This window comes from Zavarzinia marina (assembly GCF_021568905.1).
Taxonomy (GTDB): domain Bacteria; phylum Pseudomonadota; class Alphaproteobacteria; order Zavarziniales; family Zavarziniaceae; genus Zavarzinia; species Zavarzinia marina.
The window spans coordinates 276,180-332,538 of sequence record NZ_JAKGSB010000005.1; the positions used below are offsets into that span (position 1 = coordinate 276,180).

At 65.9% G+C, this 56,359-nt stretch carries 53 protein-coding genes and 1 tRNA gene (2 of these 54 only partly in view); 14 read left to right on the top strand and 40 right to left on the bottom strand.

Translation table 11 applies throughout. The annotated features are described in order from the left end of the window. Positions 1-550 carry the 5' portion of an MlaA family lipoprotein gene (locus tag L2U69_RS14985; protein WP_236107929.1) on the bottom strand. Its footprint begins 275 nt before the window's first position, so the window shows 550 of its 825 coding nt (coding positions 1-550); the start codon lies at positions 548-550; its stop codon lies off the left edge, out of view. A 289-nt stretch (positions 551-839) separates the two neighbouring features. Here L2U69_RS14985 and L2U69_RS14990 point away from each other — a divergent pair, with 289 nt between their 5' ends. From L2U69_RS14990 to metH, 3 genes are read left to right on the top strand one after another with little or no spacing between them, the layout of a single operon-like run. Then, positions 840-1,796 (top strand): ArsR/SmtB family transcription factor, encoded by a 957-nt coding sequence (locus L2U69_RS14990; protein WP_236107930.1) that lies wholly within the window; start codon positions 840-842, stop codon positions 1,794-1,796. Then, positions 1,793-2,665, top strand: coding sequence for a methylenetetrahydrofolate reductase (gene metF / locus L2U69_RS14995; RefSeq protein ID WP_236107931.1), 873 nt, complete (start codon positions 1,793-1,795; stop codon positions 2,663-2,665). Before L2U69_RS14990 ends, metF begins: the two co-directional genes overlap by 4 nt. A 15-nt stretch (positions 2,666-2,680) precedes the next feature. Further along, entirely contained in the window at positions 2,681-6,172 is a 3,492-nt protein-coding gene (gene metH / locus L2U69_RS15000) for a methionine synthase (protein ID WP_236107932.1), read from the top strand. 4 nt (positions 6,173-6,176) lie between these two features. On the opposite strand, the gene L2U69_RS15005 is transcribed toward metH, so the two are convergent. Both L2U69_RS15005 and L2U69_RS15010 read right to left on the bottom strand, forming a co-directional pair. Continuing rightward, positions 6,177-6,983: a hypothetical protein gene (locus tag L2U69_RS15005; RefSeq protein ID WP_236107933.1), complete on the bottom strand. Its 807-nt coding sequence runs from the start codon at positions 6,981-6,983 to the stop codon at positions 6,177-6,179. Beyond that, the gene (locus L2U69_RS15010) at positions 6,980-8,131 is read right to left on the bottom strand and encodes an alpha/beta fold hydrolase (protein ID WP_236107934.1); all 1,152 of its coding nucleotides are present in this window, start codon (positions 8,129-8,131) and stop codon (positions 6,980-6,982) included. The genes L2U69_RS15005 and L2U69_RS15010 overlap by 4 nt, the downstream gene beginning before the upstream one ends. A 223-nt stretch (positions 8,132-8,354) precedes the next feature. Between L2U69_RS15010 and L2U69_RS15015 the strand changes: the two genes are divergently transcribed. Both L2U69_RS15015 and L2U69_RS15020 read left to right on the top strand, forming a co-directional pair. Continuing rightward, a complete protein-coding gene (locus L2U69_RS15015) occupies positions 8,355-9,599 on the top strand; it encodes an NAD(P)/FAD-dependent oxidoreductase (RefSeq protein WP_236107935.1) in 1,245 nt (414 codons plus the stop codon). Positions 9,600-9,833: 234 nt separating this feature from the next. Continuing rightward, complete coding sequence (locus L2U69_RS15020; protein WP_236107936.1) at positions 9,834-10,580, top strand: ABC transporter ATP-binding protein; 747 nt, start codon at positions 9,834-9,836, stop codon at positions 10,578-10,580. A gap of 108 nt (positions 10,581-10,688) precedes the next feature. Here L2U69_RS15020 and L2U69_RS15025 read toward each other — a convergent pair whose 3' ends face one another. From L2U69_RS15025 to L2U69_RS15035, 3 genes are all read right to left on the bottom strand, one after another. Continuing rightward, positions 10,689-10,847: a hypothetical protein gene (locus L2U69_RS15025; protein WP_236107937.1), complete on the bottom strand. Its 159-nt coding sequence runs from the start codon at positions 10,845-10,847 to the stop codon at positions 10,689-10,691. A 67-nt stretch (positions 10,848-10,914) separates the two neighbouring features. Continuing rightward, positions 10,915-12,825, bottom strand: a complete 1,911-nt coding sequence (locus tag L2U69_RS15030) for an acyl-CoA synthetase (RefSeq protein WP_236107938.1) — start codon at positions 12,823-12,825, stop codon at positions 10,915-10,917. 108 nt (positions 12,826-12,933) lie between these two features. Beyond that, positions 12,934-13,605, bottom strand: a complete 672-nt coding sequence (locus L2U69_RS15035) for a DUF502 domain-containing protein (protein ID WP_236107939.1) — start codon at positions 13,603-13,605, stop codon at positions 12,934-12,936. A gap of 144 nt (positions 13,606-13,749) precedes the next feature. On the opposite strand from L2U69_RS15035, the gene L2U69_RS15040 reads away from it, so the two are divergent. Further along, positions 13,750-14,397, top strand: coding sequence for an MBL fold metallo-hydrolase (locus L2U69_RS15040; RefSeq protein WP_329605408.1), 648 nt, complete (start codon positions 13,750-13,752; stop codon positions 14,395-14,397). A gap of 303 nt (positions 14,398-14,700) precedes the next feature. Here the strand turns inward: L2U69_RS15040 and rhuM (L2U69_RS15045) are convergent, their stop codons facing one another. The 4 genes from rhuM (L2U69_RS15045) to L2U69_RS15060 form a co-directional block, all read right to left on the bottom strand. Continuing rightward, positions 14,701-15,132: a RhuM family protein gene (gene rhuM, locus L2U69_RS15045; RefSeq protein ID WP_329605413.1), complete on the bottom strand. Its 432-nt coding sequence runs from the start codon at positions 15,130-15,132 to the stop codon at positions 14,701-14,703. A 20-nt stretch (positions 15,133-15,152) separates the two neighbouring features. Next, entirely contained in the window at positions 15,153-15,764 is a 612-nt protein-coding gene (gene rhuM / locus L2U69_RS15050; RefSeq protein ID WP_236107940.1) for a RhuM family protein, read from the bottom strand. Positions 15,765-15,813: 49 nt separating this feature from the next. After that, positions 15,814-16,188, bottom strand: coding sequence for a YbaN family protein (locus L2U69_RS15055; RefSeq protein ID WP_236107941.1), 375 nt, complete (start codon positions 16,186-16,188; stop codon positions 15,814-15,816). Between the two features lie 120 nt (positions 16,189-16,308). Next, positions 16,309-17,271, bottom strand: coding sequence for a helix-turn-helix domain-containing protein (locus tag L2U69_RS15060; RefSeq protein ID WP_236107942.1), 963 nt, complete (start codon positions 17,269-17,271; stop codon positions 16,309-16,311). Positions 17,272-17,488: 217 nt separating this feature from the next. Between L2U69_RS15060 and L2U69_RS15065 the strand changes: the two genes are divergently transcribed. Continuing rightward, positions 17,489-18,802 (top strand): NtaA/DmoA family FMN-dependent monooxygenase, encoded by a 1,314-nt coding sequence (locus L2U69_RS15065; RefSeq protein WP_236107943.1) that lies wholly within the window; start codon positions 17,489-17,491, stop codon positions 18,800-18,802. A gap of 31 nt (positions 18,803-18,833) precedes the next feature. Here L2U69_RS15065 and L2U69_RS15070 read toward each other — a convergent pair whose 3' ends face one another. The 15 genes from L2U69_RS15070 to L2U69_RS15140 form a co-directional block, all read right to left on the bottom strand. Beyond that, positions 18,834-19,604, bottom strand: coding sequence for an alpha/beta hydrolase (locus tag L2U69_RS15070; protein WP_236107944.1), 771 nt, complete (start codon positions 19,602-19,604; stop codon positions 18,834-18,836). Between the two features lie 47 nt (positions 19,605-19,651). Continuing rightward, positions 19,652-20,125 (bottom strand): RNA pyrophosphohydrolase, encoded by a 474-nt coding sequence (locus L2U69_RS15075; RefSeq protein WP_236107945.1) that lies wholly within the window; start codon positions 20,123-20,125, stop codon positions 19,652-19,654. A 26-nt stretch (positions 20,126-20,151) separates the two neighbouring features. Continuing rightward, the gene (locus L2U69_RS15080) at positions 20,152-21,531 is read right to left on the bottom strand and encodes a divergent polysaccharide deacetylase family protein (protein WP_236107946.1); all 1,380 of its coding nucleotides are present in this window, start codon (positions 21,529-21,531) and stop codon (positions 20,152-20,154) included. Between the two features lie 17 nt (positions 21,532-21,548). Continuing rightward, the gene (locus tag L2U69_RS15085) at positions 21,549-22,832 is read right to left on the bottom strand and encodes a S41 family peptidase (RefSeq protein WP_408065819.1); all 1,284 of its coding nucleotides are present in this window, start codon (positions 22,830-22,832) and stop codon (positions 21,549-21,551) included. 5 nt (positions 22,833-22,837) lie between these two features. After that, positions 22,838-24,139 carry a murein hydrolase activator EnvC family protein gene (locus L2U69_RS15090; protein WP_236107948.1) on the bottom strand — a complete coding sequence of 434 codons (1,302 nt, stop codon included), beginning with the start codon at positions 24,137-24,139 and terminating at the stop codon, positions 22,838-22,840. Further along, positions 24,111-25,712: a 2,3-bisphosphoglycerate-independent phosphoglycerate mutase gene (gpmI, locus tag L2U69_RS15095; RefSeq protein WP_236107949.1), complete on the bottom strand. Its 1,602-nt coding sequence runs from the start codon at positions 25,710-25,712 to the stop codon at positions 24,111-24,113. The genes L2U69_RS15090 and gpmI overlap by 29 nt, the downstream gene beginning before the upstream one ends. Before the next feature lie 66 nt (positions 25,713-25,778). Further along, positions 25,779-26,246: a 23S rRNA (pseudouridine(1915)-N(3))-methyltransferase RlmH gene (locus L2U69_RS15100; protein ID WP_329605409.1), complete on the bottom strand. Its 468-nt coding sequence runs from the start codon at positions 26,244-26,246 to the stop codon at positions 25,779-25,781. Between the two features lie 19 nt (positions 26,247-26,265). Next, positions 26,266-26,745, bottom strand: coding sequence for a ribosome silencing factor (rsfS, locus tag L2U69_RS15105; protein WP_236107950.1), 480 nt, complete (start codon positions 26,743-26,745; stop codon positions 26,266-26,268). A gap of 69 nt (positions 26,746-26,814) precedes the next feature. After that, entirely contained in the window at positions 26,815-27,450 is a 636-nt protein-coding gene (locus L2U69_RS15110) for a nicotinate-nucleotide adenylyltransferase (RefSeq protein ID WP_329605410.1), read from the bottom strand. Beyond that, on the bottom strand, positions 27,447-28,736 hold the full coding sequence (locus L2U69_RS15115; RefSeq protein ID WP_236107951.1) for a glutamate-5-semialdehyde dehydrogenase: 1,290 nt from the start codon (positions 28,734-28,736) through the stop codon (positions 27,447-27,449). The genes L2U69_RS15110 and L2U69_RS15115 overlap by 4 nt, the downstream gene beginning before the upstream one ends. Before the next feature lie 21 nt (positions 28,737-28,757). Then, positions 28,758-29,915, bottom strand: coding sequence for a glutamate 5-kinase (gene proB, locus L2U69_RS15120; protein WP_236107952.1), 1,158 nt, complete (start codon positions 29,913-29,915; stop codon positions 28,758-28,760). A gap of 51 nt (positions 29,916-29,966) precedes the next feature. Beyond that, a complete protein-coding gene (gene obgE, locus L2U69_RS15125) occupies positions 29,967-31,031 on the bottom strand; it encodes a GTPase ObgE (protein ID WP_236107953.1) in 1,065 nt (354 codons plus the stop codon). A gap of 106 nt (positions 31,032-31,137) precedes the next feature. Then, positions 31,138-31,407: a 50S ribosomal protein L27 gene (gene rpmA, locus L2U69_RS15130; RefSeq protein ID WP_236107954.1), complete on the bottom strand. Its 270-nt coding sequence runs from the start codon at positions 31,405-31,407 to the stop codon at positions 31,138-31,140. A gap of 30 nt (positions 31,408-31,437) precedes the next feature. Beyond that, complete coding sequence (gene rplU, locus L2U69_RS15135) at positions 31,438-31,752, bottom strand: 50S ribosomal protein L21 (RefSeq protein ID WP_236107955.1); 315 nt, start codon at positions 31,750-31,752, stop codon at positions 31,438-31,440. A 141-nt stretch (positions 31,753-31,893) separates the two neighbouring features. Beyond that, positions 31,894-32,235 (bottom strand): DUF2293 domain-containing protein, encoded by a 342-nt coding sequence (locus tag L2U69_RS15140; RefSeq protein WP_236107956.1) that lies wholly within the window; start codon positions 32,233-32,235, stop codon positions 31,894-31,896. A 75-nt stretch (positions 32,236-32,310) separates the two neighbouring features. On the opposite strand from L2U69_RS15140, the gene L2U69_RS15145 reads away from it, so the two are divergent. Beyond that, a tRNA-Ser gene (locus L2U69_RS15145) sits at positions 32,311-32,400 on the top strand. A gap of 183 nt (positions 32,401-32,583) precedes the next feature. Here L2U69_RS15145 and L2U69_RS15150 read toward each other — a convergent pair. The 13 genes from L2U69_RS15150 to L2U69_RS19290 all read right to left on the bottom strand — a co-directional run bounded on the left by L2U69_RS15150 (position 32,584) and on the right by L2U69_RS19290 (position 45,097). Continuing rightward, positions 32,584-33,372: a hypothetical protein gene (locus tag L2U69_RS15150; RefSeq protein ID WP_236107957.1), complete on the bottom strand. Its 789-nt coding sequence runs from the start codon at positions 33,370-33,372 to the stop codon at positions 32,584-32,586. A gap of 8 nt (positions 33,373-33,380) precedes the next feature. Next, a complete protein-coding gene (locus tag L2U69_RS15155) occupies positions 33,381-33,932 on the bottom strand; it encodes a hypothetical protein (protein ID WP_236107958.1) in 552 nt (183 codons plus the stop codon). Beyond that, on the bottom strand, positions 33,889-34,176 hold the full coding sequence (locus L2U69_RS15160; RefSeq protein ID WP_236107959.1) for a hypothetical protein: 288 nt from the start codon (positions 34,174-34,176) through the stop codon (positions 33,889-33,891). Before L2U69_RS15160 ends, L2U69_RS15155 begins: the two co-directional genes overlap by 44 nt. Positions 34,177-34,186: 10 nt before the next feature. Beyond that, positions 34,187-34,678 carry a hypothetical protein gene (locus L2U69_RS15165; protein WP_236107960.1) on the bottom strand — a complete coding sequence of 164 codons (492 nt, stop codon included), beginning with the start codon at positions 34,676-34,678 and terminating at the stop codon, positions 34,187-34,189. After that, positions 34,675-34,920, bottom strand: coding sequence for a hypothetical protein (locus L2U69_RS15170; RefSeq protein ID WP_236107961.1), 246 nt, complete (start codon positions 34,918-34,920; stop codon positions 34,675-34,677). The genes L2U69_RS15165 and L2U69_RS15170 overlap by 4 nt, the downstream gene beginning before the upstream one ends. A gap of 228 nt (positions 34,921-35,148) precedes the next feature. Further along, positions 35,149-36,525, bottom strand: a complete 1,377-nt coding sequence (locus tag L2U69_RS15175) for a hypothetical protein (RefSeq protein ID WP_236107962.1) — start codon at positions 36,523-36,525, stop codon at positions 35,149-35,151. 101 nt (positions 36,526-36,626) lie between these two features. Beyond that, positions 36,627-36,947, bottom strand: coding sequence for a hypothetical protein (locus L2U69_RS15180; protein WP_236107963.1), 321 nt, complete (start codon positions 36,945-36,947; stop codon positions 36,627-36,629). A gap of 12 nt (positions 36,948-36,959) precedes the next feature. Next, on the bottom strand, positions 36,960-37,214 hold the full coding sequence (locus L2U69_RS15185; RefSeq protein WP_236107964.1) for a helix-turn-helix transcriptional regulator: 255 nt from the start codon (positions 37,212-37,214) through the stop codon (positions 36,960-36,962). 118 nt (positions 37,215-37,332) lie between these two features. Then, positions 37,333-37,812 (bottom strand): hypothetical protein, encoded by a 480-nt coding sequence (locus tag L2U69_RS15190; RefSeq protein ID WP_236107965.1) that lies wholly within the window; start codon positions 37,810-37,812, stop codon positions 37,333-37,335. After that, positions 37,812-39,191: a tyrosine-type recombinase/integrase gene (locus tag L2U69_RS15195; protein WP_236107966.1), complete on the bottom strand. Its 1,380-nt coding sequence runs from the start codon at positions 39,189-39,191 to the stop codon at positions 37,812-37,814. The genes L2U69_RS15190 and L2U69_RS15195 overlap by 1 nt, the downstream gene beginning before the upstream one ends. 608 nt (positions 39,192-39,799) lie before the next feature. Next, positions 39,800-41,332: an AMP-binding protein gene (locus L2U69_RS15200; RefSeq protein WP_236107967.1), complete on the bottom strand. Its 1,533-nt coding sequence runs from the start codon at positions 41,330-41,332 to the stop codon at positions 39,800-39,802. A gap of 11 nt (positions 41,333-41,343) precedes the next feature. Further along, a complete protein-coding gene (locus tag L2U69_RS15205; RefSeq protein WP_236107968.1) occupies positions 41,344-42,243 on the bottom strand; it encodes a metal-dependent hydrolase in 900 nt (299 codons plus the stop codon). Positions 42,244-42,328: 85 nt separating this feature from the next. Next, positions 42,329-45,097: a LuxR C-terminal-related transcriptional regulator gene (locus L2U69_RS19290; RefSeq protein WP_236107969.1), complete on the bottom strand. Its 2,769-nt coding sequence runs from the start codon at positions 45,095-45,097 to the stop codon at positions 42,329-42,331. Positions 45,098-45,293: 196 nt separating this feature from the next. Between L2U69_RS19290 and L2U69_RS15215 the strand changes: the two genes are divergently transcribed. The 5 genes from L2U69_RS15215 to L2U69_RS15235 all read left to right on the top strand — a co-directional run bounded on the left by L2U69_RS15215 (position 45,294) and on the right by L2U69_RS15235 (position 52,607). After that, positions 45,294-46,370, top strand: a complete 1,077-nt coding sequence (locus L2U69_RS15215; protein ID WP_236107970.1) for a WD40/YVTN/BNR-like repeat-containing protein — start codon at positions 45,294-45,296, stop codon at positions 46,368-46,370. Next, a complete protein-coding gene (locus L2U69_RS15220; RefSeq protein ID WP_236107971.1) occupies positions 46,367-48,718 on the top strand; it encodes an efflux RND transporter permease subunit in 2,352 nt (783 codons plus the stop codon). The genes L2U69_RS15215 and L2U69_RS15220 overlap by 4 nt, the downstream gene beginning before the upstream one ends. 68 nt (positions 48,719-48,786) lie before the next feature. Next, the gene (locus tag L2U69_RS15225) at positions 48,787-50,688 is read left to right on the top strand and encodes a hypothetical protein (RefSeq protein WP_236107972.1); all 1,902 of its coding nucleotides are present in this window, start codon (positions 48,787-48,789) and stop codon (positions 50,686-50,688) included. Positions 50,689-50,704: 16 nt separating this feature from the next. Beyond that, complete coding sequence (locus tag L2U69_RS15230; protein WP_236107973.1) at positions 50,705-52,117, top strand: outer membrane lipoprotein-sorting protein; 1,413 nt, start codon at positions 50,705-50,707, stop codon at positions 52,115-52,117. Positions 52,118-52,130: 13 nt separating this feature from the next. Next, entirely contained in the window at positions 52,131-52,607 is a 477-nt protein-coding gene (locus L2U69_RS15235; RefSeq protein WP_236107974.1) for a hypothetical protein, read from the top strand. Between the two features lie 98 nt (positions 52,608-52,705). Here L2U69_RS15235 and L2U69_RS15240 read toward each other — a convergent pair whose 3' ends face one another. Continuing rightward, the gene (locus L2U69_RS15240; protein ID WP_236107975.1) at positions 52,706-53,059 is read right to left on the bottom strand and encodes a 2Fe-2S iron-sulfur cluster-binding protein; all 354 of its coding nucleotides are present in this window, start codon (positions 53,057-53,059) and stop codon (positions 52,706-52,708) included. A gap of 141 nt (positions 53,060-53,200) precedes the next feature. Here L2U69_RS15240 and L2U69_RS15245 point away from each other — a divergent pair, with 141 nt between their 5' ends. Continuing rightward, on the top strand, positions 53,201-54,670 hold the full coding sequence (locus tag L2U69_RS15245) for an aldehyde dehydrogenase family protein (RefSeq protein WP_236107976.1): 1,470 nt from the start codon (positions 53,201-53,203) through the stop codon (positions 54,668-54,670). 65 nt (positions 54,671-54,735) lie between these two features. On the opposite strand, the gene L2U69_RS15250 is transcribed toward L2U69_RS15245, so the two are convergent. Further along, positions 54,736-56,359, bottom strand: the 3' portion of a protein-coding gene (locus L2U69_RS15250) for a sigma-54-dependent Fis family transcriptional regulator (protein ID WP_236107977.1). Its footprint extends 62 nt past the window's final position; only the last 1,624 of its 1,686 coding nucleotides appear in the window; its start codon lies beyond the right edge, outside the window; the stop codon is at positions 54,736-54,738.

Consider the following 56,359-nt stretch of genomic DNA (forward strand, 5'->3'; position numbering starts at 1 on the left):
GCCGCGGGCCGATCAGCGGCAACACCAGATAGGGACCTTCGCCGACCCCCCAGACCGCCAGGGTCTGGCCGAAATCCTCGTCGTGACGGGGATAGCCGATGCGGCTGGCGAAATCGTAGAAACCGCCGACGCCGGCGATCGTATTGGTGATGAAGCGCGCCGTGGTGATCCGCGCCCGCGCCAGATCGCCCTGCAGCAGGTCGTTGGCCAGGATGATCGGGGTGCGCAGATTGTTCAGGAAGTTGCGGACGCCGTTCTGTACCCGGTCGGGCACGATGCTGCGATAGACCACGGCCACCGGCTTCAGGGCCATGTAGTCGAAGAAGCGGTTCAGCTCGAAGAAATAGCGGTTCAGCGGCTCGACGGGGTCGTTGCGGCGCTCGAACTCCGCCACGGCCTCGACGTCGCTGGCGGGCGGGCGCTTGGCGCAGCCGGTGGAGACGCCCGCGATCAGCAGGATCGCCATGCCGGCGGCGAGGAGGCGGCCGAATCGCCGGCGCGCGGGGCGAACGGCTACGACGGCCCTGGCGTTCTCGCGATCCTGTGTCACCACATTTCCTCCGCTCTGCCGGAATCACCGGCCCCCTTACCCAAGACGATAGGAATTGGTTGGGTAACATATGGTTCTCATAGGGTTAAAGCCGAATTTGACCCATGGGGCGCGGGCGGGTGCAAATGCGGGCCCGTTCGTCTCATTGTGGCAACAGCGATAGCGGTTTGTCGCCGTTGTTGCCAAAACACATAAAGATATGTTTATGTGTGCTCATGACCGCGCGCCCTGATCGACCGCGGCCCCTTCGGCCTTCCTTCGGATCGCCGACCGATTCGGGGGGCCGGCGATGACCGAACTCCTCGCCGCCCTGAAGGGCGCGGCCGAGCCGACGCGCCTGCGCATCCTCCTGCTGCTCGCCCGGGCCGAACTGACGGTGACCGAACTGACCCAGGTCCTGGGCCAGAGCCAGCCGCGCCTGTCGCGCCATCTGAAGCTGATGGCGGAGGCGGGCCTGATCGACCGATTCCGCGAAGGCGCCTGGGTGTTCCACCGTCCCGCCGCCGACGGTGTCGGCGCGCGGCTGGCGGCCGAGATCGTAACCCTGGCGGACGAGGGCGATCCGGCTCATCAGCGCGATCTCGCCCGGCTCGATGCGATCCTGAAGGCGCGGACCCAGGCGGCGGCCGATTATTTCGCCGCCAATGCCGCCGAATGGGACCGCATCCGTTCGCTCCACGTGCCCGAACAGCAGGTGGAGGCGGCGCTGGACCGGATCGTCGGGCCGGGCCGCATCGACTTCATGCTGGACGTCGGCACCGGCACCGGGCGGATGCTGGAATTGTTCGGGCCGCGCGCCGCGCGCGGTCTCGGCCTCGACATCAGCCACGAGATGCTGTCGCTCGCCCGAGCCCGGCTGGACGCGGCGGGTCTCGCGCAGTGCCAGGTGCGCCAGGGCGATCTCCATGCCATGGCGCTGGCCGATGGTGTCGCCGATCTGGTGATCTTCCACCAGGTGCTGCATTTCACCGCCGATCCCCAGGCCGCGATCGCCGAGGCGGGACGCGTGCTGGCGCCGGGCGGGCGCCTGCTGCTGATCGACTTCCTGCCCCATGAGCGCGAGGAATTGCGCGACCTGCATGCCCATCGCCGGCTCGGCTTCAGCCGGCGCGAGGTGAGTGCCTGGGGCCGGGCCGCCAATCTCGATCTCGATCTCGTACAAACCTTCGTCGGCGATCCCCTGACCGTCGGCATCTGGCTGGGCCGGCGCCCGGCCGCCAACATCACGGACGGGCCCGCATCATGACCCTCGGCAACCTTGCCCATATCAATGTCTCCTTCGAATTCTTCCCGCCCAAGACGCCGGAGATGGAAGACGCCCTGTGGCGCACCGTGCGCCGGTTGGAGCCGCTGAACCCCGCCTTCGTCTCGGTGACCTATGGCGCCGGCGGCTCGACCCGCGAGCGCACCCATCAGACGGTGAAGCGCCTCGTCGACGAGACCGGGTTGAAGCCCGCCGCCCATCTGACCTGCGTCGCCGCGACGAAGGACGAGGTGGACGCGGTGGCGCGCGACTATTGGGACGCCGGGGTTCGCCACATCGTGGCGCTTCGCGGCGACAGTCAGGAACCGGGCGCTCCCTATCAGCCGCATCCCGGCGGCTATCCCTTCGCCGTCGATCTGGTGGCGGGCCTGAAGAAGATCGCGGATTTCGAAATCTCGGTCGCGGCCTATCCGGAAGTGCATCCCGATGCCGCCAGCGCCGAAGCCGATCTCGACAATCTGAAGCGCAAGATCGATGCCGGCGCGACGCGGGCGATCACCCAGTTCTTCTTCGACAACGACGCCTATTTCCGCTTCATGGACCGGGTGCTGGCGGCGGGCATCACCGTGCCCGTGGTGCCGGGCATCATTCCGGTGTCGAACTTCAGGCAGATCGTCAAATTCGCCGGCGCCACGGGGGCGTCCATCCCCGACAGCATGGCGCGCCATTTCGAAGGACTGGACGACGACCCTGAAACGCGGAAACTGGTCGCGGTCACCATCGCCGCCGAACAGGTGCGCGGCCTTGCCGCCGCCGGGGTCAAGGATTTCCACTTCTACACCCTGAACCGGGCGGACCTCTCCTTCGCCCTGTGCCATCTCCTCGGCCTGCGCGCCGCCCGAGAATCGTGATCTGGGGATCGTGAAATGAGCAAGTTCCTCGACGCCTTGAACGACCGCATCCTGCTGTGCGACGGCGGCACCGGCAGTCTCGTGCAGGCGATGAACCTCGACGTCGTCCGCGATTTCGACGGCCAGGAGAATTGCACCGAGGTACTGAACCGCACCCGGCCCGACGTGGTGCGCGAGATCCATCGCAACTATCTCGCCGCCGGCTCCGACATGGTGCAGACCAATTCCTTCGGCGGCTCGCCCATCACGCTCTCCGAGTTCGATCTTCAGGACGAAGCCTTCGCCCTGAACAAGAGTGCCGCCGAACTGGCGCGCGAAGCGATCGAGGAATTCGCCCACGACGGGCGGGAGCGTTTCGTGCTCGGCTCCATCGGCCCCGGCACGCGCCTGCCCTCCCTCGGCCATATCGCCTATGACCCGCTGGAAGCCGCGCTGGCCGTCCAGGCCGAGGGCCTGATCGCCGGCGGCGTCGACGCCATCCTGATCGAAACCTGTCAGGATACGTTGCAGATCAAGGCCGCGGTCAACGGCGTGAAGATCGCGCGCGAAAAGCTGGGGGCGACGACGCCGATCATGGTGCAGGTGACGGTGGAGACCACGGGCACCCTGCTGGTCGGGCCGGACATCGCGGCGGCGGCGACGGTGATCAACGCCCTCGACGTGCCGGTGATCGGCCTCAACTGCGCCACCGGGCCGCAGGAAATGGCGGAACACGTGAAGTTCCTGTCGGAAAACTGGCCGGGGCGGATCTCGATCCAGCCGAACGCCGGCCTGCCGGAACTGCGCGACGGCAAGACCTTCTATCCGCTCTCGCCGGAGGAAATGGCCCATTGGGTGCGCCGCTTCGTGCTCGAGGACGGGGTCAATGTCGTCGGCGGCTGCTGCGGCACCAATCCGGGCCATATCCGTGCCCTCGACGCCATGTTGCGCGAATTGGGCGGCGACCGGGTGCGCCCGGCGCCCAAGGCCCGCAGCTTCCATTGGGTGCCCTCGGTAGCCTCGCTCTATTCCCAGGTGCCCTACCGCCAGGAGAACGCCTATCTCTCGATCGGCGAGCGTTGCAATGCCAATGGTTCCAAGGCGTTCCGCGAGGCCCAGGCGGCGGGCGACTGGGACAAATGCGTCGCCATGGGCCGCGACCAGGTGAAGGAGGGCAGCCATACCCTCGATCTCTGCACCGCCTATGTCGGGCGCGACGAAATCGCCGACATGACCGAGGTGGTCAGCCGCATGCGCGGTTCGGTGAATGCGCCGCTGGTGATCGATTCGACCGAATATCCGGTCCTCGAATCCGCCCTGAAGCTCTATGGCGGCAAGCCCATCATCAATTCGATCAACTTCGAGGATGGCGAGGAACCGGCGGCACTGCGCCTGAAGCTGGCGAAGAAATTCGGTGCCGCCATGGTCGCCCTGACCATCGAGGAAGCGGGCATGGCCAAGACCGCGGCCGACAAGCTGCGCATCGCCCGTCGGCTCTATGATTTCGCGGTGAACCAGCACGGCCTGCCGCCGGCCGACCTGATGTTCGATCCGCTCACCTTCACCATCTGCACCGGCAACGAGGACGACCGCAAGCTCGGCCTCGAAACCCTGGACGCGATCGAGATGATCGCGAAGGACATGCCCGAGGTGCAGATCATCCTCGGCCTGTCCAATATCTCCTTCGGTCTCAACCCGGCGGCGCGCCATGTGCTGAATTCGGTCTATCTCGACCATGCGCTCCGCCGCGGACTGACCGGCGCCATCGTCCATCTCTCGAAGATCATGCCGCTGCACAAGATCCCCGAGGCGGAGGTGAAGGCGGCGGAAGACCTGATCTTCGATCGCCGCGCCGAGGGTTACGATCCTCTCCAGGCCTTCATCGCCCTCTTCGCCGACCGCAAGGGCGCCAAGGCCGAGAAGAAGGCGCGCGCCGAGACGGCGGAGGAACGCCTGGTGCAGCGCATCGTCGACGGCGACCGCCAGGGTCTCGAGGACGACCTGGAGGAGGCGATGACCAAGCACCCGCCCCTCGACATCATCAACAACTTCCTGCTCGACGGCATGAAGGTGGTGGGCGAGCTGTTCGGCGCCGGCAAGATGCAATTGCCCTTCGTCTTGCAGTCAGCCGAAACCATGAAGACCGCCGTCGCCTATCTCGAACCCCATATGGAAAAGATCGAGGGCCAGGAGAAGGGCACCATCGTTCTCGCCACGGTGAAGGGCGACGTCCACGACATCGGCAAGAATCTGGTCGACATCATCCTGACCAACAATGGCTATCGCGTCGTCAACCTGGGCATCAAGCAGCCGGTCGCCGCCATCATCGAGGCGGCGCAGAAGGAGCGGGCGGATGCCGTCGGCATGTCCGGCCTTCTGGTGAAGTCGACCGTGATCATGCGCGAGAACCTGGAGGAGATGACCCGCCTCGGCCTCGACGTGCCGGTGTTCCTGGGCGGTGCCGCGCTGACCCGGAAATATGTCGAGGAGGATTGCGTGCGCGCCTATGGCGCCGGCCGCGTCGCCTATGCCCGCGATGCCTTCGACGGGCTGGACCTGATGGCGCGCGTCGTGAACGACAATTTCGACGATCACCTGAAGGTGATCCAGGAAAAGCGCGCCGGCCGTCCCTCGAACAAGAAGAAGATCGGCACGCCCAGCGAGGCCAGCGTGGCGCGCCCGATCGATTACGCGGAAACCCGCGTCCGGCGCGAAGAACTGGCCAAGGGCGTAACCGTGCCGGTGCCGCCGTTCTGGGGCCCGCAGGTGATCGAGGACCTGCCCCTGAAGGCCCTGGTGCCCTTCCTGAACGAAACCATGCTCTATCAGTTCCAATGGGGCTTCGAGAAGGCGGGGCGCAGCCTCGACGAATACCGCCAGTATGCGGCGCGGGAAATCCGGCCGATCATGAACCGACTGGTCGACCAGTGCCAGCGCGACGGTATCCTGAAGCCGAAGGCGGCCTATGGCTATTGGAAGGCGGCGGCGGAAGGCAATGACGTCGTCCTGTTCGACGAGAGCGGCGAGCGCGAGGTGGCGCGCTTCGGCTTCCCGCGCCAGGCGCGCGGCGGCGGCCTCTGCATCGCCGACTTCTTCCGCGACGTCTCGGCCGGCGAGCGGGACGTGATCGGTCTCCAGGTCGTGACCATGGGCCAGCAGGCGTCGGAGATCGCGCGCCAATGGTTCGCCGAGAACCGCTATCAGGACTACCTTTACCTCCACGGCCTCTCGGTCGAGATGGCGGAGGCGCTGGCGGAATATGTCCACAAGAAGATCCGGGGCGAACTCGGCTTCTCCCACGAGGACGACCGCGACATCGACAAGATGCTGAAACAGGGCTATCGCGGCAGCCGCTATTCCTTCGGCTATCCCGCCTGCCCCAACATGACCGACCAGCACAAGCTCCTCGCCCTCCTCGGTGCCGATCGCATCGGCATCGAAATGGCGGACGAGGATCAGCTCCACCCCGAGCAGTCGACCAGCGCCATCGTCGTCCACCACCCCCAGGCCAAATATTTCTCGGTCTGAGGGGTTAGAACCGCAGCCAGACGGCGCCGATGAGGCCGGTTTCGGCGGGCGTGGCGGCGCCGGCGAAGACCCAGCTGACACCCGCCTGGAGGAACAGGCCGTCATCGAGGGGGCGGACGATGGAAGGCTGGAGCTGGTGCTTGCGGAAGGGCCCGGTCGGAGCGTCGACGGTCCATTCGTTGAAGATCTGGAAGAGGATCATGCCGCCCTTCCCGTCCTTCAGCCCCAGGGTGGCGTCCGCGAGCAGCGTGACGCCGCCGTCCTCCGACAGGCGGGGAGCGAATTCGGTGGCGACGAAGGCGGGAACGGCGCCTTCGCCGAAGGGATGCGGGATCTCGAAGCCGTCGCCCCAGAGCAGGCGCAACTCGGCCTTGTCCGGCGCCGAACCGAGGCGCGCCGCCCGCCCCTCCGGGCCGAGGGCCAGGGTCAGGCCCGGCTGGAGGGACAGAACCTCGTCCTCCTTCGACCACAGCCGGCAGCGCAGGCCGAGAAACAGTTTGGCGAGGCCCTGGTCGTAGCGGGTGTCGGTGTCGAGCCGGCTCCAGGTCGGCTGCAGGACCGCGAGATAGCCGGCCGCCACGCCATATTCGATCCAGGGCGCGATCTCGATCTTGTGTGTCTTCGCCATCGGTCGTCGCCGGCCGTCGTCGTCGAAGCCATCCTCCGCCCTGGTCAGGGTCGAGGTGACGATGATCTGGCCGCGGCCCGGTTCGCCGGTCCAGGCGGCCTGGGCCGGGCGGCCGGGCGCCGCCGCCAGGCCCGCGATCAGGGCGACGGCGGCGGCTCTTGCTCTGCCGCCGCGCCGGCTCACGCCGCCGAACGAAGCGCCAGCCAGTCGGCGGCGATGGTCCAGGTGGTCACGGGCGCCCGGCTGCCGGCGAAGACCCCGGCATGGCCGCCCGGCGCCTCGGCGAACTGCTTGTCGCCGGACGGTACGACGTCCATCACCTTCCGCGCCGCGTCCAGGGTCACGATCTGGTCGCTCTTGCCGGCGATCGCCAGATAGGGGCAGGCGATGGCGGCGAAATCGCTGACCGCGCCCTCGCCCAATTCGATCTTGCCCTTGGCCAGCGCATTGTCGAGCCCGACGCGGACGACGAAATCCTTCACGATGCCGCCCGGATAGGCGTGCATGTCGTTGAACCAGCGCGAAACCGTGCGGTTCTCCATCAGATATTCGCGGTCCCACAGGTTCATCAGCAGGTCGGCGTAACCCTGCACGACCCCGATCGGATTGGTCAGCTTGAAGATGTTGGAGGCCATCCAGCCGGGCATCATCAGGCGCCGCGCGTCGATCTTGTCGATGCGGAACGGCGTCAGCCGGCGGATCAGCCGAGTCGGCACCTGCATCGCCTGCACCAGCCAGCCGGCCATGCCGACGGCGCGGCTGTCGATCGGCGTCGCGATGGTGACGATGTTGCGCACGTCCGGGTCGTGGGCCCAGCCCTGATAGACCAGGGCGAAGAGCCCGCCCATGCAATAGCCGACGAGGGAGAGCGCCCTCTCGCCGTGATGGGCGCGGGTGGCGGCGATGGCGTCGGGCAGCAGCCGGGCGGCATAGTCGATCAGGCCGTAGTCGGCATGGCGGCTCTTCGGGCTGCCGAAATCGACCAGATAGACCTTGAAGCCCTTGGCCAGCAGGAAGCGCACCAGGCTGCGGTTGGGCAGCAGGTCGAAGTTCAGCGGATCGGCGGCCAGCGGCGGCACCAGCAGGATGGGTACCGGATGGTGCTGGGTGGCGACCGGCATGGTCTCTTCCCCGACCTCGATGCCGTCTTCCGCCAGGGGGGGATAATAGCGCACGGTCATCAGGCCGCTGCGGTAGACGACTTCGTAGTGGGTCTGTTCCGAGACGTCGAAATTCTCGGAAAACAGCGTGGTTTCGACCGCGTTGCTCACCCATTGCAGGCCGCGCTCGCCGACGAAACTGGACATTTTGACCAGCCGGTTCAGCACCATGTTTTCTTCCACCCCCGCATGTCGTGTTCGTCGCAAACGCCCGCAACCCAACAACTTCGGATTAGCCGGGCGCGCCCGGCTTGGCAAGCCTCATCGCCCGCCGGAACATGCCCGGATCCCGCCCATGCGGCAAATGGTGATCCCGCATGTGCGAAGGCCGGCTTCGCGCGCCCGTCGATCCCGTCTATGATCCGGGCGGGCAAGTTTTTCGGGATGGACGGGTATGACCAGGTCGGATGTCGTGGTGCTCGGGGCGGGGATCGTCGGCGTCTCGGTGGCGCTGCATCTGCAGCAGCGGGGACGTTCCGTCACCCTGCTGGACCGCCGCGCCCCGGGCGAGGAGACCAGCCTCGGCAATGCCGGACTGATCGAACGCGCCAGCGTGGTGCCCTATTCCTTCCCGCGCGAGCTGGCGGTCCTGGCGCGCTATGCCATGAACCACAATATCGACGCCCATTACGATCCGCTGTTCGCGCCCAAGGTGGCGCCCTGGCTGTTCCGCTTCTGGTATCACTCGGCGCCGGAACGCCTGGCGCGCATCTCGGCCGAGATGCTGCCCCTGATCGAGAATTCCCTGGAGGAGCACAGGGCGCTGATCCAGGCTTCCGGTCTCGGCCATCTGATGCGCGAGGTCGGCTGGATCGAGGTCTATCGCAAGGAGGCCAGCCTCGAGGACGGCGTCAAGGAGGCGAAGGACCTCTATGCGCCCCATGGGCTGCGCTACGACGTCCTGGACGCGGCGGCCCTGAAGGCGCGGGAGCCGGCCCTGTCCGACGTCGTGGTCGGCGGCATCCATTGGCTGGACCCGGCTTCGATCCTCGATCCCTCGGCCCTGGTGAAGGGTTATGCGGCCCTGTTCGAGACGCGCGGCGGCCGCATCGTCACCGGCGATGCCCGCAGCCTCGAGGCGGCGCCCGGCGGCTGGCGCTTCGCGACGAGCGACGGCCCGGGCGAGGCGGATCAGGCCGTGGTCGCCCTAGGCCCTTGGTCCGACGACGTTTTTTCGGATCTGGGCTATCAGTTTCCCTTGGCCGTGAAACGCGGTTATCATATGCATTATGGAACGACCGGCGGGGCTGTGCTGAACCACACCCTGCTCGACGTCGACAAGGGTTTCCTGCTTGCCACGATGGCGCGGGGCGTTCGCCTCACCACCGGCGTCGAATTCGCCGACCGGGATGCGCCCCCGAGCCCCATCCAGCTCGATCGCGCCGAACCGGCGGCCAGGGAACTCCTTCCCCTGGGCGACAGGCTGGATTCCGAACCCTGGTTGGGGCGGCGGCCCTGCCTGCCCGACATGAAGCCGGTGATCGGCCGCGCGCCCCGCCACGATAACCTCTGGTTCGCGTTCGGCCACAATCACCATGGTCTGACACTCGGTCCCGTGACCGGCCGGCTGCTCGCGGAGGTAATGGCGGGCGAAACCCCGTTCACGGATCCGGCACCCTATGGCGCCGGGCGGTTCTAGCGGTTCAAGCGTGACAGATGGGAACCATCCGTTTCGGTCGGTCCATCAGGCCGAAATTCCGCCCGATCTCAGGCATCGCCGATCGGGTGCGGTGCCGCCGACCTGCATCTTCCGCACGCATGGCCGGCGCGCCCCGGTTGGAGCCGTTTTTAAATCTAGACAAAAATGGTCGTCTTTAATACGATCATGGCCAGGACGATGATCCTGGATGACCCCCGGAAGGAGGGTGGTGACATGCTGATCCTCGAAAATCTCGGCATGCGGAATGCGGATGGCGCCGAAGTGCTGCGCAATATCGAACTGGCGATCGAGCCCGGCGAGGTCGTCGCCGTGGTCGGCGGTCCCGAGCTCGGCCGGCGGGCGCTGCTGCGCCTGATCGCGGGCCTCGAACAGCCGAGCACGGGCCGCGTGCTGCTCGACGGCAAGCCGCTGGCCGGGCCCGGGGCGGACGTCGGCATGGTGTTCTCCCAGCCGCGCCTGCTGTCCTGGCTGCGGGTGGCGGACAATGTCGGCCTCTGCCTCGAACCCATGCATTTCGCCGACCGCGCGGCCCGCGTCGAGGCGGAACTGCGCCGGGTCGGTCTCGCCGGCCATGGCGGGCGCTGGCCCGCCGAACTGCCGGACGGCAAGGCCCACCGTGTGGCGCTCGCCCGGGCGCTGGCGGTCCGTCCCCGCGTCCTTCTGCTCGAGGATCCTTTCGCCGAACTCGACGCGGACGAGCGGATGGAGCTTCAGGACGGCATTACCCAGCTTTGGGAGGGCGATCGTCCGGCGATGATTCTCGCCACGCGCGATGTCGAGGAAGCGGCGCTGCTGGCGGACCGGGTCGTGGTGCTGCGCTCGCGCCCCGGACGGATCGACCGGGTGATCGAGATGTCGCGCCCCCGCGCCCGCGACAGCCACCGCCTCGCGGTCGCCAAGCGTCGCCTGGCGCGGGTGGTCGACCGCCTGCCCGTGGTGCCGGTCCGCGCCGTGGCGTAATCGCCCGGGTGCCGTCACCACGTGGAAATGCGAAGGGCACCGGCGACGGCCGGTGCCCCTGATGGTCCCGGCACGTCGGTGCCGGGACTGGGCTGATGATGATGTCGTTCAGTCCGCGTCGGACGCGGTCTTGTTCGCTTCCTCGGCCTTGATCTGGCCGGTGCTTGCAGGGCACGCCGGAAAAGCGATGATCTGGGCCGCGCCACCGGCGGCGACCACCTGATACTGAACGGCGGGGGCGTTGGTTTCGGTGTCTTTGTCGGACATGGTCCACCCTCCTTGCTTTTCAGGAACGGGGGACCATAGGCCTCGATTGCGGCAAAAGCGAGTCGTTTTACGCTACGGCATCGGGCGTTTCCGCAATTTCCACCGCGACGGCAAAGCCACCGGTCACTTCTCGCACCGCCTCTGCCGAAATACCGGGCATCGGCGTGATCCGCGCCAGCATGCCGTGCTTCGGATCGTCCGCCACCTCGACCGTCGCCCGCAGGCCGGCGGCGGACAGCGCCTCGCGCAGGATCCGCTCGGTGGCGAGCCGGCGCAGCGGCGGCTTGTGGATCTTGCCGACCGCCGTCACCGGCATTTCCGGCAGGATTTCCAGGTGAACGGGGGCCGCGGCGCGTTCCGGCACACGGGCGCGGACATAGGCCTTCAGATCGTCCGCGCTGACCTCCGCGCCGGGGCGCAGCGCCACATAGGCGGCGGGCAATTCGCCGGCATAGCTATCGGGCTGGCCGATGGCGGCGGCAAGCGCCACCGCTGGATGGGCGGTCAGCGCATCCTCGATCATCTGGGGATCGATGTTGTGGCCGCCGCGGATGATCAGATCCTTCGAACGGCCGACCAGCCAGATGTAGTGATCCTCGTCGATCCGGGCCAGATCGCCGGTATCGAACCAGCCCTCGGGTGCCTCCCGGCCGACGTAACCCTGGAAAACATGGGGTCCCTTCATGCACAGCGCGCCGACCTCGTCCGGCGCGCAGGGCTCCGCCGGCTTGCCGTCGTCGCCGAGACGCATGGGCTGAAGCTCCGTATAGGGCAGGCGAAAGCCGACGGAGCCGGCGCGCCGCTCGCCGAAGCGGGGATTGGTGGCGGAGGCGCAGGTGCCTTCGGTCATGCCGTAACCTTCGAGGATCTTCACCCCCGTCGCCGCCTCGAAGCGGCGGATCAGGTCGGCGGGCATGGGCGCCGCGCCGCAGATCGCCGTCCGCAGCGAGGAAATGTCGCGCCCTTCGATGGGGACGTCCATGAGGGCGGCATAGAGCGTCGGCACGCCGGAGAAGGAATTGCCCCGGAAGCGTTCGACCAGGGCCCAGAAATTCGCCACCACACCCTGGCCGCGATAGCCCTGGGGCGTCAGCAGGACGACGGTGCGGCCGCTGGCGAAGGCGGCGAGTCCGGTCACCATGGTGCCGTTGACATGGAACAGCGGCAGGCCGCACAGCAGCACCCGGTCCTCCGGCTCGGCCATCAGGGAGCCGAGGACGAAGGCCTCGAACACCTGATTGGCATGGCTCTGGCGCGCCAGCTTGGGCGTGCCCGTGGTACCGCCGGTGTGGAAATAGGCCGCCGTCTCGGTTTCGGCGATCGCCCGGCCCGAAACCAGCCGATCCCCCGGCTGGGCGGCGAGGGCGGCGTCGAAATCCGCGATCGTCACGTCGTCCCGTGTGGGCCTGGTGTCGGCCGGGGTCATGGCCGCCAGCATGGGGCGCATGGCCTCCGGCACGAAGGGCCCCATGTCGATGCGCAGCACATGGCGGAGATCCGGTACCAGGTCGATCACCTGCACCGCCTTGTCCCAGAGATCGCTCTGCGGGAAGGGCGCCAGGGTGACGAGGACGCGGCTGCCGGCATTGCGCATGATGTCGGCGATCTTTTCCGGCTCCAGCAGGGGATTGATCGGATTGGCGATGCCCGCCGCCTCGGCCCCCCAGAGGGCGTAATGGGTCTGGGGCAGGTTCGGCAGCAGCAGGGTGACGGCCTCGCCCGGCCCGACGCCGAGATCGTGGAACAGATTGGCCGCCCGGGTCACCTGGGCCAGCAGGTCGCCATAGGTCACGTCGTGGGACGGCAGATCCGGATCCGCCAGCAGGAGAAAGCGGAGCGCCAGATCGTCGCGGTGCAGGCGGGCCGCGCGCTCGATCACGCCATAGGACGAAGTGATGCCATGCAGGCGCTCCGCCAGCGGCACGCGCTCGATGGCCAGTACGTCCTCATAGGTCGCGATGCGGATGCGGTCTTCCATGCTCCCGGTCTCCCCATTGTTTTCTTGATTGTTTTCTTGTCTGTGGTCGCCTTCTTGGCGGCGCAGGCAGGATCGGGGGCCGGCGGCGCGCGGTCAAGAGTGTCCTGATCAGGCGCCATCCCGATCCGCGATCGATGGGGGCCGAGGCTTATGGAAGGTCAGGTGTTCGGGTGCGGCGGTTCCGCCCGAGAGGATGAACTGCATCGCTTCGTTGGCGTTCCAGTCCAGCCACACCAGGCGCTCGGACGGCACCAGTTCCATATAGCCCGACGTCGGGTTGGGCGCGGTCGGGACATAGACGGCGGCAATCTCGCTGCCGGTGGTGCTGTCGGTGAAGAGCTTGGTGACGAAGCCGACGGTCTTCATGTCGGCATGGGGAAATTCGATCAGCACCACGCGCTGCTGGCCGGCGGGCGCCGTCTGGAACGAGGTGATCAGCTTGCGCACGGCGCCATAGACCGATTCGACGAAGGGAATGCGCGCCATCAGGCGATCGAACAGATGCCACAGGCGACGTCCCACCACCGCCGTCGTCAGCGCGCCCAGGAGATAGAGCGCGAACAGCGTGACCACGGCCGCGAGCAGGCTCTGGAACCAGTCCTGGAGGAGCAGGCGGGAAATGTCGGGCTGTCGGGTGGCGAGGCCGTTGGCAATGCCGACCACCACTGGGCGCCCGGCGGCGACCAGGAAATCGAAGACCAGCCGGACCACCCAGGCGGTGAGCAGCAGCGGCAGGCTGGCGAGCAGGCCGGCGACGATATTGCGGCGGATTCTTTCCATCGGGCGCGGATTCCAAGGGCTACGCGAAACGGGGGAGGCTACGCGGAACGGGGTTAAGCGGAACGGGCGGCGCGGTTGGCCTGGGCCCGGTCATTATGCTAGACCCGTGGCGAGATTGCGTCAGATTTCGCCACGGGGTCGCTCATGTTGAAAGCCGGCATCATTCCGGTCACGCCCTTCGCCCAGAACTGCAGCCTGATCTGGTGCGACAAGACGATGAAGGGTGCGGCCGTCGATCCCGGGGGCGACCTGGACCGCGTGCGCGCGGCCCTCGAACAGACCGGCGTCACGCTCGAAAAGGTGCTGCTGACCCACGGCCATCTCGATCATGCCTCGGCCGCCGGCGAACTGGCGACGGAAGCGGGCGTGCCGATCGAGGGCCCGCACGAAGAGGATGCCTTCCTCATCGAAACCCTGCGCGCCCAGGGCGAAGCCTATGGCTTCCCCCTCTACCCCGCCTTCGAGCCGACCCGCTGGCTGAGCGACGGCGACACGGTCACCGTGGGCGAGGAAGTGCTGGAGGTCCGCCATTGCCCCGGCCATACGCCGGGCCATGTGGTGTTCTTCCACGCCCCCTCGAAACTGGCGATCGTGGGCGACGTGCTGTTCAAGGGCTCCATCGGGCGGACCGACTTTCCGCGCGGCGACCACGAAACCCTGGTCCGCTCCATCACCGGCCGGCTCTGGCCGCTCGGCGCCGACGTCACCTTCGTCCCCGGCCACGGCCCCCTCTCCACCTTCGGCGACGAACGCCGCAGCAACCCCTTCGTCGGCGACGCGGCGCTGGCCTGAGGCTGCCGTGGGGGCCCAGGGCCCCGACGTGTCGAGACCTAAAGCGATATGGAGGTCTTTGCGAGGCTTTGGTAAAAACAACCCATGAAGCCATCAAGCCGAGACCGCGCGAAAAACTTGCAAACGACCTTGCGACCTTTTTGCGCCAGGTTGGCCGAAGGGCTCAGAAGGACAAAGAGCCCAACGTTCGCCGGCATGACAGGGACTTCGAGCGCAGGCTTAGGGGCATGTCACCTTTCGAGATCGAAGCCCTGACGCGACTCTGGGACGAAGACGAACAATGTTCCGCGGCAAGATCGCTATCTAGTTTTTCGGACGGGGGCGCCGGCTCTTGGGCAGAGCTTTGTCCGCTGCCCGCAGTTCTTCGATCGCGCGGTCGGCATCGGCCCGGCGCAGGGCCTTTCGCTGCTCGTCGAAGGCCTCGTATTGCGTTTCGGCGTGGCGCCTGGCGGTTTCGATGCCGATGCTGCCACCCCCGCTCAGCACGGAACGGCCCAAATCCCGCAATTGCCGGTCCAAGAGGCGGGTGGCGTCTGCCATGACGACGAGGCGCCCGAGGTCGAGCTGATCCTCGAAAATATCCAGCATGATGCTGGTCAGCCGGTTCAATTCCCGGACCTCGGCATCGGCGAGATAATTCTTCGAGATGCCGACATCGGCCTTGCGGATATTGTCCTTCGGCCAATTGGTCAGCCCCATGTCGGGGGCCGCGGCATCGGCACGGCCGGCGATGATCTCGGCCGGCGTATGCGATGTTACCGCGAAGACGAGCTTGGCCTGGGTGTGCTGGTAGCCTGGGTGTGCTGGTAGAAGGTCCGCGCCGCCTCGCTCTTGCCGTCATAGTCTTGGCACATGGCGCAGATGGTCCGCAGTTCGCGGTAGAGATTGGCTTCATCCGATCGGATGTCGCGGATGATCTCGCGCAGTTCGGCGATGCGGTCCGCATCGTCGGGCCGCTTCAGGCGCGCGGAATCGATCACGAAACCCTTGCGGGCGTATTGGACGAGAATGCCGGTGGCCCAGCGGCGGAACACGGTGGCCTGGGCGGACGAGACCCGGTAGCCGACCGAGATCACCATATCCAGGCTGTAGAGCGTCACAGGGCGTGTGGCGCGAGCAATATGCACTTTTTGCATATTGCCTAGCTCCAGCAATTCGCCCTCTTCCACGATGTTGTTGATATGTCTGGAAATTACGGATTGGTCCCGCCCGAACAACTGCCCGATCTGGGCCTGGGTCATCCACAGGGTTTCACCCTCGAAGCGGATGTCCATGCGAAGGCCCTTGGCGGTCTCATAGACCAGGAAGCGGTCGCCGGATTCGGCGCCCGCGACCAGATGGATGGGCTCGTTCCGATCTTCGCTCATGGCGCATCATAGCGTGAAATCAAGAACATTATAGCAACATTCGCGAGATTCACGCCGGTGGGGCCGGGCGGCTGACGACATAGAGGGCGGAGAGGCCGATCACGGCGAAGACCACAAGGGCGAGCCACCATTGGGGGCGGCTGCCGACCAGGAAGATGCCATAGCCGAGGGTCATGCCGCCGAGGGCGAAGGTCTTGCCCCGGCGCGAGATGGCGCCGTATTGCCGCCAGTCCCGCAGCGTGGGGCCGAATTGCGGTTGGTTCATCAGCCAGGCGTCGAGCCGGGGCGAGGAGCGGGCGAAGCAGGCGGCGGCGAGGATCAGGAAGATCGTCGTCGGCATCACCGGCAGAAAGGCGCCCAGCACGCCGAGGCCCGCGAACATCAGGCCCAGCACCAGGAAGAACGCCCGCCGTGCTCCGTCCATGTTTTCCTCTCGCAACGCCGCCCGCGGGGACGGGCTGGGGCGAAGGAAGCACATTTGAGCCCGGGCGTCGACGGGACCCGTCGTCGCCGGTGTCGCGATCGGAAAATCGGATGAAGCGGTTCAGCCGGCCGAGACCCGGCGTCCGCCGCGCAATTCGCGCGGGCTGTGGCCGAAGCGGCGGCGGAAATGGCGGCTGAACTGGGCGGGATCGTGGAAGCCCCAGCGAAAGGCGGTTTCGGCGATGGTCTCCGTCCGGGCCGGATCGGCCAATTGCGCCGCCGCCGCCTCGAGCCTGAGGTCGCGGATCCATTGGCCGATCGAATGGCCGTGGGCCTGGCTGAACAGGGCGTTCAGATAGCGGACGGAAATGCCACAGGCGGCGGCGATGCCGTCAGGGCACAGCGCCGGATCGGTCAGGTGGCGGCGCACGTGGCGCTCGATCCGGGCGAGATGGGCGCGGCGCACGGTGGACAGACCGCTGTGGACGGCACGGGCATCATTCTCGATCGCCAGGGCCAGCAGGTCGACCAATGTGTCGCCGACACCGGCACGCTCCGCCCGGCCGGCGGCGGCGAGGCGCGACGGGATCAGGCGCAGCATGTCGTGCAGCAGGGCGGCGGTGCCGAGGCCGGCATCGGCGACCAGGCTCGGCATGCGGTCGACGGCGCCGAGCCGGCGTTTCATGACCGCCAGCGGCACGCGCAGGCTCCAGACCTCGTTTTCCGCCAGGGCCTGGACGAAGAGCGAGGGCAGGCAGCTCTGTTCCACCAGCATCTGGTTGCGCCGGCAGGTCAGCTCCAGCCCGCCCTGGGTGTAGACGATCTCGGAGCGCGTGGCGAAGGAGACGAGGAGCACATCCTCCTTGTCGGCGGCGAGGTGCCGCGCCTCGCGCAGATAGGAGACCGGGCCCGAGGCCATATAGGCGACCGACGCCTCCCCCAGATCCCAGGACAGGAGCCGGCCCGAGAAGGCCTCTGCCTCGGTCATCGTGTCGACGGGAAAGAGGACGTCGCTGACCGCGTCGCGCCAGGGCGTCAGGGGGCCGGACGGCAGCGGTTCGGCCGTCGCGAATTCACGAAACATCGCAAGCCCTCCACCTGAACGCGACCATCGGTCAAGGGTAAGGCGCGCTTCGGGCGGCGCCAAGGATCTTTGCGGCGGTGCGAAAGAGACTTGTCGATTTCGGCACAAAGATTTGCGCGCCGGGGCACGGCGGCGGCTGGCGGATTGGCGCCGCAGGGTCGCTTTGCCAGTCTCGATCTGGATTTATTCGCAACTGCGAGAGGAAGGATCGGCGCCCATGGCCAAGCGTTTTCACCTCGGCTGGTTCACCAATTTCACCACGGACGAATGGAACGGCACTTTCGCGAATGGCGGCGATCCGTGGAACGGCCAGTTCTATGTCGAGATGGCCCAGGCCCTGGAACGCGCCTGCTTCGACTACATCATGTTCGAGGACAAGCTGGCGATTTCGGAAATCTACGGCGGCACCTCGGAGGCGGTCCTGAAACACGCGCTCGGCATGGTGCCCAAGGGCGATCCGGCGCCGCTGGCGGCCATGATCGCGGGCAAGACCTCGAGGATCGGCATCGTCGCCACCCTCTCCACCCTCGGCTATCCACCGTTCCTGCTGGCCCGCCTGTGCTCCACCATCGACAGTCTGGCGGAGGGGCGCTTCGGCTGGAACATCGTGACCAGCGCCGAGAATGCGGCGGCCCAGAATTTCGGCCTCGACGCCCTGCCGCCGCGCGAACTGCGCTACGACATGGCGCACGAATACATGGACCTCGTCTATCAGCTCTTCGACTCCTGGGACGCCGATGCCGTGGTGCGCGACCGCGAGACCGGCACCTACGCCGATTTCACCAAGGTCCGGCGGATCGATTTCGAAGGCCGCTTCTTCAAGTGCCGGGGCCCCTTGAACACGGTGCGCTCGCCCCAGGGCATTCCCGCCCGCATCCAGGCCGGCGCCTCGCCCAAGGGGCGCGACTTCGCGGCGAAGCACGCCGACGCCGTGGTCGCGGTCAATCAGGGCGTCGAAGCCATGAAGGCGTTCCGCGACGACATCCGCGCCCGCGCCGCCGCCCTCGGCCGCGATCCGGATTCGATCAAGGTGCTCTATCTCGTCGCCCCGACCCTGGCCGAGACCGAGGCGGAGGCCCGGGCGAAATACGCCCGCATGGTCGAGGATCCGACCTTCATCGAATTGAACCTGTGCCTGATCTCCTCGATCACCGACATCGACTTCAAGCAGTTCGATCTCGACCAGCCCCTGCCGGAAAGGCTCACCACCAATGGCGAGCAGGGTTCGCTCGACGCCTTCCAGCAATGGGGGTCCGGCAAGAGCCTGCGCCGGCTGGTGACCGAGGCCTCGGGCGGGCTCGTCTCGTCGGTGCCCCTGATCGGCACGCCCGACAGTATCGCCGACCGCATGGGCGAGGTGATGGAAGAGGTCGGCGGCGACGGCTTCCTGATCACCACGCCCCATCTCGGCGTCAACCGCCGCATGATCGTCGAGGTGACGGACGGCCTCGTCCCCGCGCTTCAGCGCCGGGGCCTGATGCGCACCGAATATTCCGGCAAGACGCTGCGCGACAATCTGCTGGCGTTCTGAGGTCCGCTTTCTCTTGGCGAAAACGCGCCCCTCAGGGCACCACCTTGTCCAGCCAGTCGGCGGCGTCCGCGGCCATGTCGTGCCAGCCGGGCTCGGACAGCATCCAATGGCTGAAGCCGTCGTAGAGACGGAACACGGCGTGGTCGTCACCATCGCGGTAGCGCGCGGCGATGCGCTGTACCGTGCGCGCGGAATTCACCCGGTCGGCGCTGCCGGCGGCGGCGAAGACGGGGCATTTCACGGTCCACGGCTCGACCCGGCTGGCCCGGCGAAGATCCCACGGCCAATGCATGATCTCGAACACGGCGCGACCCGATTCCGGCACGAAACGCTCGAAGGTGGCGCGCCGTTCGCTGCGCGGCAGGCGATTCAGGGTGTGATCGGCGGCAACGCGATAGACCGGGTGGATCGGCCCGTCCCAGAACACGCCGAGCGTCGCGACCATGCCGACCGCCGACAGAACCTCGAAGTCGGTCGACGGGATCAGGCCCCAGGGCGGGCTCGGCGCCAGCAGCACGATCGCCCGTGCCAGGCCCCGCGACGCCAGCATCTGGGCCAGCAGGCCGCCCATGGAATGGCCGACCAGGACGGGCTTTTCCGGCAGGCTCTTGATCAGGCGCGCGAGGTCGTCGGCATAGTCGACCAGGCTGGTGCGGCCCAGATTGTGGTGGGGCCGGCCATGGGCGGGCGTGTCGTGATGCAGGAGATCCGGGGTGTGGCAGTTCCAGCCCCGCGCCGTCATCGCGCCCGCCCAGTTCTCCATCGCCCAGCCGGCGCAGAAGGCGCCGTGGATCAGGACCATCTCGCCTCTTGCGGCTTTCGCTTTCCGTGGTGCCATCATGCCCTCCGTCAGGCCGAGAAGAGGGGGGCGAACTCGGCGACCACGGCTTCGTAGAGGGCGCGTTTGAACGGCACGATCAGGCCCGGCAGATCGCCGTGAGGAACCCAGCGCCAGGCGGCGAATTCGGGATGTCTGGTTCCGATGTCGATGTCGGCGTCGGTGCCGAGGAAACGCATGGCGTACCATTTCTGGCGCTGCCCGCGATAGCGCCCCTTCCAGACCTTGGGCACCAGTTCGGCCGGCAGGTCATAGGTCAGCCAGTCCCGGCTTTCGGCGACGATCTCGGCCTTTTCGGTGCCGATCTCCTCGCCCAATTCCCGGATCGCGGCGGTCTCCGGCGCCTCGCCCTCGTCGATGCCGCCCTGGGGCATCTGCCATGCCTCCACCAGATTGTCGATCCGCTGCCCGACGAAGACGAGGCCGTCGGGGTTGATCAGCATGATGCCGACACAGGGGCGGTAGGGCAGGGCGGATATATCCATGGGCGTGACTCGTGTTACGGAACGGATTACTCGGGATGGGGCGCGTCGGCGGCATGCGGAGCCGCGCCATGCGCCGCGGGTTCTGGGGCATCGCCGCCGGGAAGGGTGTCGGGAAGTGTAACCGTGTCGGCAAGCGCGCTGACCGGCGCCAGCACCAGGCCCTTGTCGGCGAGGCCGGCGCTCCAGGCCGCGATCCGCTCGATCGAGCCCGGATAATCGGCGGCGATGCCGATGGCGGCGCCACCCTGGCGGGCGAAACGCTCCAATTCAGCGAGGCGGGCATCGACGGCGGCACGCGTGGGCGTCGCATCGATGAAGCGGGTGGCGACGGCGCGCGGCAGGCCGATCTCGCCCGCGATTTCCGGCAGGACGGAGGTATCGGCGGTGCGGCTGTCCAGCACCATCAGGCCGCGCGCGCGCAGCGCCTCGGCGGCGGGGCGGACGGCGGCGGCATCGGCGGTGAAGCGCGAGCCCATATAGGTCATCACGCCGACATAGCCGGTGGTGCGCGACAGGCTCCATTCCAGGCGCGAGCGGTTGTCGGCGGCGGAAAGATCGGTCATCAGCGCCTTGGGGCCGGGATCGCTGGTCGGGAAATCGACCGGTTCCATCGGCACCTGGATCAGGAATTCATGGCCTGCCCGGCGGGCCTTGGCGGCCCAGTCGTCCAGGTTGCGGGCATAGGGCGAGAAGGCCAGGGTGACGTCGGGCGGCAGGGTCTCGATCGCCCCGGTCGAGGTCGACTCGCGAAGGCCCAGGCCGGCGACGACGATCGCCACGCGCGGTCGCGCCGTATGGTCGCCGAAGGGCCGGGCGTAGACGCGCCAGGGCTGGCGTCCGTCGGGCCCGATCACCGGCAGGCTGCCGTCGCGGCCCCGTTCCACCAGACGGGGATCGGGGGCCGGCGCCAGGGCGACGTCAGCGGCCGGGACGGGGGCCGCATCATGACCGGGGTCGGCGTCATGATTGGGCTCCGCGCCAGGGGCGGTCGCGGGGGCATGGGTCTCGGCGGGTTCCGCCGGTGAAGGGGTATCGTGGCCGGCTGCCGGTGGTTCGGGGGCGTCCACCACCGCGCCGTGTTCCGCGTCTCCGCCGGCCGGCTCGTCTTGGGTTGCTTCCGAGCCGTGGCCTTCCGGCACCGCCGGGGTCTCATGGCCGGCGACCAGGTCCTCGGCCGGGGCTTTTTCGGTGGGGGCATCCGCGATGCGGACGACGATCCGGCCTTCGCGGCCGGCGCCGCCCGGGCCGCTCAGGGCCGCCCAGGCGACCAGGGCGCCGACGGCGGCGACCGTGCCGAGGACGGCGAAGGCGAGAACCGGGGGGCGGCGGGGTTCCGCCGTCTCCGCCTCCGGCGCGACGGTCTCGGCATCGTCCGTCGCGTCCTGCTCCTTCTCGCCGTCCGCCATCGCGGGGCTCCGCGCCGTCAATTGGCGATCTTGCCGTCGACCACCTTCAGCGTCTTCAGCAGGGCCAGAGCCTGATCGAGCTGCGCGTCCTGGCTGCGGTCATCGGGAATGCTCTGGGCGCTGCGCGGGCCCGTATCCTCCTCGCCTTCGCCGGCGAGATGGTTGGGCAGATCGGCTTCCGAGCGCAGTTCGGGCGCATCCTCGGGATCGACGCCATCGGGCAGGGGCTGGGTGACGACGCGGTCGGGCTCGATTCCCTTGGCCTGGATCGAGCGGCCGGACGGGGTGTAGTAGCGCGCCGTGGTCAGGCGCAGCGCGCCCTGGTTCGGCAGCGGGATGATGGTCTGCACCGACCCCTTGCCGAAGGAGCGCGTGCCCATGATCACCGCGCGCTGATGGTCCTGCAGGGCGCCGGCGACGATTTCCGAGGCCGAGGCGGAACCGCCGTTGATCAGCACGATCACCGGCTTGCCCTCGGCCATGTCGCCGCGCGTCGCGCTGTAACGCGAGACGTCGTCCGGGTGACGGCCGCGGGTCGAGACGATTTCGCCCCGGTCGAGGAATTCGTCGGAAATCGCCACCGCCTGATCGAGCAGGCCGCCCGGGTTGTTGCGCAGGTCGAGGACGACGCCCTGCACCTTGTCGGGGCCGATCTCGCGCGCGAGGTCGGTGATCGCCTGCTTCACACCCGAATCCACCTGCTTGTTGAACTGGGTGACGCGGACGTAGATCGCATCGCCTTCCCGGCGCGAGCGCACGGCGCGGATGCGGATGACGGCGCGGGTGATGGTGACGTCGAAGGGCTTGGTCACCCCTTCGCGCTTGATCGAGACGACGATCTTGGAATCGATCGGGCCGCGCATCTGCTCGACCGCTTCCTGCAGGGTCAGGCCCATCACGTCCTTGCCGTCGAGGGCGATGATGTAGTCCCCGGTCTTCAGCCCGGCGCGCGACGCCGGCGTGTCGTCGATGGGGGTGACCACCTTGACGTAGCCGTTCTCCATCGTGACCTCGATGCCGAGGCCGCCGAATTCGCCGTCGGTCTGCACCTGCATGTCGCCGTAGGCCTTGGCGTTCATGTAGGAGGAATGAGGATCGAGAGAGGCGAGCATGCCGTTGATGGCAGCCTCCACCAGCTTCTCGTCCGTCACCTCGTCGACATAGTCGCTCTTCACGCGGTCGTAGACGTCGCCGAAGAGATTGAGCTGGCGGTAGGTTTCGGCCGAGGACGCGGCCTCCACCACCAGGGGCACGGCGGCGCCCGCCGCGAACGCGAGGAAGGCCACGACTGCTCGATTCATTCGCTTCATCCGCTTACCTTGGTGGCGCGTGGCGACAGCCAGGGACCGAGATCCACAGGCGCCCCATCGTGCCTCAGTTCGATATATAGAACAGGACGGCTACCCTCGGCGGCACCTTCCATCTGACCGACCGGCTCACCAGCCAGAACCTTCTGCCCGACGGTCACGTCGATACGCTCCATCCCCGCGAGGAGGAGATGATACCCGTCGCCTTGCGACAGGATCAAGAGTTGGCCATAGCCTGAAAACGCGCCGGCGAAGGCGACGGAGCCCGCGGCGGGCGCGGTGACCCCCGCGCCGGCCCTGGTGGCGATGCGAAAGCCCCTGGCGGTCAGGCCGTTCGCCTGGCGATCGCCGAAGCGCGCGACGATCTCGCCCGCCGCCGGCAACGGCAATTTGCCCTTCAGGGTGGCGAAACGGGCCAGAATGGCGGGTCTCGGGGCTTCGGCCGGGACCGGCACCGCCTGCTCGCCCGGGGGCGTCGCGGCGGCGACTGCCGCCGCCCGTTCTGCGGCGCGGCGCGCGGCCTCCGCCGCCTCGGCCGCCTCGCGCGCCCGGCGCTGCTTCTCGACCGCCGCGATCAGTTCCTCGATCGACTTCGCTTCGGCGGCCAGACGGTCGACCCGGCGCGATTCGGCGGCGGCGAGGCCGGCCAGGCGCTTGTCGTCCGTCGCCTTTCGCCCCAGCAGCCTGTCCAGCTCGGCCCGTTCGACGGCCAGCGCCGCCAGCGTGTCCTCGAGGCTGCCGCGTTCGACCGCGAGACGGGCGCGCAGGGCCGCCAGCGCGGTCAGGTCGCGGCCGAGGGCATTGGCCCGATCACGCAATTCGGGCAGAAGGTCGCGCAGCACGGTGCCGGTATGGGCGATGTCGAGGGCATTCTGGCGCCGGACCATGAGCAGGACCGGCGGGCGCCGCGACAGCCGCGTCAGGGCGCCGAGAAGGCGCGACAGGGCGGCGCGGCGGTCGGCCAGGGCGGCGGTCTTTTCGGCTTCGGAGGCGGCGAGTTCGGCCATGCGCCGTTCGATCGTATCGGCCGCCGCCTCGCGCTCGCGCAATTGGGCGGCGCGTTCGACCAATTGGGTCTTCAGGCTGTCGATTTCCCGGGCCAGGCGGGCCTTTTCCGCCTCGACCTCGGCCTGGCGGCGGCGCGCGTCTTCCAGTTCGGCCTGGACCGCGCGAAGTTTCGAAGGATCGGCCTCCTGCCCGAGGCCGTTTTCCACGCCGCCGAGGAAGACCCCGGCGGCCAGGAGAAGGAGAAATGCGTGCCGGCGCCGGGCGTCAGGCGCTGGCACGCGTCGCGGGCGCATGGGCGGCTTTCGCACCGGCATCCGCCGGTACCAGCAGGGAATGGCCCGTCATCACCGCCGGCTGGTCGAGGCCGAGGAACGGCAGCAGCGTGGGCGCGATATCCGCCAGCCGCCCGTCCGAAAGGGCGACGGCGCTTTCGGCGTTGAACAGCAGGGCGGGCACCAGATTGGTGGTATGGGCGGTATGGGCGCCATGGGTATCGGCGTCGAACATCTGCTCGATATTGCCGTGATCGGCGGTCACCAGCATGACGCCGCCGGCCGCCGCCACCGCCTCCGACAGGCGGCCCAGGCAGGTGTCGATGGTCTCCACCGCCTCGATCGCCGCCGCCATGATGCCGGTGTGGCCGACCATGTCGGGATTGGCGTAATTGACCACGATCAGGTCGTAACCCTTGCCCGCGATCGCTTCCACCAGGCGGTCGGTCACCTCGGGCGCCGACATGGCGGGGGCGAGGTCATAGGTCGCGACCTTGGGGCTGGGCACCAGGATGCGGTCCTCGCCCTCGAACACCGTCTCCTCGCCGCCGTTGAAGAAGAAGGTGACGTGGGCGTATTTCTCGGTCTCGGCGATGCGCAACTGGGTCTTGCCGGCCTTGGCGACCACGGCGCCCAGCGGGTCCTCCACCCGTTCGGCCGGGAAGATCGCGGGGATCAGGGCGTTCAACTGGCTCGAATATTCGACCATGCCGGCGATGCCGGAAAAATCGGGCACGCGGGCGCGCGGGAAACCGTCGAAATCCGGGTCCAGCAGGGCGATCAGGATCTCGCGCGCGCGGTCGGCGCGGAAATTGGCCATCAGCAGGCCGTCGCCCGCGTTCATGCCGCGATAATTGCCGATCGCGGTCGGCAGGACGAATTCATCGGTCTTGCCGGCGGCGTAGGAGGCTTCGACGGCGGCGCGGGCGTCCGGCGCGCTTTCGCCGGCGGCATCGACGAGCGCGCCATAGGCGAGACCGACCCGGTCCCAGCGCTTGTCGCGGTCCATGGCGAAATAGCGCCCGGAAATCGTGCCGAAGCGCCAGCCCGGCACGCCGTCCAGCGCCGTCCCGAAATCGGCCAGATAGTCGAGCGCGCTCTTCGGCGGGGTGTCGCGGCCGTCGAGGAAACCGTGGACGACGGTGTCGACGCCGTGGCTGGACGCGATCTTGATCAGGGCGACCAGATGGTCCTGATGGGAATGCACGCCGCCCGGCGACAGCAGGCCCAGGAGATGCAGCACGCCGCCCTTCGCCTTCACCGCCTCGATCACCTTCAGCAGGACGGCATTGTCGGCCAGGGTGCCGTCGGTGATCGCCTGGTCGATGCGCGGCAGATCCTGCATGACGACGCGGCCGCCGCCCAGGTTCATGTGGCCGACCTCGGAATTGCCCATCTGGCCGTCCGGCAGGCCGACGGACAGACCGGACGTCTGGATCAGGGCGCGCGGGCAGTCGGCGACCAGGCGCCGCCAGTTCGGGGTCCGGGCCTTGGCGATGGCGTTGTCCTCGCCACCCTCGCGCCAGCCCCATCCGTCCAGGATGCACAGAACGACGGGTTTCTGCGGGGTCACGGGAAGGGTTGCGTCAGTCATGGCCAAACCTTGAACGAAGAATGCGAACGCCGGGTAAACGAAGCGGGAGCGAAATCGCTCCCTCTCTCATGCCCTGTGATATGGGTGCCCATCCAGGATGGTGCCAGCACGATAGAGCTGCTCCGCGAGCATGGCGCGCACCATCAGATGCGGCCAGGTCGCGGGACCGAATGAATAGCAGAATGCGGCGGCGCTGCGAACCGTGTCGTCGTGACCGTCGGCCCCGCCGACGAGAAACGCGACCTTGCCGACGCCCTGGGCGCGGAAGCGGTCCAGGCGCCCCGCCAGCCCTTCGGACGAGAGCACGTCGCCGCGTCCGTCCATGGCGACGATCGCCGCCCCGGCCGGCACGGCGGCCAGCAGCAGTTCGCCCTCGCGCTTCCGGCGGGCGGTGCCCGAAAGGCGCTTCTCCTCGACCTCGATCATCTCGATCGGCGGTTTCAGACGCCTGGCATAGGTCTCGAACAGGCTGCGCTCGGGATCCTTGGCGCCGAAACGCCCGACCGCGACGAGGGAGAGCCTCAGGCCCAGCATGGCCGGCCGCCGCCCGGCCTCACTCCGTCTCCGGCCGGAAATCGGCCTGCCACATCTTCTCGAGCTTGTAGAATTCGCGCACTTCGGGGCGGAACAGATGGACGATGACGTCGATGGCGTCGATCAGCACCCAGTCGCCGGCCGCTTTGCCCTCGGTCCGGCAGGGGCCCAGCTTGGCCTCGTCCACCGCCTTGACGACATAGTCGGCCAATGCCGTCACCTGACGGCCGGAACGGCCGTTGGCGATGACCATGAAATCGGCGATCGACGACTTGCCGGCCAGATCGATGGTCAGGATCTCTTCCGCCTTGTTGTCGTCCAGCGTCTTCACGATCAGGTCGAGAAGGGTGCGCGCGTCGTCCGACGGCGCGGGCCTGGCCTTCGCCTTCCGCGGCTTCTTGCGCTCCGCCGCCATGTCGACGGCGATCAGGGTGGCGTCGGTCCCGGCCTCGTCCGCCGGCTTCTTGCGCAGACGGATGCGCTTCGGCTTGGCGGGCACGGCGGCGTCGACTTCGGACTCGGTGACGTCTTCCGAGGATTGCTTGCGCGGGGGCAGGATCTTGTCCTCCTAGCGGGCCGGCGCGCGGCCGGCGCGAATGGCGGTGGCGGATGCCGGGTTCAGTTTCATGGTCACGAAGGCCCAGGCGGGCGTCCGTGCGGATCTCAGGGTACGGCGGGCGGGGCCCGTCAGCCGCGCGGCGGCGAAACGATGCGCGGCCGGCGCGCCCAATGCCGCCAGAGAATAGGAAGGCCGGTCGAAGACGGCAACCGGCACATCGTGAAAGATATGCTGCCAATGGCGCCAGCGGTGGATGCCGGCCAGATTGTCGGCCCCCATCAGCCAGACGAAGCGAAGGCGCGGAAAGCGCCGGTGCAGCACGCGGATCGTCTCGGCGGTATAGACGGTGCCGAGGCGGCTTTCGAGATCGGTCGCCAGCAGGCGGGGATGGCCCGCGATCATCGCCTCGGCCGAAGCCAGGCGCGCGGCCTGGGACGCCATTTCCGCCGCCGACTTCAGGGGGTTCTGGGGCGAAACCAGCCACCACACCTGATCCAGTCCCAAGTGGCGCAATGCCGACAGGGCGACGTCGCGATGGCCGGGATGGGCCGGGTTGAACGAGCCGCCGAACAGGCCGATCGACAGCCCGCCGACGGAACCCGCCGTCCTGATCCGCGACAGGGCTGAAACGGCGGGCAGAATCAAGGCCGGATCTGGCCCGTGCCGCGCACCAGATATTTCATGGTGGTGAGCTGTTCCGCCCCGACCGGCCCGCGGGCATGCAGGCGGCCGGTGGAAATACCGATCTCGGCCCCGAAGCCGAATTCGCCGCCATCGGCGAATTGGGTGGAGGCGTTCAGGGTGACGATGGCGGAATCGACCGCGCTCAGGAAGCGTTCGGCCGTCGCCGCGTCCCCGGTCACGATGGCATCCGTATGGCCGCTGCCGTGGCGCGCGATATGGGCGATCGCCCCCTCGACCCCCGCCACCTGTTTCACGGCGACGATGGCTTCCAGATATTCCGTGTCCCAATCGGCGTCGACCGCCGGCACGACGCGGGGATCGGCGGCCTGGGCCGCCCTGTCGCCGCGCACCTCGCAGCCGGCGTCCAGCAGCATCTCGACGACGGCGGACAGCAGGGGGCCGGCGGCTTCGTCGACCAGCACCGTCTCGGCCGCGCCGCAGACGCCGGTGCGCCGCAGCTTGGCGTTGCGCACGATCGCCAGGGCCATCTCGGGGTTGGCCTTGCCGTCGACATAGACATGGTTGTTGCCGTCCAGATGGGCGAGCACGGGCACCCGCGCCTCCGCCTGGACGCGGCCGACCAGGGATTTGCCGCCGCGCGGCACGATCACGTCGATCAGGTCCTGCGCCGCCAGCATGGCGCCGACCATGGCCCGGTCCGCGACCGGCACCAGTTGGACCGCGTCCGCCGGCACGCCATGGGCGGCCATGCCCGAAACGAAGGCGGCATGGATCGCGCGGGACGAATTCAAGGCTTCCGAACCGCCGCGCAGGATGACGGCATTGCCGGAGCGCAGGCAGAGCGCGGCGGCATCCGCCGTCACGTTGGGCCGGCTTTCATAGATGATGCCGATCACGCCGATCGGCACCCGGACGCGCTGGATGCGCAGCCCGTTGGGCCGGTCCCATTCGGCGGCGACCTGATCGACCGGGTCGGCTAGCGCCGCGACGGTCTCGATGCCTTCGGCGATGCCCTCGACCCGCGCCTCGTTCAGCAGCAGGCGGTCGAGGAGGGCATTGGACAGGCCCATGGCCCGGCCGCGCTCCAGATCGACCGCATTGGCGGCGAGGATCGCCGGCGTCGCGGCGCGGATGGCGGTGGCGGCGGCGTTCAGGGCCTCGGTCTTGGTCGCGGCCGGCAGGGTGGCCAGGGTGCGGGCGGCGGCACGCGCACGCGCGCCCATATCCGCCATCAGGGCGGTCGCATCCAGGATCTCGGCGTCCTTGGCCAGGGTCACGTCACGCATGGCTCTTCTTCGGCTTCTTCTTCAGTCGTCTGTCGCGAGGTCGTCGCGATGGATCATCTCGTCCCGGCCACGGTAGCCGAGGATATTCTCGATTTCACCGGATTTATGCCCGGCGATGGCCCGCGCATCCTCGGACGCATAGGCGATCAGCCCGCGCCCCAGCGCCTTGCCGTCCGGCCCGACGACGACGACGGCATCGCCCCGGCTGAATTCGCCCTCGACCGCGCGGACACCGGCGGGCAGCAGGCTCTTGCCCTTGGCCAGCGCCTTGGCGGCACCCTCGTCGACGATCAGGCGGCCCTTCGGCCCCAGGCTGCCGCCGATCCAGAGCTTGCGCGCCTGGCGCGGGCTGCGGTCGGCCAGGAACCAGGTGCAGTTGGCGCCGGCTTCGAGCGCCGAGATCGGGCGTTCGACATGGCCGGAGCCGATCACCATGGAACAGCCGGCGGCCAAGGCCACGCGCGCCGCCGCGACCTTGGTGCGCATGCCGCCGGAGCCGACGCCCGAGACGGGATCGCCGGCCATGGCCTCGATCTGGGCCGTGATGCCGGTCACCGTGTCGAGGCGCCGCGCCGTGGGGTCCGTGCTCGGATTCGCCGTATAGAGCCCGTCGATGTCGGAAAGCAGCACCAGGCAATCGGCGGAGGCGAGTTCGGCCACCCGCGCCGCCAGGCGATCATTGTCGCCATAGCGGATCTCGGAGGTGGCGACCGTGTCGTTCTCGTTGATCACGGGAACGGCGCCCAGCTTCAGCAGGGTGCCCATGGTGCTGCGGCCATTGAGGTAACGCCGGCGGTTCTCGGTGTCGTCCAGGGTCAGCAGGACCTGGGCGGTCGAAATGCCGTGAGCGCCCAGCACTTCCTGCCAGGCATGGGACAGGCGGATCTGGCCGACGGCGGCGGCGGCCTGCTTTTCCTCGAGCTTGAGGACGCCCTTCGGCAGGTTCAGATGACGGCACCCGAGCGCGATCGCGCCGGATGAGACGATGATCACGTCCTGGCCGCGCGCCCTCGCCATGGCGACGTCGGCGGCGACCCCCTCCAGCCAGTGGCGGCGCAGCTTGCCGCTTTCCGGATCGACCAGCAGGGCGGAGCCGATCTTGATGACGATGCGCCCTGCGGCGCGCAGCCGCGCGGCACTGGTGACAAGCTTCGAATGGGGTGTTTCGGCGATGGTCATGGGGATTCCCCCTCGTGTAACGCTACGGATCGGTTCAGCGGGTCCGAAGCGTCACGGTCGCCAGCCCTCCGCCGGGGTCGGGGCGTGGGATTCGCGGTTTTCGAAGGCTTCCTCGGCGCGGCGCGCGCGGATGGGACCGATCGCGTCGCGCAGCATCTCGGTGATGCCCTGGCCGGTCTGGCCCGAGATGACGTGGATCGCCTTCCGCGACTTGCGGGCGGAGCGGGCGATGGCCTTGGCCTTCTCCTCGATCTCCTCGGCACTCATGGCATCGCACTTGTTCAGCGCGATGACTTCCGGCTTGTCGATCAGGCCCTCGCCGTAGTGGCGCAGCTCGCGCCGGATCATGCGATAGGCGGCCTGGGGATCCTCCTGGGTGCCGTCGACCAGATGGATCAGCACGTTGCAGCGCTCGACGTGGGCGAGGAACTGGGAGCCGAGGCCGATGCCGTCGGCCGCACCCTCGATCAGGCCGGGCAGATCGGCCAGCACGAATTCCTCGCCGTCGACCGCGACCACGCCCAACTGGGGCTTCAGGGTGGTGAAGGGATAATCGGCGATCTTCGGCTTGGCGCGCGAGGTCGCGGCCAGGAAGGTCGACTTGCCGGCATTGGGCAGGCCGACGAGACCGGCGTCCGCGATCAGCTTCAGGCGCAGGATGACGGTCATCTCGATGCCGGGCTGGCCGGGGTTGGCGTGGCGCGGCGCCTGATTGGCCGGACCCTTGAAATAGGCGTTGCCGAAGCCGCCGTTGCCGCCCTTGGCCAGCACGATGCGCTCGCCCGCCTTGGTGAAGTCGAACAGGATCTCCTGCTCGTCCTCGTCCATGATCTGGGTGCCCATGGGCACCTTGAGGACGATATCCTTGCCGTTGGCGCCGTGGCGGTTCTTGCCCATGCCGTGAACGCCGGTGCCGGCCTTGAAATGCTGCTGATAGCGATAGTCGAGCAGCGTGTTCAGGTTCTGCACGCATTCGATGACGACATCGCCGCCGCGCCCGCCGTCACCGCCGTCGGGGCCGCCGAATTCGATGAACTTCTCGCGCCGGAACGAGACGCAGCCGGCGCCGCCGTTGCCGCTCTTCACGTAGATCTTGGCGTAGTCGAGGAATTTCATCGTGGTTCAGCCTGAAAAGAAAACGGGCCCGGCGCCTGGCACCGGACCCGCTGAATTCCCGCCTGTCAGCCGCGGGTCCCTGCGGGCCGCGGTGAGGCGCGGCAGATCATTCCGCCGCGACCGGAAGCCCTTCGACCGAGACATAGGTCCGGCCCAGCTTGCCGACGGCGAATTTCACCTTGCCCTCGATCAGGGCGAAGATGGTGTGGTCCTTGCCGATGCCGACATTGGCGCCCGGGTGGAACTTGGTGCCGCGCTGACGGATGATGATGTTGCCGGGGATCACGGCCTCGCCACCGAACTTCTTGACGCCGAGACGGCGACCAGCGGAATCGCGACCGTTACGGGACGAGCCGCCTGCCTTTTTATGAGCCATGGTTTGCTCCTAACTCTCGTAACCGCGCGATCAGGCGACGGCGATGCTGGTGATCTTCAGGACGGTGAGGTCCTGGCGATGGCCGTTCTTGCGGCGCGAATTCTGACGGCGGCGCTTCTTGAAGACGATCAGCTTCGGGCCGCGCGCCTGGCCGACGATCTCGGCCGTGACGGTGGCACCGGCGACCGTGGGCGCGCCGATGGTGACGCTCTCGCCCTCGCCGACCATCAGAACCTGGTCCAGCGACAGGGTGGAGCCCGCCTCGCCTTCGAGGCGTTCGACGGAGATGACATCGTTCTCGGCGACCTTGTACTGCTTGCCGCCGGTCTTGATAACCGCAAACATTCGACCCAGTCCTTCTTGAACAGGTGTTTACCACCTGCTGCCGTCTTCCGCGGCAGGGGCCCGACTGGAGCCCATATATGAACACCGCGATGGACGACGCCCACCGCGAGAGCGCGCACTATAGCGATGCGAAAACCGGTGTCAACGCTTCCCTTCGCCCTGCCGTCCGGCGCCGGGTGGTCCCGCATCCAGCGGATGCCGGCAGCCCCAGCCGCGAAGGACTTCCTCGGTGGCGTCGCGGGTGAAATGGCGCGCGGCGTCGCGGTCATAGCCCTCGGCCAGCAATGCATCGTATTCGGTGAAGCCGTGCCGGGCATAGGCCGCCAGCGCCGCCCAGGCCGCCGCCGGCGGCGAAGCCTGCCGCAGCCCGCGCGAGCCGAGCGCGCGATCGACCACCGCCGCCCGGTCCCGCGCCGGCAGGCCCGGCGCCAATGCCCGAAGCGCCGCCTCGATCGCCGTCCCGCGCCCGCCCGTCCCGCTCATCCGCTCACCCCAAAAAACCTTTGCAACCGCCGCCATCCTCCGCTATCTCTCCCCGCCTCGACGACCCCGTCTCGCGGAGAGGTGCCAGAGTGGTCGATTGGGACGGTCTCGAAAACCGTTGTACCTTCACGGGTACCGTGGGTTCGAATCCCACCCTCTCCGCCAATTACAAAGATAAGCCCTTGATTTTTAAGGGCTTTTTATTTTTGTGGCTCGGCTATTGACGTTTTATTGCCGTTTTGCCGAAGCCCTGCCGATGCCCACAAGGGGCGACAACCCGCCGAAGTCGGACGAAAAAAAAACCCGGCACTAGGCCGGGCAAAAGTCCCCAATGGCACTTGGGTTCGGTTAAAGCTGAACGCGGGTCGAAGCCTTCGCGGCAAGTGTGGGGTTGTAGAAGCTGTTTCGAACTGCCGAAATGGTCTTGGCGAACTTCGCCGGAACATCCATCAAGGTAACGCCCGCTTGCATCTTGGCCCATGCGTCGGGCGCGTGCCGTTCAATCGCCTTGAACTGCAAGTTGCGGTGATTCTCGCTGTTCATGTTTAGAAGGTACGGCTTCGTATTGGCGAACACTGCGGCGGCTTCGCCGTCTTCTTCGACAATCTGCCGAAGCTTGATAGTGCCGTCCGGCTTGCTGGCAAGGTTTGCCATGTGGGCAAGGATATGTTCATGCACGAAACGGCGGGTCGGGTCAAGTCGGAACGTTGCTTGCGCGTCTTCCTGTCCGGCCATAAGTAGATAGTTCGCCCGTTCTTCAATCTTCGCCTTGGTCTTTTCCAAAACTTCCACGGTACGCGCGGCAACTACGCCCGCCGCTTCGTGCTTTTGTACGGTGTTTCGTGTTTCGTCTTTCAACAGCTTGCCGATAGTTTCGACGCCATCGCGCAACGCGATTTGCGCGTTAATTACGTCGGTTGCGGCGTGACTATCGACCTTTTCCGGGTCAGACAATAGGGCTTTTCGGCCCGTTTCGGTGCCAGCCAGCGACAAGAACGACGCGGCTTGTTCGGTTTGTACCAACGAATTTGGGTACGACGGCGCTACGGTGTTGGGTGTTTGGTTCATGATGTTGTCCTTTGCAAAGGTTTGATGCACGAAGCGGAATGCTTCGACGCCTGAACGTTTCGCCGTCATTCGCCCCCTTACTGTTTCCATTCGACGGACAAGCCGCCAGCCTTCGCAATGGGTTTGCCGTCTTCATCGACGTACTGCCGCGTTTCGGTGTCGAAAGTTCTTCCATCTGCGAGTTCGACAAACCTTCGGCCTTTTTCGCCTGCGGGCCGGGGTGCTTCCATGTCGTCGAAGGTGCCCACAATATCGGGCTTCACTTCGGCTGCTGGTTCGTTGGTACGCGACCTTGCGACGGCCTTTAGTTCGGCCTGTTGGCGCGCGGCGGCTGTTTCCCAGTCGGATTCACTGCCGAATGACGGGTACAGCACTACGCGGGGCGCAAGCATCGCCGCCAAGGGGCCTATTTCGCGCTGTAGGGCGTTTCTGTCGATCAGGCTAGGCCCATCTACCAGCCCGGCCCAAAAATCGCCCTGCGGGCTTCCTGTCGCGTCTGCCGGATATTCAAGCTGGCGAAGCTGCAAGCGCGGCGGCTGCAACTTCGCTTCAAGTTTCTTCAATCGACTTTTGAAAATTCGCATTTCAATGCCAACCTTTTTGTTCGAGTGCTTCGATTCGTTTTTCAATCTCCGAATCACCAAGCATTCGCGAAACAATCGACAGCAGATTGCCCAAGCGCGACGCATCTTCGACTTTGATTTTTCCGGCGCGGGCTTCGCGATACAAGCGCGCCGCTTCGTGTGCGCAGTCCGTGACCGTTTGCAGCTTTGCCCGGTGCGACCTGTAAGACTTACGGGGGGTATCGCACAAAGGGCCTTTGCCCGCTGGCGTATCGTCGTCTTCGTCGATCAGAAAATTACCGTTTTCCATCATGCTTTCCTCAAAACTTCCAGCCCATGTACTTGTGAATCAGTTGTGCGGCGAACATTACGGTTTTGCTGTCGTCCTTCCGCAGTTCTTCGCGTATGCGTTTGGTTCGTGCTTCCTTGCGCGCTTGTCGGTATTCGTCGCCATCGTCTTCAATGATTCGTTCAACGCCTTCAAGCAACGATTCGATAAGTTCTTGCGGCGAAAAGTCCGTCATGGTGCGAAGGTCGCATTCCTGCAATCGCATCATTTCGGCAATCACGATGTTGTCTTGCGCGAATTCATCGGCCAGACGCAGCAAGGTTCCTTCGTCATACGGGAAGTAACGGCGCAAGGCTTCTTTAACCGCTTCGTAAAAATGCGCTTGCGGCAGCGGCTTGAACGGGTACTTGCGAACGACGCAGCGCGCAACGCGCTTCTTGATTTCGGCCAAGTCGTCGCCGTATGTTTCCGGCAGTTGTTCAATAATCTTTTCGATTCGTTCGCTACGGCTAAAAATGTTCATTTCGCTGTTCCTTGTTTCTTTTGCTTCGATTGCTTTTGCACGTATGCGATAGGGTGCCCACACTCAACCGCCCGCAACATGCGCTTAATTGCCTTCGATGCTTCGGCAATCATCTGCGAAGCGTTTTCGATGTTGTGCCGACCTTCCATAAACTGAATGTTGATTGCGGCAGCGATAAGCCCGCCTAGCAAAAGTTGCCTATCAGTTTCGGTGATTCGTTCGTCTTTCATTTCGTTGTTCATGTCATTAACCCCTATCTAAACTGTCTAACTGAATTCTGAAAGTAACCAAAATCCGCAAACCCTTGTCACTACTAGCTTTTAACTACATTTTCTAATTTCTAACATTTCTAACTAAGGCCGGGTTCGGCTTGTTTATAGGTGCTATATACCTTATTTCAGTTAGAAAGTTAGAAATCATAGAAACCTTGTAAAACAACAACTTAGCAGTTAGAAAGCACTTAGAAACGATCAGAAAAACGACTTAACTTCGTGTTTGCCTTCGCCTGTAAATTCGTCATAGTTCGTCGGTGCGTAACATTCCGAAGTCGTGTTGAATTTGTCATGCGCATCTTTCGGTGAAACACGTTGCAACTCGCCACAATCGAACAGTTCTTTGATGGTCTTTTTTAGCGTTGCCGTTGCGCCAAGTTTTGCGTTCTTAAATGCGGCATCGCTTGTCAAACGTTTTGATATGTAGCTATACGGAACGACGCCGTTTGCGCGCATTGCTTCAATGCCGACCTTGTAGCGTTGCAGTTCGGCCCAAGGCTTCGAAAACCAATCTTTAATCACTGTCCTAACGCGCATTTGTTGCGTTGTTTCCGACGTTGCTTGTTCGCCTACTTCGCCTTCTTCAAATGCGTTGATAAGCCGTAACGTGTTCGCTTCTTCGAAATCAAGCGCCCATGCAGCTTGGTGTTCATTGATAACCGGCGCGTATGGGTTGCAGCCAATCGCAACCAGTGCGGCGAGTCGATAGGCTTTTTCGTTGCGTCGCGACCAAAGCGCCTTTTCAACTTCGGGAATCAGCTTCGAATTCATTTGTTCAAGGTGGAATTCTTCGGCGTACTTGAATTGTCTTTGCGCGCCGTCGTCCAATAGGACGGGCTGAAATTCGTTCCGGCTGCTAAGCGTCAAAGTGTGGGCACATAGCGTTGCAAGGTTTGCAATCAACGCCGGGTCGGTATAGCGGTTCAGGTTCAGCGGCGGAACTTCGCCGGTATATTCAACAACGCTCATGCGTGTAATGAATCCCGAAAGTACGTGGCGTTCGTCAAACGATCTGCGAAACTCCGAAGGCGTGCTATCGCCAAGCAGCGTGAATGCCGCGCCTTTCGGTACTTCGATGTTCTTTGCGTTGTCCGAATAGGCAATCATCGGAATTTTCCCGTTCGGCCCGGTTTTGCTGTATGCGTCAAGTAGTGTGGCAAGAAGTGCTTTCGAATTCGGGTCGGCCTTCGGGCTGCAAAGCTGTTGAATCAGGTTCCATGCTTCGCCTTGATGGCTTACAAAGCAGGGGTTCGCGGCAAGTGCCTTGAAGAATGCCGCTGCGCTTACTGGCCTAGGGCCGAAGAAGTTTGCGGCGGGTACGATCTTGCGGACTTCTTCAAGCAGTCGAACGATTGCGCCGCTCATGCTGTCCTTGCCGGTGCCAGTGCCAGCCAGCAACAGCAAGTACACGTTCAGCCCCATGCCGTTGACGTGGTAGGTTCTGCCCACAATTCCGGCGACAAGCGCCAGCGCAGCGACTAGGGACGCTTCCCAAATCGGGCGGGGCGAGTTGTTGAATATGTCCTTGCGGATTTCTTCAACTAGGTCATACGGCTGGTTGCTTTCGTGTGCCATTCGTTCGTTCTTCTGGTCAATTCGGCAATACAACGGCAATAGCTACGCCAAAGTTCGCCAAGTGCTTATAAATACGTTGTTTCAAGCGGAACATGTCTCCGCTATGCCTGCGATTTCGGCCATTCGCCACGCAATCGGGCGGCTTCGTCGGCGTCGGCTTGGGCCTTCGCTTCGATGGCTTCGGCTAGCTGCTTGCGCGTATGGTCAATATCGACGGGCGGCGGCAGGGCTTCGAACTGGCCCGCGTAGTGCAATGCCCTTTCGATTTCCGGCAACGGTTCCTTAATGTGGGCACAATGCCCGCCGATGAAGAATGCGAAGGTGCCGCCGTTGGGCGTGTCGCTGTATTTGAATTCGGCAACGCTGCCGCTATTCAGCATTACGGGCTTGCCGGTTGCTGCGTCGGTTACTTTGATGAACATTGCGCCGCCCCCTTAGTCCGTAGATTCGACGGAAAGGCGCTGTCTGGCTTCGGTCAGTTCAACGACAAGCGCGCGGATTTCGTCTTTTGATTTGCCTTGAATGCGCGCGGTCAACACGGCGTTGCATTCGTGTTCCGGCCATGCGGCGAACTTGGGGCCAAGTTTCAAAGGGCGTGGAAAAAGACCTTCGGCCATCCATTCGTAAATGGTCGGTCTTGCAGCGCCGAATTTCTTTGAAACGTCGGGCTGTCTCAGAAGTGCAAGCATTGTTTGTGTCCTCACGAATTTGCATGTGTCTGCATGTGAGGGACACTTTAGGGACGGGCGCGGATTGGGTATGCCGCGATACCCGTCTATTTCGCGGCATGGGGTGGCGTGGCGGTTGCTACCGGGCGCGTTTGCTGCCGGTCAAGGCTTCCGATAGCCAGTCTTGCAGCGTTTCGCGGTTCGGCTGGCGTTCTTCTTCGTAACCTTCGGCGGTCATTTCGGCTTTTACTGCCATAACGATTTGTTCCGGCTTCAACCCGGCTTCGTTGTACGTGCCAAGGTGCCAAAGCCTACTTTGCCAATGCGCCTTGAACTGACGGCTATACGGGCTGTTTTCGCCGCGACGCTTGTTCAATCCAAGCCGCTGCAAGAATTCGGCGCTGTTACCGGCCCGGCCAAGTTCGCGATTCGGCTTGCTGAATTCGATAGCCAGTCCAAGCCAGCTTGCCAGTTCGGGCGGCAGTGGTTCGCCTTTTTCCAAGTGCGTTTGCACGTCTTCAAGCATCGCCCACGCTGCGGCTTCGGTGCTGCCGTCGTGCAAGCCGTCGTCATGCAAATACGGCTGTTTCGGGTCAAATCCGAAAGGAAGCTTTGCCATTACGCAACCCCCTTCTTCATCGCAACGACGTTGCTTGCGGCTACTTGTCCGCAGTAGTTCGCCCAATCCTGCATCATTGCGCGCCGGGCTTCGCGCATGTCGGAACGGCTGTACGCCTGTTCGACGGCGCTTCCTACCGTGTGGGCAAGTGCGATTTCGGCGGCTTCGCGCGTGTGGCCGTGCTTGTAACCTTCGTCGTTGTACCAATCGCGGAACGCCGACCGGAAGCCATGCACGACGGCAACGCGGCCTGATTTCGGGTCAATCCAACCGATGCGCCCGGCCTTCGTTTCGTCTTCGTGCATACGGCGCATAAGCTGCGTCAAGGTCATGTCGGACAGTTCGCCGCCGCGCGGGGCCGGGAACAGTAGATTGTTGCCCACAATGCGGGGCAGTGCCTTTATCAGCTTCACGGCGTCGTCTGACAGGGTTACGACGTGTTCCCGCTTGGCCTTCATGCGGCTGGCTGGAACAACCCATGTGGGCGAAGGGCCGTCAAGGTCGTGCAGTTCGTCCCATGTTGCGCCGCGAACTTCGCCCGACCGTGCGGCGGTCAGAATGGCGAATTCCAGCGCCCGCGCCGATATGCCTTCGCGCTTGCGAAGTTCGGCCATGAACGCGCCCGTTTGCTTGTGCGGCAACGCCGGTTGCTTTTCCTTCGCGTCTTTCTTTTGCTTGCCTAGTGCGTGCTGAACGAAGGTCAGCGACGCGGGGTTGTCGCCCTTGTAGGCATCTTCGTTGCGCGCATAGGTAAAAACGGCTTCGATACGCCCGCGAAGGCGCGACGCTGTTTCGCGTTTCGTCTGCCAAATGGGTTCAAGCGCCTTTGCTACGTCGTGCCGGGTTAGTTCGTCGATCTTCCGGCCATCGTTCAAGAACGGGTAAGCGTATGTTTCAAGCGTTGATTGCCATTGCGCGATAGCCTTGGCGTTCCGCAGTTCGTCGGACTTCTGCGCTATGACGATTTCGGCGCATTCCTTGAAGGTCTTGCGGCGGTCGTGTTCGGCTTGCGCTTCCAGCTTCGCGCGGCGTTCGGCTTCCTTTGCTTCTAGCGGGTCAATGCCGGAACGAACCAACGCGGCCAGCTTCGCCGCTTCGGTGCGGGCTTCGGCAAGCGTCATGCTTCCCCAAGTCAAGGTCACGTCGCCCCATTGCGGCGTGTGGCGGCCTTGCTTGCCGAAGTCGGCCAGATTGACCGGGCCTAAGCCCATGCCGCGCCGCTTGCCGCGTATGGTGTACTTGAAGACCCATGACTTTGTGCCGGTCGGGCCGATTTGCAGGTACAGCCCGCCGCCGTCGCTGTAGAAGCCGGGGCGCATTTCGTTCTTCACTTGAAGCGGCTTCAAGCGGTTGTCGGTCGTCTTGCGTTCGTATGCCATGTCTGCACCTGTATTGTCGTTCTATTGCCGAATTTTGGCATAAACACGCAGACAGTTCAAGGCCGGTGCAGACAAAAATAGTTCGTAAGTGCTTGGCACGCATAGTAAAAAATATATTTATGCGGACTAATGCAGACAAATACAAAGCGGACACCCTCTCCGCCACTTCCTCGTCGCTCACGACAGTCCCGCGTTGCTCGACGTCTCCGCGAGGGCGGCCCTGCGGCCGGTCGCGCGCTTGCGCTCCGGGCGGCGAATTCGAACGTTCGTCCGAACCCTCCACCATCATCTCGCCCAGCCGTATCCATAGCAGGAAGCCGCCGCCGGCGCCCCGAGGCCGGCGGGATGGTCGGAAAGACCGTGCGCCAACCCCGTCCGGTGACGGCGGAGCGTGACGATATCATCGCGATCGTGATTCAGGCCCGGCGCGGCCGTGCGCGCCGGGCGACCGGGTTGCTTCGGCCCGATCAGGCTGATCGAGGGTGCCCGCCGCCTCGCCGACGGGACCCCGGCGATGACGGTGGGCAATCGGGATTTCGCCGAGGCGATCGCCGGAACCCCGATTCACCCCGCGCCCGAGGAAGGCCGAGCAGGGATGCCCGGCTGGATCAGCCGACGCGACGCTCCCGACCTTGCCAATAGGGCTCGCGCAATTGGCGTTTCAGGACCTTGCCGGCCCCGTTGCGCGGCAGGGCGGCCACGAAGTCGATACCCCGGGGCATCTTGAAGCCGGCCAGACGCTCGCGGCAGAAGTCCAGGATGTCGTCTGCGTCCGGTTCCGTGCCGATGCGTGGCACGACGATCGCCTGGACCGACTCGCCCCAATGGGGATGGGGCACGCCGACGACCGCCACCTCGGCCACCATCGGGTGTTCGGCGATGACGCTTTCGACATCGAGCGACGAGACGTTCTCGCCGCCGGAGACGATGATGTCCTTGATGCGGTCGACGACATAGAGATAGCCGTCGGCGTCGAGACGGCCGGCGTCGCCCGTGTGCAGGAAGCCGTCGCGAAGACTGTCCGCCGTGTCGTCGGGTCGGCGCCAGTAACCGGCCATGACATGGCCGCTGCGCACCACGATCTCGCCCACCTCGCCCGCCGGCAGGACCGCGCCCTCGGCATCGACGATGCGCAGGTCCGTGCCCGCGACCGGACGGCCCGCCGCCGACAGGAGTTCGCTTCGGCCGGCCGCGAAGGCCTTACGATAATCCTCGGGATTGAGGGTCGAGATGACGCTGTGGGTCTCGGTCATGCCGTAGATCTGGCCGAGGTCGCAGCCGAAGCGCCGGGCCGCGCGCTGCAACAGGTCGGGCGAGATCGGCGAGGCGCCGAACAGCAGGCTGCGCAGGCCGGAAAAATCCCGGCCCGCGGGCAGGGGCGTCGCGGCGCAGGCCTGGATCATGGTGGGGACCATCACGGCGTGAACGGGGCCCGGGCCCGACATCTGCTCCAACGCGTCCTGGGGTGAGAAATCCCGCCGCAGCACCAGCGTCGCGCCGTTGTAGAGGCCGAACAGGGTGACGAAGACGCCGCCGACATGGAACAGCGGCAGGCATTGATAGAGCCGCTCGCCGGGGGCGACGCGCACACCGAGGGACGCGGAGACCGCCGCCTGCTGCGCCAGCGCGTTGGCCCTGGTCAGGACGACGCCCTTCGGCCGGCCCGTGGTGCCCGACGTATAGATCTGGAGATAGGCGCCGGGCGCTTCGTCCTGTTCCGCGATCCGCGCGGGCGGCGCCGGCCAGGAGCCGATCTCGCCCGCCGTCAGGCTTTCGATCGGGATGCACGGCCAGTCGCCCAGCTTCGGCCGGAATTCCTCCTCGAAGAAGACCATGGCGGCATGGCTGTCCTTCACGATCCAGTCGAGTTCCGGCGCCGCCAGCCGGTGGTTCAATGGCACCAGCACGGCCCCCGCCATGGCGGCGCCGAAGAGGAGGACGAGGATCTCCGCCCGGTTCTTGGAAAGGACGGCGATGCGGTCGCCGGGACGATAGCCGCTGGCCGCCAGACTGTCGGCGAAGCGCCGGGCGCTCTGCCACAGCGTGCCGTAGTGCCAGATGCCGGCGTCGGTTTCGGCGGCAACGGTGTCCGGGGCCGCGCCGGCGTGGAAGGCGAGCGCATGGTGGATCTCGAAGGTCATTGTTTCCGCCGTCAGTTGGTCCGCAGGATGAGGTCCATCTTCTCGCGGTCGATGGCGAGGACGTCGCCGCCGTCGCCCTCGAACTTGCGCCAGGCGACCGCGATCGGGTTCTGCCGGTCGGTGACCAGCGGATGGTTGCGCGGGTGATAGCGCCTGGACATGACCGGCTTGGCCAGCCACAGCATCCGCAGCAGCGTGCCGACCACGAACTTCGTCGACTTCCAGGCCCGCCACGGATTGCGCAGATAGCCGCTCTGCCTGGCCATGTGGAAATAGGCGCGCAGGGTCTCGCCCGCGATGTGCTTCAGGGCGACCAGCACCATGTATTTGCGGTACCACTCGTGCTTACCGTAGAGCTTCTTGTAGACGTCGAAGGCGACCGCGCCGTGCTCGACCTCCTCGACCTGGTGCCAGACCCACATGGCCTTGATGGTCGGATCGGAATCCGAGAACCATCTGTCGTAATTGTCCAGCACGACCATGCCGGCGAGGAAGGTGAAAGTCTCGTAGCCGGCGGTGAAGGCGGCCTGGCGGCGCGGCGAATCCGTCTTCAGATGCTCGATGAAGAAGTCGCGCGCCTCGGCGTCGAAATCCGCCGCCCGGGGATAGGTGGCGGCCAGGAACCTGTTGTAGGCGATGAAGTTCTTCGCGTGATGGGCCTCCTGACCGATGATGCCCGACATCGCCTCGCGCAGTTCGGGATCGTCGACCGAAGCCTTGGCCCTGTTCAAGACCCGGATCAGATAGCGCTCGAAATAGGGCACATGGATGCCGAGCGCGTTGAGGAACATCGCGAATTCCGGGCAGGAACGGCTCCAAACCGGGTCCTTGCCGGCCAGACCGTCGACATCGAATTCAAGCGGCCGAACCGGAAAATGGTCCATCGGATGACGCGGGCTCTCTCCCGACATGACATGCCTCCCTCGTATTTCTCTGTATGGGGAGGATGATGTCCGGGCCCGGAAGAAACGCCGATCTTTTGATGGGGCGGTGGCCCTAAATCAGTGACATCGCCTTGGCCTTGGCCACCGCCGCGGTCCGGTTGCGGACGCCGAACTTGCTGTAAATATTGTGCAAATGCCATTTCACCGTCGGCTCGGAGACGAGCAGGATCTTGGCCAACTGGCGGTTGTCGTGGCCGGCGCCGACATGGCGCAGGATCTCGATCTCGCGCGACGTCAGATTGTCGATCGCCGCCGCCTCGGGCAGGGCCGAGGCTTCGGCCCCGGGCGCCGCCGGCTTGCCGGCGAGCAGGCGGCGCAGGCGGCTTTCGAAACCGATGCTGATCTGGCCGACGGCCGCGGCCTGGGTCCGGCTTTCGATGATCTCGTCGAGGACGGGGATCAATCCGGCGCCGACGGCGACCAGCGGATAGGCCATTTCCTCGGGCGCGGCGAGGGCCAGCGCCTTGTCCAGTTCCCGCGCCGCGTCGGCGTAGCGCCCGGCCTTCCACAGGGCCAGGGCACGGATGCCGCGCACCAGGCACAGGCGATTGTCGCGATGCTCGGACGCCAGGGTCATGGTCAACGGTGTCAAGATCTGCAGCGCGTGGTCGGTCCGGCCCTCGGCGACGGCAATGCGGCCTTCCAGGATCTTGATCGGTTCGCGCCAGTTGCGGCGCTGATCGCCGCGCATCAGGGGGTGTTCCCGGCTGCTCAGCTTGGTCCGCACCACGGTCTCGACCGCGCCGGTGACGTCGCCCGCCGTGAGCTGGAGGCTCGCCTCCTCCGTCGCGAGGGCGACGAAGAGGCGCGGCTGTTCGGTCGAGATGGCGATGTCCTGACCGTTCTGAAGCGTTCGCCGGGCCCGCACCAGATCGCCCGTGAAGGCATGCATGCGCGCCTCGTTGCGATAGGCACGCAGCAGGGGCTCCATCGGGCCGAACAGGTTGGTGAAGCTGGAGGTTACCTGAAGCGAGTCGGCGACCCGGTCGAATTCGCAGCGCTGGACATGCACCTCGGCGCTGACGAGTGCCGCCAGGGCGCCGAAATAGGTTTCCTGATCGACATGGTCGCGCGCGCTCGCCTCGGCGCGGCGCGCGAGGTCGGCGGCGGTGCCCAGGCGCCCCTGTTCGGCCGCCGTGCAGCCGCCCAGGAAATCGGCCCAGACCGTGGCATAGACCGCCTCCGCCCGACTGCCGTGCAGATAGGCGTCCGCCGCCGCCTGCAACGCCTTGTCGAGGGTCAGATCGGTCAGATAGGAATAGGCCATGCAGTTCGAGATCGAGGCGATCAGGAAGGGCTCGCTGTCGGGCAGCGTCGCCCTGATGGCGCGCGATCCGGCCGCCGAGTAATCGGGCCGGTCACCGCAGACCTTCGCGATCCACTTGGTCACCTCCGCCGTCCAGAGCAGCTGTTCGCGGCTGCGTCCGTCCAGCTCCACGTTGGGATCGTCGGAATTGATCAGGGCCTCCACCTCCTCGACCACCGAGACGGCGCGATTGCATTCGCGCGAGAAGGTCAGGGACCAGGCGTGATTGAGGGCGATGACGGGGTGGTTGCGGGCGAAGGCCGGCGGCAGGGCCCGCATCCAGGCCAGCACGGTCTGATGGTCGCCGTAATGCTGGGCGACGCGCGGCGCATGGGTGACGATCAGGCGCGCCGCCTCGGAGAAATGGCCGGCCTGGAGGAAATACTGGATCGCCTCGGTCAGATGGCCGTTGTGCTCGCACCAGTTGGCGGCCTTGACGCAGATGGTCTCGAAGCTGCCGGGCTCGTCCCGCTTCAGCATGGCGACCAGGAAGTCGGCGAAGAGGTGATGATAGCGGAACCACCGCCCCTCCCGGTCGAGGGGGATGATGAACATGCTGGAGCGTTCCAGCAGAGCCATCATCTCGCCGCTCTGCGGATGTCCCGAGACCTCCTGGCACAATTCGGGTGACATGCGGCTGAGCGGTGCCGTGCGCAGCAGGAATTTCTTCGTCGCCTCGGGCTGGAGCCGCATCACCCGTTCGACCAGATAGGCGGCGAGGTCGCGGTCCTTGCCGGAGAAGCCGTGGATCAGGTCGCGCGTGGAGCCCCGGCCCCGGCTGAGCGCCAGCGCCGCGAGCTGCAGGCCGGTCGCCCAGCCCTCGGTCGTCGTGTTCAGTTCGGCGATTTCCGACGACGACAGGTCGAGGGCATTGGCCGTGTTCAAGAGTTCGAACGCTTCGGTATGGGAAAACCGCAGTTCCTGCTGGCCGATCTCGAGCAGGGTGCCGTCCAGCCGCCGCTTGGTGATCGACAGCGGCGGCTGCAGCCGGCTGGCGATGACCAGCTTCAGGCACGGCGGATGATTGGCGATCAGCCTGTCCATGAATTCGATCACCATCGGATGGGTGATGTGATGGAAATCATCGAGGAACAGCGCCGTCGGCTTGGCGCATTCCGACATCTCCCCGAGCACCGAGGCGAAGATGTCGCGCATGTCGCGCGCCATGTTGCCGCGAAGCACTTCCGCCTCGCGCTCGCCGAAACCGGGCATGGCCCTTTGCAGCGTGCCGATCAGATAGGTGGCGAAGGCCGACGGCTCGTCGTCTTCCGCGTCGACCGTGAGCCAGGCGGTCCGCGTCCCGTTCTCCGCGAAATGCTGATGGATGTGGGCCATGGTCGTCGACTTGCCCGAGCCGGCGGCGGCGACCACCGTCATCAGCGAAAGCGGGGTCCGCGTCTCCAGAAAGCCCTCGTAGAGATGCGCGCGGCGCAACAGCCGCTTGTCAGCGATGGGCGCGTTCAGTTTCGTCTGGATGATTCTGTTGCGCCAGAGTCCGTTCTCGTTCTTGGCCACAGGCATTTCCCCCAACCGGTAGCTCCGGGTGTGTGCCGCGCTCGCCTTCCCGCCGAGCGCGCGCCCCTTTTTGTTTGGTAGCCCACCATAAGATAATGGGATCAGCCGAGACCCCAACCAATTTGTCGGGGTTCACCCCATTCCGCCCTCGAATACTGCCGGGAACGAATAAGGCAATCCGGGGAGGATCGGGCCCATGAGCGGCGGCTACCGTCTCAATCATTCATCATGCGCGGGCCACGCGACGCCGTCGCGGCGCGCATTCTGTGCCGTCGCTGCGGCGGGCGCCGGCCTCATGCTCGCCGGCGTGCCGTCGGCGGCGCGGGCGACCGCTCTGCGCGAATTTCCCGACGACCTCTTCGGCGTCGCGGCCTTCGACGACCGCAACCTCGTCGCCGTCGGCTATCACGGTGCCGTCAAGATTTCGGCCGACGGCGGCGAGACCTGGCGCCGCAGCGATTTCGACGTTCCGGAACTCCTGCGCCGCGTGGTGGCGATGGACGGGGGCGCCGCCTTCACCGTGGGCCATCAGGGGGGCGTATTCGGTTCCACCGACCACGGCGCGTCCTGGCAGGAATTGCATCGCGAGCCCGGGCTCTATCTGCGCGCGCTCGCCTTCGCCGATGCCGCCACCGGGTGGGTCGTGGGCCACGAGGGCACCATCCTGCGCACGACCGACGGCGGCCGGCGCTGGCAGCGCCAGGCGCTGGCCGACTATACCGGCCGCGATCTGCCGCGCCTCAGCGGCGTCGCCGTGCTGGACGCGCGGCGCGCGATCACCGTCGGCGAGTTCGGCGTCGTCGCGCGGACCCTCGACGGCGGCGCCACCTGGAATGTGGCGAGCTACCGCGAGTTTCCGACGCTGACCGACATCGCCATGCGCGGCGACCGGGGCCTGGCGGTCGGCCTGAACGGAACCCTGCTGACCGTCACGATCGCGGCCGACGGCGGCATCGGCCTTGCCCCGGTCGCCACCGGCATGGAGAAACATCTCCTCGCCGTCTCGATCGGGCCGGACGGCCGCGCCCTGGTCGCCGGACAGGGTGTAATCCTGGACGGTACCGCCGAACACCTCTCGCCGGCCGCCGTCGGCGCCGGTTTCGACGCGGACCACAGCTGGATCGGCGGCGTTCTCGCGCGGGGCGACGGCACGGCCTTCGGTGTCGGGCAATACGGCACGATCCTCCGTGCCGCGGCCCATCAGGGGGCATTCGGGCCGGTCGGTCGCAAGCCCGCCGCGACGCCCGCCACCCAGCAGGAGATCGACCAATGATCGCGCAGCGGATCGCCCGTCTCGTCACGCGGCGCGCCCTCTGGGTCGTCGTCTCGATGTTCATCGTCACCGCCATTCTCGCCCATGCCTCCTTCACCCAGCTCTCGCTGAAGGTCGTGCTCGAGGCGATGCTGCCGGTGCAGCACCAGAACGTTCAGCTGATCGGCCGCTTCGGTGCCCAGTTCGGCGGCGCCAACACCACGCTGATCATGGTCGAGAACACCAAGGGCTCGATCTACAGCGAGGCGTATCTCGAGGCGTACAAGCGCATCGCCGATCAGATCTACTACTATCCGACGGTCAACCGCCCGCTGGTGCAGGCGCTGACCCTGCGCAAGACCAAGGCGGTGGTCGGGTCCGCCGGCCGCATCGACATCAATGCGATCGCCTGGCCTAACCTGCCTTCCACCGAGGCGCAGTGGACCGCCTTCGAGGCGGCCGTGAAGGCGCAGTATCGGGGCACCCTGGTCTCCGACGACGAGCGCGCCGCCATGGTGGTGGCCGATTTCGCCGACGACACCGACTATGCCGCCCTCGTTTCCTTCATCGAGGAGATCGGCGCCAAGGAAGCCGGTGCCGGCATCGTCGTGCGCATGGTCGGGCGGCCCGTTCTTCTCGGCACGATCGACCAGAACCTGAATGCGACGATCGGCCTGATCGCCGTCTCGCTCGTCTTCTCCGGTCTCATTCTCTGGTTCTATTTCCGGTCTTGGATGGGCGTCCTGGTGCCCATGCTGACCGCCGCCATCGGCACGGTCTGGGGCACCGGCGCCATGGCCCTGGTCGGTTACAATCTCGATCCGCTGCTGATCATCCTGCCGGTCTTCGTCTTCGCCATCGTGCTGTCCCACTGCGTGCAGTTCATGTCGCGCGTGTTCGAGCGCCTGCAGACCGGCATGGCGATGCAGGAGGCGGTCGCGGGCGGCCTGGCCCAGGTCTTCGTACCCAGCCTGACCGCCATCGTGGCGGCGGCCGGCGGCTTCTTCGTGCTTCTGCTGATCGGCATTCCGACTCTCCAGATCCTCGGCATCATCTGCGGCGCCTGGCTGCTGGCGATCGCCCCCGCCCTGATGCTGACGGCGGCCGTGCTGTGCCTGATGCCGCGCCCGCGCAAGTTCCGCGCCCGCACCACCTGGGCCGAGACCATGTGGCGCTTCGCGCGCTTCGACCGCTATCCGGCCGTGGTTCTGGCCGTCACCGTCGGGCTTCTCGGCGCCGGCTACTTCGGCGCGCAGAAAGTCGTCATCGGCGATGCCATCGGCAGCCCGATCCTGTGGCCCGATGCGCGTTACAACCAGGACAATGCCGTGATCAACGGCCGTTTCGCCGCGGTCGGCACCGATACCATGTACGTCTATGTCGACGGCCCGCCCAAGACCATGGTGGAGCCGGCCGTCTATCGCGGTCTCGAGGAACTGGACCGCCATGTCTGGCGGCGCGTGCCGCAGGCGCGCATGGGCCTCAGCCTCGTGCCCATGATCAAGGCCGTGAACAAGGTTCTCTACGAGGGCGACCCGTCCTATGCCTTCATCCCCAATTCGCCGGAAGAAGTGGGCTTCAACATCTATCTGCTGAGCTCGCGGGGCGAGCCGGGCGACTTCTCGGCGATCACCAACGACCAGTGGGAGATCGGCAATATGGCCATCCCCCTGGACGACAAGACCGGCGCCACCGTCGATGTCGCGACCTCGACCGCGCGGGATTTCATCGCACGCATGGATCCCCTGCCGAACGGGGCGAAACTGCTCGCCGCCGGCGGCCAGGTCGGCATCGCCGAGGCGATCAACGACGAGATCAAGGACACCAAGGACATCATCCTGATCGCCATCGTCGCCTTCATCATGGCGAGCGTGCTGATCGCCTTTCGATCGGTCACCGTCGCCGCCGTGCTGTGCTGCGCCCTCCTGACCTCGACCTATCTGACCGACACCTTCATGTGGCTGATGGGGATCGGTCTCAACATCAACACCCTGCCGCTCGCGGCACTCGGCGTCGGGCTCGGCGTCGACTACGGCATCTACATCCTGCACCGGGTGAAGGAGGCGCTGGCCGAGGGCCACAGCTATGAGGAGGCGGTGCGCGAGTCGCTGCGCATGGCCGGCAACGCGGTCATGATCACCGCGATCACCATGATTGCCCCGGTCATGCCCTGGGCCTTCTTTTCCGCGCTGAAGTTCCAGGCCGAGATGGGCGTCCTCCACGCCGTGGTGCTGTTCTTCAACATGATGGCGGCGCTGATCTTCGTGCCCTGCGTCGTCCTGCTGTTCCGTCCCGCGGCATTGCGCCAGGGACACGGCCGTCCCGTGCTTCGCGGCCGCGAGGCGGCCCTCGGCGAAGGCGCCGAATAGAACCCATTGAATTACACAAGCCGGAAAGCGGCGACACGACACCAGGACGGAAAGGGCTGGGGGGCAACATGATCGGCAAGACCAAGAACGACTGGCGACGGGCATTGTTCGCCGGCACCATCCTGGGCGGCGTCTTCGGCGGCATCACGGCCGCCGGCGGACTCGCCCTGGTCGCGGACTTCAGCTATTGGGGCCGCGTGAAGCAGGGTATTTCGGCGACCCTCGACCAGGAGGGCGGGCCGACCTGGGGCCCCGCCAACTTCATCGCCGAAATCGCGGCGGCCCTCAGGATCAACCGCAATCTCCAGGTCACGGCGGACCTCTGGATGCGGGCCGACTGGTACCCCTATCTCAAGGGCAACCTGGTGGATCGCGGCATCCAGAACTACGATTCGCCCAACTTCCGCGATCAGTTCGGTTACCGCCTGAACCAGGGCGGCAATACCTATTCCGGCGACATTCCCTTCGGCAGCGACGCCAAGGACATCCGCTGGTACACCGACCTCGACGACATCATCCGCGAGCTTTCGGTCACCTATCGCTCCGACGACCGGTCTGTCGCGCTGAAGGCGGGCAGTTTCGTGCGCGGCTGGGGGCAATCGGACGGGTTGCGCCTGCTCGACATCCTCAATCCGCAGGATTTCCGCTCGCGCTTCGCCCTGTCGAATTCGGACGAGCTGCGCATTCCCCAGACCGGCGTCGCCCTCGACGTCGATCTCGCCCGCCTCGGCATCGGCGGGCCGTTCGAGGCCATCGGCATCTCCAAGCCGTCCTTCGAGATCCTCTATTTCCCACAGGTCCGGACCAGCGAATTCATCGTCAACAACCCGACGCCGTCCGATCAGACGGACGGCGGCGTCTTCGGCTTTCCCTATCCCTACCTCGACGATCCCGTGTCGGGTCGGGGCCTGCCCTATATCGGCGCCAATCTCCACGACCTGAAGCCGGACGAATGGAGCTGGGAGGAAGGTGAAATCGCGGGGCGCTTCAAGTTCAACGCGCTCGGTGCCGAAATCGCCTTCAGCGGCTTCTACGGCTGGCAGGATCTGCCCGTGGTCACCCTGCAGGGCGGCACGCTGCTGGTCGGCACCAATTACAACGATCCCGACCAGGCCCTGCTGCAGGTACCGCTGGACGTGCCGACCTCGACCTTCATCACCCATGGGCCGGGCATGTATATCGACCAGCTCCGCCTGACCAATGCCCTGAACGGCCTGCTCGGCCCGATCGGCGACCTCGATCTGCCGCTGATCGGACCGATCAACCAGATCACGCCCTTCGCCTGCACCAATCTGGCGGTGGTCGAGGGCTGTTCGGTCAATTTCGACTTCAATCTCGACTATCGCTACCGCCAGAAACTGGTCGGCTTCAGCCTGACCCGCGATCTCAAGGAACTGCGCTTCGGCGGCAAGCAGGTCAACCCGGTGCTGCGCCTCGAGGCGAGCTACGAATTCGACAAGCCCTTCAACCGCAGTGCCGTGCCGACGCAATGGGGCGTCGCCGAAGGCTCGGCCGCCCTGGTCGTCCCGCCCGAGGACGCGATCACCTACCGCGACCAGCTCGCCGTCATGGTCGGATTCGATTTCCCGCTGTGGGTTCCGTTCTGGGACAGCCAGCGCAAGTCGATCTTCACGAGCTTCCAGTTCTTCAACTTCCACACCTTCGATTCCGCCAACCTCATGTATCAGGCGCCCTACGCGCAGACACCGGTCCACGCCAACCACATGTTCGTCACCGGCTTCTGGAACATGCAGGTGGACAACGAGCAGCTCGTCTTCGAGGGCCTGGCCGCCTACGACATCAACAACAGCGGCTTCGCCTACCGGCAGCGCATCGATTTCAACTATTTCGGCGATTCGATCCGGCCCCGGCTCGAATACATCCACGTGAACGCGCGGAATGGCGTCGGCCCGTTCGGCTTCATCGACGACGCCGACATCGTCGAATTCTCGCTCACCTATCAATTCTAGGACCAGGGAGGAAAAAATGCCTAGAAACGTTAAGGATATCGCAGGTGGCATCGCCATGCTCGTGCTCGGCGCGACGGCGGCGGGCGGATCCGCCTCCGCGGCGGAATGGGTCGACGAATGGAAGGCGCTCGCCGCCCAGACCGGCTTCGAGGGTCACGCCAAATTCGCCGAACTGCTGGACAAGCCGGGGGCGGTCAAGCTGGCGGAGGACTGGGAAGCCTTCCGGGGATACTCCGCGCGTTCGATCGTCGCGCAGTCGAACGTGCCGGCCGATCTGAAGCCCGGGCTGGAAATCACCCGCGAGACGGCCGGCAACTACCCCTGGCTGAAGGACTATCTGCCGGCCCCCAGCTACGACCGGCTGATGTCGGCCGACTGGTTCGGCTGGAAGAAGATCCGGATCGTGCCGACCACGCCCTATACCCTGAGCGCCAATCGGCTGGCCGCCACCAAGGAGGCGATCGCGGCGGGCGAGACCTTCTCGGTGAACGCGGACGGCGAGCTGATCGACAGCAAGGGCGGTTTCGCCCTGATCGACAGCCCGGCCCTGCCGTTCACCAAGCCGAAATCGGGGATCGAGCTTTATTGGGCGTTCCTCGCGCATGGCATCGCCAACGAGAATCTGGAATTCGAACCCCTGGCGCTCGACGCCTGCCTGCCCAGCAACAAGGTCGATCGCTCGTACAAGTTGCACCTCTGGTGGCAGAAGATGCACGGCCGCGTCGATGTGGAACCCAAGGGTTCCATCGCGGGCGAGGACGACGTGATCGAGGCGGGGTCGGTAATCTTCCTCGAACCCTATGACGTCGCCGGCCTCGCGGCGTCGCGCCGGCGCTTCGCCGCCGCCGACAAGCCCGACGACTTCCGCGCCTTCGTGCCGAGCCTGAAGCGCACCCGCATCCTGGCGGGTTCGGACAGTCAGGATCCCATGGCCGCCGGCTTCGAGGCGACCTGGGACGAATGGCGCCAGACATGGATGAAGCCGGACGTGCAGGCCTTCGACTTCGAGATCGTGGGCGAGAAGCTGATCCTGGCCCAGCCCGAGACCGGGCACGCCTACAATCCCGCCCAGTCGCCGACCAACCCCTGCGAGATCGACGTGATCGACCTCGAACTGCGGCCGGTCTGGGTGCTGGAAGTGACGGACAAGACCGGGAACTACATCTACGGCAAGCGCCGCATCTACATCGACAAGGAATTCTGGTACGCCCAGTACCAGGAAATGTACGACCAGAAGGGTAATTTGTGGCGTGTCATCGACGATTCGCGCGACATGATCCCCGAAAAAGGTCTCTGGATGTGGCGCAACTACGTGATGTGGAACGTCATCTCCACCCGCTACAACCGGATCGAGATGACGGCCAAATGGTCCATCCTGGACAAGCCCATGCAGGGACTGTTCGACGTGGACGTGCTGCGAGACTATTGACGAGGGGATTCATATGAACGCCGACAGCTGTTCGATGCTCTTCAAGCACGGCCTTCTGGCCGTGCTTGTCGCGCTCATATCCGGTTTCTTCCTGATCTTCACCATGATCGGGGAGATATCCTTCTCGCCCCTGCCCTTCGGCATCCCGATCGAGATGCCCGGCACGGCCGCCGGGTGGCGGACCGTCCATCTCGGCATGATGCTGAACGGCTTCATGGCCCTGCTGTTCGGTGCCGTGCTGCGTCACCTCGAATTCGACGGCAATGCGCCGAAGCGCGTCGCCTGGTTCACGGTGATCGCGGTCTGGGGCAATTTCTGCTTCTACCTGTTCGGCATGTTCGCGCCGAACCACGGCGTCACCATGGGCGGCAACCGGCTCGGCGAGGGCAATCTGGCGGGCGCGCTCGCCTTCTTGCCGGCACTGGTCGGCGCCGTCACGCTGATCGTCGCCGTCGTCGTCATGCTGCGGGGCAGGATCGTGCGGCGCTGAGCCCCGCCTCGATCATCGCCGGTACGAAAAAGAACCGCCGGAGCAAGCTCCGGCGGTTTGAGTTTGAGGCGGCGGGAGGACCGCCTCGGGGAAACGCGTCAGACCAGGCCGACGACCCGCACAACGATGCCGTCGAGGCGTTCGTCCACGGGAATCTGGCAGGCAAGGCGTGTCGCCGGATCGTCGTTGGCCAGGAAGTTCAGCATTTCGGTCTCGACCACCTTCGCCGGCGGCAACTGGCCCTCGGACAATTGGACGACGAGACAGGTGCCGCAGACGCAATTGCCGCCGCAATCGCCCTCGATGCCCGGAATGCCGTTCGATACGGCCACCTGCATCAGGGATTTGCAGGGCGGGCTCGAGACACAGCGCCTGCTGCCGTCGTTCAGGATGAAGGTGATCTTCACCTGGGATTCGTCGTCGCGCGGATCTTCCTTGGCGGCCGTTACCATCGGTTCCTCCCCTCGGTCGTGCTCATCGTCCGGATTCTTGCCGGGGCACAATCTCGGGACGCCGATCTATTGATCGGGTTTCGTCATCTTCGGCGCCGATAGCATGGTGGTGAAGGACATCCAGGGAACAGGAAACGGACAGTGACAGCCATTTCGCCAGAGCCGCGCGTCGCGCCCGCCGCCGCCGCCAACACCGCCGGGGAACTCGCCGAGCTGGAGCGTGCCTTCGCCCTGCAGACGAAAGCCTTCGCCGCCGACAGTAATCCGGACCGTGGCACGCGCGACGAGCGGCTGAGCCGCCTCGGCCGGGCGATCGAGGAAAACCGCCGGCGCATCGTCGACGCGGTGATCAGCGACTTCGGCTGCCGCGCGCCCGAGGAAGTGCGCCTGACCGAGATCGTCTCCAGCCTGGCGCAGGTCGCCTACGCCCGCCGTCACCTCGCCAGATGGATGCGGCCGCGCCGGCGCTCGACCTCCATGTGGTTCCAGCCGGGCACCGGCAAGGTCGTCTGTCAGCCGATCGGCGTCGTCGGGGTCATGGCGCCCTGGAACCTGCCCTTCAATCTGGCCATCGCGCCGGCCATCGGCGCCATCGCGGCCGGCAACCGGGCCGTCGTGAAGATCTCCGAGGCGACACCGGCGACCGGCGAGGTAACGCGGGAGATTATGGCGGCCCATATGGATGCCTCGGAACTGGCGGTGATCCTCGGCGATGCCGACGTCTCGCGCGCCTTCGCCGCCAAGCCGTGGAACCATCTGCTGTTCACCGGATCCACCGCCGTCGGCCGTCATGTCGCGCTGGCGGCGGCCCGCAATCTCGTGCCCGTCACCCTGGAACTCGGCGGCAAGAGCCCGGTCGTCGTCGACCGTGACTTCCCGATCGAGGAAGCCGCCAGCCGCCTGCTCTGGGGAAAATCGTTCAATGCCGGGCAGATCTGCGTCGCCCCCGACTACGCCTTCGTCCCGCGCGAGAAGGTCGGTCCCTTCACCGACGCCTTCATCGCCCATGCCCGCAAACGCTTTCCCGGCGGGCCTATGGACGGCGCCTTCACCTCGGTGATCGACGATCGCGGCGTCGCCCGGCTGGAGGCGATGCTGGGCGCGGCGAGACAGGCCGGCGCCGCCGTCCATTCCCTCGGCGAGGCGAGCGAGGAGACGCGGCGCGCCCGCAAGGTGCCGCTGTCGGTCGTCGTCGATCCGCCGCGCGATTCGAGCATCATGACCGAGGAAATCTTCGGACCGCTGCTGGTCGTGCTCAGCTACGATTCGATGGACGAGGCGATCGCCTTCATCCGCTCGCGCGAGAATCCGCTCGGGCTCTATTACTTCGGCCATGATGCCGGCGCGCGCCGGCGCCTGCTGTCCGAGACCTTGTCGGGCGGGGTCGCGATCAACGACGTCATGCTGCAATACCTGCAGGTCGACCTGCCGTTCGGCGGTGTCGGCGCCAGTGGCATCGGGCGCTATCACGGGCCGGAAGGCTTCGACACCTTCTCGCACCACCGGGCGGTCTTCACCCAGCGAAGCATCGCCGGCATCACCGGCCTGAAGTTCCTCTATCCGCCCTATGGCGCGATCGGCCGCCGCCTGATCGCCATGATGGGCGGTTGACGGTGGGCCTGGCGCAGCCGCGCGCGGAACGTCCGCGCGCCTGCGGGTGGCGCGCCTCGGTCGCCTCAGCTCTTCTTCAGCCGATAGGCCAATTGAGCGCGGCTGATGCCGAGCAGGCGGGCGGCCTCGGAAATGTTGCCGCCGGCTTGTTCGACGGCGCCGCGCAGGAGGAAATCCTCCAGCTTGTCGAGGGGAATGCGGGAGCGCAGCACCGATTGGGCCAGTTGCTCGGGGCTGGCGGAACTGCCGGGGGCCTGGGCTTCGTCGATCACCGGGTTGAGGTGGCCTTCCTGGTCCATGCCGAGGGCGGGACCGTCGAGCCGTTCGCCCGAGGTGAAGAGGTGGCAGAGGTCGATGGCGCCGTTGTCGGGCGCCAGGATCACGCCGCGTTCCACCATGTTCTCAAGCTCGCGCACATTGCCCGGCCAGCCGTAAGCGTAAAGGCTGGTGATGGCGCGCTGGGTGAAGCCGGTCAGGGATTTGCCGTGGCGGGTGCAGAAATAGCCGAGGAAATGGTTCAGCAGCAGCGGGATGTCGGCGCGCCGGTTGCGCAGCGGCGGAATATGGATGGGAAAGACGTTCAGGCGGTAGAACAGGTCCTCGCGGAAACTGCCGTCGACCACGCCGCGCCGCAGGTCGACATTGGTGGCGGCTACGATGCGCACGTCGACCTTGCGGCTGCGCTGGTCGCCCACGCGCTCGATCTCGCCCTCCTGCAGGGCGCGCAGCAGCTTGCCCTGGGCGGCGAGGCTCAGCGTGCCGATCTCGTCGAGGAACAGGGTGCCGCCGTTCGCCCGCTCGAAGCGCCCCGGGCGCGAGGAGACGGCGCCGGTATACGCCCCCTTCTCGACGCCGAAGAGTTCGGATTCGATCAGATGCTCGGGGATCGCCGCGCAATTGACGGCGACGAAGGGATTGTCGGCACGGGGCGAGATGCGGTGCAGGGTCTGGGCGAACATTTCCTTGCCGACGCCGGATTCCCCGAGAAGAAGCACGGTCGCATTGGTGCCCGACACCTTCTCGAGCATGTGGCAGACGACGTTGAAACCCGCCGAGGCGCCGACCAGGTCCTTCACCGGCGACTGGCTCGCCGCCGTCTCCTCGGGCGCCGGCATGCCGGCGGCGACCGTGCTGACCACGATCGGGCCCTGGCTGTTGCGGTTGGCGAAGGCGTGGGGCTGAAGATAGCGGATATCCTCGTCCGCGTCGGGCCATTCCGAGACCGGCTTGCCGACGATGCGGCAGGCGGCATGGCCCATGGAGCGGCATTCGACCTCGCGGAACAGCATGGGACGGCCCATGAACACGCTGGTGTAACCCGAGGCATAACCGATCTGCATCCAGCACGCCGGGTCGGAGCCGATGCCGTGGGAGGCGATGTGGACCTCGTCCTCGCACGAGTCGTGCCAGATGAATTCGCCGTAGAAGCGGCCCGTGTTCACGTCCGCCTCCACCCGTACCGGCTCCACCGTGACGATGCCCTCGATCATGTGGAGCTGGGGGCCGACGTTGAAGAAGTCGAAGAAATCGCGGCCGTGGCGCACCTTGACCGCCAGTTCGGCGTCCTGGGCGCCGGAGGCATAGCCCATGCGGGTCAACAGGGCCCGTGCGCCCTGCACGCCGATGGTCTCGATCAGTTCGTTGCGCAGCGCGCCGAGGGAATGAGTGTGCAGCAGGATCATCCGGTTG

Coding starts and splice junctions, on each gene's coding strand:
- L2U69_RS15215 (WP_236107970.1), top strand. CDS start 45,294: ATGAGCGGCGGCTACCGTCTCAATCATTCATCATGCGCGGGCCACGCG.
- L2U69_RS15235 (WP_236107974.1), top strand. CDS start 52,131: ATGAACGCCGACAGCTGTTCGATGCTCTTCAAGCACGGCCTTCTGGCC.
- rplU (WP_236107955.1), bottom strand. CDS start 31,752: ATGTTTGCGGTTATCAAGACCGGCGGCAAGCAGTACAAGGTCGCCGAG.
- L2U69_RS15170 (WP_236107961.1), bottom strand. CDS start 34,920: ATGAACAACGAAATGAAAGACGAACGAATCACCGAAACTGATAGGCAA.
- rhuM (WP_236107940.1), bottom strand. CDS start 15,764: ATGAGCGAAGATCGGAACGAGCCCATCCATCTGGTCGCGGGCGCCGAA.
- L2U69_RS15160 (WP_236107959.1), bottom strand. CDS start 34,176: ATGGAAAACGGTAATTTTCTGATCGACGAAGACGACGATACGCCAGCG.
- L2U69_RS15030 (WP_236107938.1), bottom strand. CDS start 12,825: ATGGAAGACCGCATCCGCATCGCGACCTATGAGGACGTACTGGCCATC.
- L2U69_RS15055 (WP_236107941.1), bottom strand. CDS start 16,188: ATGGACGGAGCACGGCGGGCGTTCTTCCTGGTGCTGGGCCTGATGTTC.
- L2U69_RS15205 (WP_236107968.1), bottom strand. CDS start 42,243: ATGTCGGGAGAGAGCCCGCGTCATCCGATGGACCATTTTCCGGTTCGG.
- L2U69_RS15075 (WP_236107945.1), bottom strand. CDS start 20,125: ATGGATATATCCGCCCTGCCCTACCGCCCCTGTGTCGGCATCATGCTG.
- L2U69_RS15115 (WP_236107951.1), bottom strand. CDS start 28,736: ATGCGTGACGTGACCCTGGCCAAGGACGCCGAGATCCTGGATGCGACC.
- L2U69_RS15085 (WP_408065819.1), bottom strand. CDS start 22,832: ATGAATCGAGCAGTCGTGGCCTTCCTCGCGTTCGCGGCGGGCGCCGCC.
- L2U69_RS15070 (WP_236107944.1), bottom strand. CDS start 19,604: ATGGTCCTGATCCACGGCGCCTTCTGCGCCGGCTGGGCGATGGAGAAC.
- L2U69_RS15200 (WP_236107967.1), bottom strand. CDS start 41,332: ATGACCTTCGAGATCCACCATGCGCTCGCCTTCCACGCCGGCGCGGCC.
- L2U69_RS15190 (WP_236107965.1), bottom strand. CDS start 37,812: ATGGCAAAGCTTCCTTTCGGATTTGACCCGAAACAGCCGTATTTGCAT.
- L2U69_RS15020 (WP_236107936.1), top strand. CDS start 9,834: ATGCTGATCCTCGAAAATCTCGGCATGCGGAATGCGGATGGCGCCGAA.
- L2U69_RS15185 (WP_236107964.1), bottom strand. CDS start 37,214: ATGCTTGCACTTCTGAGACAGCCCGACGTTTCAAAGAAATTCGGCGCT.
- L2U69_RS15025 (WP_236107937.1), bottom strand. CDS start 10,847: ATGTCCGACAAAGACACCGAAACCAACGCCCCCGCCGTTCAGTATCAG.
- L2U69_RS15040 (WP_329605408.1), top strand. CDS start 13,750: ATGTTGAAAGCCGGCATCATTCCGGTCACGCCCTTCGCCCAGAACTGC.
- metH (WP_236107932.1), top strand. CDS start 2,681: ATGAGCAAGTTCCTCGACGCCTTGAACGACCGCATCCTGCTGTGCGAC.
- L2U69_RS15100 (WP_329605409.1), bottom strand. CDS start 26,246: ATGCTGGGCCTGAGGCTCTCCCTCGTCGCGGTCGGGCGTTTCGGCGCC.
- proB (WP_236107952.1), bottom strand. CDS start 29,915: ATGACCATCGCCGAAACACCCCATTCGAAGCTTGTCACCAGTGCCGCG.
- L2U69_RS15065 (WP_236107943.1), top strand. CDS start 17,489: ATGGCCAAGCGTTTTCACCTCGGCTGGTTCACCAATTTCACCACGGAC.
- L2U69_RS14990 (WP_236107930.1), top strand. CDS start 840: ATGACCGAACTCCTCGCCGCCCTGAAGGGCGCGGCCGAGCCGACGCGC.
- L2U69_RS15165 (WP_236107960.1), bottom strand. CDS start 34,678: ATGAACATTTTTAGCCGTAGCGAACGAATCGAAAAGATTATTGAACAA.
- L2U69_RS15240 (WP_236107975.1), bottom strand. CDS start 53,059: ATGGTAACGGCCGCCAAGGAAGATCCGCGCGACGACGAATCCCAGGTG.
- rpmA (WP_236107954.1), bottom strand. CDS start 31,407: ATGGCTCATAAAAAGGCAGGCGGCTCGTCCCGTAACGGTCGCGATTCC.
- metF (WP_236107931.1), top strand. CDS start 1,793: ATGACCCTCGGCAACCTTGCCCATATCAATGTCTCCTTCGAATTCTTC.
- L2U69_RS15175 (WP_236107962.1), bottom strand. CDS start 36,525: ATGGCACACGAAAGCAACCAGCCGTATGACCTAGTTGAAGAAATCCGC.
- L2U69_RS15080 (WP_236107946.1), bottom strand. CDS start 21,531: ATGGCGGACGGCGAGAAGGAGCAGGACGCGACGGACGATGCCGAGACC.
- L2U69_RS15225 (WP_236107972.1), top strand. CDS start 48,787: ATGATCGGCAAGACCAAGAACGACTGGCGACGGGCATTGTTCGCCGGC.
- L2U69_RS15090 (WP_236107948.1), bottom strand. CDS start 24,139: ATGCGCCCGCGACGCGTGCCAGCGCCTGACGCCCGGCGCCGGCACGCA.
- obgE (WP_236107953.1), bottom strand. CDS start 31,031: ATGAAATTCCTCGACTACGCCAAGATCTACGTGAAGAGCGGCAACGGC.
- L2U69_RS15220 (WP_236107971.1), top strand. CDS start 46,367: ATGATCGCGCAGCGGATCGCCCGTCTCGTCACGCGGCGCGCCCTCTGG.
- L2U69_RS15150 (WP_236107957.1), bottom strand. CDS start 33,372: ATGACGGCGAAACGTTCAGGCGTCGAAGCATTCCGCTTCGTGCATCAA.
- L2U69_RS15060 (WP_236107942.1), bottom strand. CDS start 17,271: ATGTTTCGTGAATTCGCGACGGCCGAACCGCTGCCGTCCGGCCCCCTG.
- L2U69_RS15195 (WP_236107966.1), bottom strand. CDS start 39,191: ATGGCATACGAACGCAAGACGACCGACAACCGCTTGAAGCCGCTTCAA.
- L2U69_RS15015 (WP_236107935.1), top strand. CDS start 8,355: ATGACCAGGTCGGATGTCGTGGTGCTCGGGGCGGGGATCGTCGGCGTC.
- L2U69_RS15140 (WP_236107956.1), bottom strand. CDS start 32,235: ATGAGCGGGACGGGCGGGCGCGGGACGGCGATCGAGGCGGCGCTTCGG.
- L2U69_RS15180 (WP_236107963.1), bottom strand. CDS start 36,947: ATGTTCATCAAAGTAACCGACGCAGCAACCGGCAAGCCCGTAATGCTG.
- gpmI (WP_236107949.1), bottom strand. CDS start 25,712: ATGACTGACGCAACCCTTCCCGTGACCCCGCAGAAACCCGTCGTTCTG.
- L2U69_RS15230 (WP_236107973.1), top strand. CDS start 50,705: ATGCCTAGAAACGTTAAGGATATCGCAGGTGGCATCGCCATGCTCGTG.
- L2U69_RS15035 (WP_236107939.1), bottom strand. CDS start 13,605: ATGGAAAGAATCCGCCGCAATATCGTCGCCGGCCTGCTCGCCAGCCTG.
- L2U69_RS15010 (WP_236107934.1), bottom strand. CDS start 8,131: ATGGTGCTGAACCGGCTGGTCAAAATGTCCAGTTTCGTCGGCGAGCGC.